The sequence below is a fragment of the Mycobacterium sp. NPDC004974 genome (genome assembly GCF_053600815.1).
Window position 1 is genome coordinate 53,329 of record NZ_JBSGAQ010000012.1, and the last position, 56,015, is coordinate 109,343.

The 56,015-nt window shown below is 66.8% G+C and carries 65 protein-coding genes; 18 read left to right on the forward strand and 47 right to left on the reverse strand.

Annotated elements, in window-relative coordinates; translation table 11 throughout:
* Window positions 1–17: 17 nt before the first annotated feature.
* The 3 genes from ACWEFV_RS23695 to ACWEFV_RS23705 all read right to left on the reverse strand — a co-directional run bounded on the left by ACWEFV_RS23695 (window position 18) and on the right by ACWEFV_RS23705 (window position 1,727).
* Entirely contained in the window at window positions 18–209 is a 192-nt protein-coding gene (locus ACWEFV_RS23695; protein WP_135458437.1) for a hypothetical protein, read from the reverse strand.
* Window positions 210–271: 62 nt separating this feature from the next.
* Window positions 272–886 carry a TetR/AcrR family transcriptional regulator gene (locus ACWEFV_RS23700; protein ID WP_450071976.1) on the reverse strand — a complete coding sequence of 205 codons (615 nt, stop codon included), beginning with the start codon at window positions 884–886 and terminating at the stop codon, window positions 272–274.
* Window positions 873–1,727, reverse strand: a complete 855-nt coding sequence (locus ACWEFV_RS23705; protein WP_450071977.1) for an oxygenase MpaB family protein — start codon at window positions 1,725–1,727, stop codon at window positions 873–875. The genes ACWEFV_RS23700 and ACWEFV_RS23705 overlap by 14 nt, the downstream gene beginning before the upstream one ends.
* A gap of 133 nt (window positions 1,728–1,860) precedes the next feature.
* On the opposite strand from ACWEFV_RS23705, the gene ACWEFV_RS23710 reads away from it, so the two are divergent.
* Window positions 1,861–2,709, forward strand: coding sequence for an alpha/beta hydrolase (locus tag ACWEFV_RS23710; protein ID WP_135458443.1), 849 nt, complete (start codon window positions 1,861–1,863; stop codon window positions 2,707–2,709).
* A 16-nt stretch (window positions 2,710–2,725) separates the two neighbouring features.
* On the opposite strand, the gene ACWEFV_RS23715 is transcribed toward ACWEFV_RS23710, so the two are convergent.
* From ACWEFV_RS23715 to ACWEFV_RS23760, 10 genes are all read right to left on the reverse strand, one after another.
* On the reverse strand, window positions 2,726–3,490 hold the full coding sequence (locus tag ACWEFV_RS23715; protein ID WP_450071978.1) for an APH(3'') family aminoglycoside O-phosphotransferase: 765 nt from the start codon (window positions 3,488–3,490) through the stop codon (window positions 2,726–2,728).
* Window positions 3,491–3,494: 4 nt separating this feature from the next.
* Window positions 3,495–3,722, reverse strand: a complete 228-nt coding sequence (locus ACWEFV_RS23720; protein WP_450071979.1) for a hypothetical protein — start codon at window positions 3,720–3,722, stop codon at window positions 3,495–3,497.
* Entirely contained in the window at window positions 3,719–4,204 is a 486-nt protein-coding gene (locus ACWEFV_RS23725) for a DUF3093 domain-containing protein (protein ID WP_135458447.1), read from the reverse strand. Before ACWEFV_RS23725 ends, ACWEFV_RS23720 begins: the two co-directional genes overlap by 4 nt.
* The gene (locus ACWEFV_RS23730; protein WP_135458450.1) at window positions 4,194–4,559 is read right to left on the reverse strand and encodes a hypothetical protein; all 366 of its coding nucleotides are present in this window, start codon (window positions 4,557–4,559) and stop codon (window positions 4,194–4,196) included. The genes ACWEFV_RS23725 and ACWEFV_RS23730 overlap by 11 nt, the downstream gene beginning before the upstream one ends.
* Before the next feature lie 19 nt (window positions 4,560–4,578).
* Window positions 4,579–5,013 carry a hypothetical protein gene (locus ACWEFV_RS23735; RefSeq protein ID WP_450071980.1) on the reverse strand — a complete coding sequence of 145 codons (435 nt, stop codon included), beginning with the start codon at window positions 5,011–5,013 and terminating at the stop codon, window positions 4,579–4,581.
* On the reverse strand, window positions 5,010–5,990 hold the full coding sequence (gene hemB, locus ACWEFV_RS23740) for a porphobilinogen synthase (protein ID WP_135458454.1): 981 nt from the start codon (window positions 5,988–5,990) through the stop codon (window positions 5,010–5,012). The genes ACWEFV_RS23735 and hemB overlap by 4 nt, the downstream gene beginning before the upstream one ends.
* Window positions 5,991–6,080: 90 nt before the next feature.
* Complete coding sequence (locus tag ACWEFV_RS23745; protein WP_135458456.1) at window positions 6,081–7,772, reverse strand: bifunctional uroporphyrinogen-III C-methyltransferase/uroporphyrinogen-III synthase; 1,692 nt, start codon at window positions 7,770–7,772, stop codon at window positions 6,081–6,083.
* Entirely contained in the window at window positions 7,769–8,725 is a 957-nt protein-coding gene (gene hemC / locus ACWEFV_RS23750) for a hydroxymethylbilane synthase (RefSeq protein ID WP_135458458.1), read from the reverse strand. The genes ACWEFV_RS23745 and hemC overlap by 4 nt, the downstream gene beginning before the upstream one ends.
* A gap of 3 nt (window positions 8,726–8,728) precedes the next feature.
* Window positions 8,729–10,087 carry a glutamyl-tRNA reductase gene (locus ACWEFV_RS23755; protein WP_135458461.1) on the reverse strand — a complete coding sequence of 453 codons (1,359 nt, stop codon included), beginning with the start codon at window positions 10,085–10,087 and terminating at the stop codon, window positions 8,729–8,731.
* Between the two features lie 65 nt (window positions 10,088–10,152).
* On the reverse strand, window positions 10,153–10,437 hold the full coding sequence (locus ACWEFV_RS23760) for a glutaredoxin family protein (protein ID WP_286175159.1): 285 nt from the start codon (window positions 10,435–10,437) through the stop codon (window positions 10,153–10,155).
* Between the two features lie 38 nt (window positions 10,438–10,475).
* Here ACWEFV_RS23760 and ACWEFV_RS23765 point away from each other — a divergent pair, with 38 nt between their 5' ends.
* Window positions 10,476–11,369, forward strand: coding sequence for an HAD family hydrolase (locus ACWEFV_RS23765; protein WP_135458463.1), 894 nt, complete (start codon window positions 10,476–10,478; stop codon window positions 11,367–11,369).
* Window positions 11,370–11,477: 108 nt separating this feature from the next.
* The gene (locus tag ACWEFV_RS23770) at window positions 11,478–12,011 is read left to right on the forward strand and encodes an FAS1-like dehydratase domain-containing protein (RefSeq protein ID WP_135458465.1); all 534 of its coding nucleotides are present in this window, start codon (window positions 11,478–11,480) and stop codon (window positions 12,009–12,011) included.
* Window positions 12,012–12,105: 94 nt separating this feature from the next.
* On the opposite strand, the gene ACWEFV_RS23775 is transcribed toward ACWEFV_RS23770, so the two are convergent.
* From ACWEFV_RS23775 to ACWEFV_RS23815, 9 genes are all read right to left on the reverse strand, one after another.
* Window positions 12,106–13,179, reverse strand: coding sequence for a lysophospholipid acyltransferase family protein (locus ACWEFV_RS23775; protein ID WP_450072083.1), 1,074 nt, complete (start codon window positions 13,177–13,179; stop codon window positions 12,106–12,108).
* A 29-nt stretch (window positions 13,180–13,208) separates the two neighbouring features.
* Entirely contained in the window at window positions 13,209–14,345 is a 1,137-nt protein-coding gene (locus ACWEFV_RS23780; RefSeq protein ID WP_450071981.1) for an SDR family oxidoreductase, read from the reverse strand.
* A gap of 29 nt (window positions 14,346–14,374) precedes the next feature.
* On the reverse strand, window positions 14,375–14,476 hold the full coding sequence (locus tag ACWEFV_RS23785) for a 30S ribosomal protein bS22 (protein WP_003402602.1): 102 nt from the start codon (window positions 14,474–14,476) through the stop codon (window positions 14,375–14,377).
* A gap of 119 nt (window positions 14,477–14,595) precedes the next feature.
* Window positions 14,596–14,823 carry a cell division/environmental response transcriptional regulator gene (locus ACWEFV_RS23790; RefSeq protein WP_003882954.1) on the reverse strand — a complete coding sequence of 76 codons (228 nt, stop codon included), beginning with the start codon at window positions 14,821–14,823 and terminating at the stop codon, window positions 14,596–14,598.
* Window positions 14,824–14,961: 138 nt separating this feature from the next.
* Window positions 14,962–15,822 (reverse strand): pyrroline-5-carboxylate reductase, encoded by an 861-nt coding sequence (gene proC / locus ACWEFV_RS23795; RefSeq protein ID WP_135458471.1) that lies wholly within the window; start codon window positions 15,820–15,822, stop codon window positions 14,962–14,964.
* Window positions 15,823–15,859: 37 nt separating this feature from the next.
* Window positions 15,860–16,672 carry a thioesterase family protein gene (locus ACWEFV_RS23800; RefSeq protein WP_450071982.1) on the reverse strand — a complete coding sequence of 271 codons (813 nt, stop codon included), beginning with the start codon at window positions 16,670–16,672 and terminating at the stop codon, window positions 15,860–15,862.
* Window positions 16,673–16,706: 34 nt separating this feature from the next.
* Window positions 16,707–17,552 carry a sugar phosphate isomerase/epimerase family protein gene (locus tag ACWEFV_RS23805; RefSeq protein ID WP_450071983.1) on the reverse strand — a complete coding sequence of 282 codons (846 nt, stop codon included), beginning with the start codon at window positions 17,550–17,552 and terminating at the stop codon, window positions 16,707–16,709.
* 45 nt (window positions 17,553–17,597) lie between these two features.
* Window positions 17,598–18,737: an FUSC family protein gene (locus ACWEFV_RS23810; protein ID WP_450071984.1), complete on the reverse strand. Its 1,140-nt coding sequence runs from the start codon at window positions 18,735–18,737 to the stop codon at window positions 17,598–17,600.
* A 30-nt stretch (window positions 18,738–18,767) separates the two neighbouring features.
* Window positions 18,768–19,739, reverse strand: a complete 972-nt coding sequence (locus ACWEFV_RS23815) for a Ppx/GppA phosphatase family protein (RefSeq protein WP_167857989.1) — start codon at window positions 19,737–19,739, stop codon at window positions 18,768–18,770.
* Between the two features lie 149 nt (window positions 19,740–19,888).
* Between ACWEFV_RS23815 and ACWEFV_RS23820 the strand changes: the two genes are divergently transcribed.
* Complete coding sequence (locus tag ACWEFV_RS23820) at window positions 19,889–20,710, forward strand: hypothetical protein (RefSeq protein WP_450071985.1); 822 nt, start codon at window positions 19,889–19,891, stop codon at window positions 20,708–20,710.
* On the opposite strand, the gene regX is transcribed toward ACWEFV_RS23820, so the two are convergent.
* The 6 genes from regX to ACWEFV_RS23850 form a co-directional block, all read right to left on the reverse strand.
* On the reverse strand, window positions 20,692–21,378 hold the full coding sequence (regX, locus tag ACWEFV_RS23825) for a two-component sensory transduction protein RegX (protein WP_054603396.1): 687 nt from the start codon (window positions 21,376–21,378) through the stop codon (window positions 20,692–20,694). The two genes, ACWEFV_RS23820 and regX, sit on opposite strands and share 19 nt — an antisense overlap.
* Before the next feature lie 8 nt (window positions 21,379–21,386).
* Window positions 21,387–22,574 (reverse strand): sensor histidine kinase, encoded by a 1,188-nt coding sequence (locus tag ACWEFV_RS23830; RefSeq protein ID WP_167857990.1) that lies wholly within the window; start codon window positions 22,572–22,574, stop codon window positions 21,387–21,389.
* Window positions 22,575–22,717: 143 nt separating this feature from the next.
* Window positions 22,718–23,461, reverse strand: a complete 744-nt coding sequence (locus ACWEFV_RS23835) for a phosphoglyceromutase (protein ID WP_450071986.1) — start codon at window positions 23,459–23,461, stop codon at window positions 22,718–22,720.
* 115 nt (window positions 23,462–23,576) lie between these two features.
* The gene (locus tag ACWEFV_RS23840) at window positions 23,577–24,077 is read right to left on the reverse strand and encodes a type III secretion system chaperone family protein (protein WP_135458485.1); all 501 of its coding nucleotides are present in this window, start codon (window positions 24,075–24,077) and stop codon (window positions 23,577–23,579) included.
* A gap of 2 nt (window positions 24,078–24,079) precedes the next feature.
* Entirely contained in the window at window positions 24,080–25,381 is a 1,302-nt protein-coding gene (gene mshA, locus ACWEFV_RS23845) for a D-inositol-3-phosphate glycosyltransferase (RefSeq protein WP_450071987.1), read from the reverse strand.
* A 10-nt stretch (window positions 25,382–25,391) separates the two neighbouring features.
* The gene (locus ACWEFV_RS23850; RefSeq protein ID WP_450071988.1) at window positions 25,392–26,732 is read right to left on the reverse strand and encodes an ROK family protein; all 1,341 of its coding nucleotides are present in this window, start codon (window positions 26,730–26,732) and stop codon (window positions 25,392–25,394) included.
* Window positions 26,733–26,923: 191 nt separating this feature from the next.
* Between ACWEFV_RS23850 and ACWEFV_RS23855 the strand changes: the two genes are divergently transcribed.
* Complete coding sequence (locus ACWEFV_RS23855; protein ID WP_450071989.1) at window positions 26,924–27,670, forward strand: SDR family oxidoreductase; 747 nt, start codon at window positions 26,924–26,926, stop codon at window positions 27,668–27,670.
* 21 nt (window positions 27,671–27,691) lie between these two features.
* Here the strand turns inward: ACWEFV_RS23855 and ACWEFV_RS23860 are convergent, their stop codons facing one another.
* A complete protein-coding gene (locus ACWEFV_RS23860; protein ID WP_135458491.1) occupies window positions 27,692–29,020 on the reverse strand; it encodes a L,D-transpeptidase in 1,329 nt (442 codons plus the stop codon).
* Window positions 29,021–29,026: 6 nt separating this feature from the next.
* Complete coding sequence (locus ACWEFV_RS23865) at window positions 29,027–30,133, reverse strand: UDP-N-acetylmuramate dehydrogenase (protein ID WP_450071990.1); 1,107 nt, start codon at window positions 30,131–30,133, stop codon at window positions 29,027–29,029.
* 26 nt (window positions 30,134–30,159) lie between these two features.
* Between ACWEFV_RS23865 and ACWEFV_RS23870 the strand changes: the two genes are divergently transcribed.
* The 5 genes from ACWEFV_RS23870 to ACWEFV_RS23890 are packed head-to-tail and all read left to right on the forward strand — an operon-like array spanning window position 30,160 to window position 33,741.
* On the forward strand, window positions 30,160–30,666 hold the full coding sequence (locus tag ACWEFV_RS23870) for a DUF2505 domain-containing protein (RefSeq protein WP_450071991.1): 507 nt from the start codon (window positions 30,160–30,162) through the stop codon (window positions 30,664–30,666).
* 23 nt (window positions 30,667–30,689) lie between these two features.
* Window positions 30,690–31,202, forward strand: a complete 513-nt coding sequence (locus tag ACWEFV_RS23875; RefSeq protein WP_450071992.1) for a DUF2505 domain-containing protein — start codon at window positions 30,690–30,692, stop codon at window positions 31,200–31,202.
* Entirely contained in the window at window positions 31,177–31,986 is an 810-nt protein-coding gene (locus tag ACWEFV_RS23880) for a class I SAM-dependent methyltransferase (RefSeq protein ID WP_450072084.1), read from the forward strand. The genes ACWEFV_RS23875 and ACWEFV_RS23880 overlap by 26 nt, the downstream gene beginning before the upstream one ends.
* A 28-nt stretch (window positions 31,987–32,014) precedes the next feature.
* Window positions 32,015–32,830, forward strand: coding sequence for a carbon-nitrogen hydrolase family protein (locus ACWEFV_RS23885; protein ID WP_450071993.1), 816 nt, complete (start codon window positions 32,015–32,017; stop codon window positions 32,828–32,830).
* Complete coding sequence (locus tag ACWEFV_RS23890; protein WP_450071994.1) at window positions 32,827–33,741, forward strand: LmeA family phospholipid-binding protein; 915 nt, start codon at window positions 32,827–32,829, stop codon at window positions 33,739–33,741. The genes ACWEFV_RS23885 and ACWEFV_RS23890 overlap by 4 nt, the downstream gene beginning before the upstream one ends.
* A 15-nt stretch (window positions 33,742–33,756) precedes the next feature.
* On the opposite strand, the gene deoC is transcribed toward ACWEFV_RS23890, so the two are convergent.
* The 6 genes from deoC to ACWEFV_RS23920 form a co-directional block, all read right to left on the reverse strand.
* Window positions 33,757–34,437, reverse strand: coding sequence for a deoxyribose-phosphate aldolase (gene deoC / locus ACWEFV_RS23895; RefSeq protein WP_450071995.1), 681 nt, complete (start codon window positions 34,435–34,437; stop codon window positions 33,757–33,759).
* A complete protein-coding gene (locus ACWEFV_RS23900; RefSeq protein ID WP_450071996.1) occupies window positions 34,437–34,856 on the reverse strand; it encodes a DUF2599 domain-containing protein in 420 nt (139 codons plus the stop codon). Before ACWEFV_RS23900 ends, deoC begins: the two co-directional genes overlap by 1 nt.
* Window positions 34,857–34,860: 4 nt before the next feature.
* Window positions 34,861–35,145 carry a DUF2516 family protein gene (locus ACWEFV_RS23905; RefSeq protein ID WP_135458507.1) on the reverse strand — a complete coding sequence of 95 codons (285 nt, stop codon included), beginning with the start codon at window positions 35,143–35,145 and terminating at the stop codon, window positions 34,861–34,863.
* A 58-nt stretch (window positions 35,146–35,203) separates the two neighbouring features.
* Window positions 35,204–35,857, reverse strand: coding sequence for a heparin-binding hemagglutinin (locus ACWEFV_RS23910; RefSeq protein WP_135458509.1), 654 nt, complete (start codon window positions 35,855–35,857; stop codon window positions 35,204–35,206).
* Window positions 35,858–35,918: 61 nt separating this feature from the next.
* Window positions 35,919–36,314 carry a helix-turn-helix domain-containing protein gene (locus ACWEFV_RS23915; RefSeq protein WP_036442056.1) on the reverse strand — a complete coding sequence of 132 codons (396 nt, stop codon included), beginning with the start codon at window positions 36,312–36,314 and terminating at the stop codon, window positions 35,919–35,921.
* Between the two features lie 89 nt (window positions 36,315–36,403).
* The gene (locus tag ACWEFV_RS23920) at window positions 36,404–37,732 is read right to left on the reverse strand and encodes a DUF445 domain-containing protein (protein WP_450071997.1); all 1,329 of its coding nucleotides are present in this window, start codon (window positions 37,730–37,732) and stop codon (window positions 36,404–36,406) included.
* A 106-nt stretch (window positions 37,733–37,838) separates the two neighbouring features.
* Here ACWEFV_RS23920 and ACWEFV_RS23925 point away from each other — a divergent pair, with 106 nt between their 5' ends.
* Both ACWEFV_RS23925 and ACWEFV_RS23930 read left to right on the forward strand, forming a co-directional pair.
* Window positions 37,839–38,543, forward strand: coding sequence for a TetR/AcrR family transcriptional regulator (locus ACWEFV_RS23925; RefSeq protein WP_135458513.1), 705 nt, complete (start codon window positions 37,839–37,841; stop codon window positions 38,541–38,543).
* A gap of 4 nt (window positions 38,544–38,547) precedes the next feature.
* Window positions 38,548–39,414: a polyphosphate kinase 2 family protein gene (locus ACWEFV_RS23930; RefSeq protein WP_450071998.1), complete on the forward strand. Its 867-nt coding sequence runs from the start codon at window positions 38,548–38,550 to the stop codon at window positions 39,412–39,414.
* A gap of 128 nt (window positions 39,415–39,542) precedes the next feature.
* Here ACWEFV_RS23930 and ACWEFV_RS23935 read toward each other — a convergent pair whose 3' ends face one another.
* The 4 genes from ACWEFV_RS23935 to ACWEFV_RS23950 form a co-directional block, all read right to left on the reverse strand.
* Entirely contained in the window at window positions 39,543–40,418 is an 876-nt protein-coding gene (locus tag ACWEFV_RS23935; protein ID WP_135458517.1) for a cyclopropane mycolic acid synthase family methyltransferase, read from the reverse strand.
* A 151-nt stretch (window positions 40,419–40,569) separates the two neighbouring features.
* Entirely contained in the window at window positions 40,570–41,430 is an 861-nt protein-coding gene (locus ACWEFV_RS23940; RefSeq protein WP_450071999.1) for a 3-hydroxybutyryl-CoA dehydrogenase, read from the reverse strand.
* Window positions 41,431–41,582: 152 nt separating this feature from the next.
* Complete coding sequence (aceA, locus tag ACWEFV_RS23945; RefSeq protein ID WP_039314369.1) at window positions 41,583–42,869, reverse strand: isocitrate lyase; 1,287 nt, start codon at window positions 42,867–42,869, stop codon at window positions 41,583–41,585.
* A 278-nt stretch (window positions 42,870–43,147) separates the two neighbouring features.
* Window positions 43,148–43,969 (reverse strand): acyl-[acyl-carrier-protein] thioesterase, encoded by an 822-nt coding sequence (locus ACWEFV_RS23950; RefSeq protein ID WP_135460289.1) that lies wholly within the window; start codon window positions 43,967–43,969, stop codon window positions 43,148–43,150.
* Window positions 43,970–44,087: 118 nt separating this feature from the next.
* On the opposite strand from ACWEFV_RS23950, the gene ramB reads away from it, so the two are divergent.
* From ramB to ACWEFV_RS23970, 4 genes are read left to right on the forward strand one after another with little or no spacing between them, the layout of a single operon-like run.
* On the forward strand, window positions 44,088–45,503 hold the full coding sequence (gene ramB, locus ACWEFV_RS23955) for an acetate metabolism transcriptional regulator RamB (RefSeq protein ID WP_135458521.1): 1,416 nt from the start codon (window positions 44,088–44,090) through the stop codon (window positions 45,501–45,503).
* A gap of 46 nt (window positions 45,504–45,549) precedes the next feature.
* Window positions 45,550–45,768 (forward strand): hypothetical protein, encoded by a 219-nt coding sequence (locus tag ACWEFV_RS23960; protein WP_450072000.1) that lies wholly within the window; start codon window positions 45,550–45,552, stop codon window positions 45,766–45,768.
* Between the two features lie 13 nt (window positions 45,769–45,781).
* Window positions 45,782–46,348 carry a hypothetical protein gene (locus tag ACWEFV_RS23965; protein WP_450072001.1) on the forward strand — a complete coding sequence of 189 codons (567 nt, stop codon included), beginning with the start codon at window positions 45,782–45,784 and terminating at the stop codon, window positions 46,346–46,348.
* A gap of 29 nt (window positions 46,349–46,377) precedes the next feature.
* Window positions 46,378–46,929, forward strand: a complete 552-nt coding sequence (locus ACWEFV_RS23970) for a carboxymuconolactone decarboxylase family protein (RefSeq protein WP_450072002.1) — start codon at window positions 46,378–46,380, stop codon at window positions 46,927–46,929.
* Window positions 46,930–47,010: 81 nt separating this feature from the next.
* Here ACWEFV_RS23970 and ACWEFV_RS23975 read toward each other — a convergent pair whose 3' ends face one another.
* The 6 genes from ACWEFV_RS23975 to ACWEFV_RS24000 form a co-directional block, all read right to left on the reverse strand.
* Complete coding sequence (locus tag ACWEFV_RS23975) at window positions 47,011–48,360, reverse strand: MFS transporter (protein ID WP_450072003.1); 1,350 nt, start codon at window positions 48,358–48,360, stop codon at window positions 47,011–47,013.
* Between the two features lie 133 nt (window positions 48,361–48,493).
* The gene (locus tag ACWEFV_RS23980; protein ID WP_135458530.1) at window positions 48,494–48,763 is read right to left on the reverse strand and encodes a flagellar basal body-associated FliL family protein; all 270 of its coding nucleotides are present in this window, start codon (window positions 48,761–48,763) and stop codon (window positions 48,494–48,496) included.
* On the reverse strand, window positions 48,760–50,154 hold the full coding sequence (lpdA, locus tag ACWEFV_RS23985) for a dihydrolipoyl dehydrogenase (protein ID WP_450072004.1): 1,395 nt from the start codon (window positions 50,152–50,154) through the stop codon (window positions 48,760–48,762). Before lpdA ends, ACWEFV_RS23980 begins: the two co-directional genes overlap by 4 nt.
* Before the next feature lie 30 nt (window positions 50,155–50,184).
* On the reverse strand, window positions 50,185–50,679 hold the full coding sequence (locus ACWEFV_RS23990) for a hypothetical protein (protein ID WP_450072005.1): 495 nt from the start codon (window positions 50,677–50,679) through the stop codon (window positions 50,185–50,187).
* Complete coding sequence (locus tag ACWEFV_RS23995) at window positions 50,672–50,950, reverse strand: putative holin (RefSeq protein ID WP_450072006.1); 279 nt, start codon at window positions 50,948–50,950, stop codon at window positions 50,672–50,674. The genes ACWEFV_RS23990 and ACWEFV_RS23995 overlap by 8 nt, the downstream gene beginning before the upstream one ends.
* Before the next feature lie 34 nt (window positions 50,951–50,984).
* Window positions 50,985–51,479 carry a DUF779 domain-containing protein gene (locus ACWEFV_RS24000; RefSeq protein ID WP_135458534.1) on the reverse strand — a complete coding sequence of 165 codons (495 nt, stop codon included), beginning with the start codon at window positions 51,477–51,479 and terminating at the stop codon, window positions 50,985–50,987.
* A gap of 25 nt (window positions 51,480–51,504) precedes the next feature.
* On the opposite strand from ACWEFV_RS24000, the gene ACWEFV_RS24005 reads away from it, so the two are divergent.
* Complete coding sequence (locus ACWEFV_RS24005; protein WP_450072007.1) at window positions 51,505–53,547, forward strand: prolyl oligopeptidase family serine peptidase; 2,043 nt, start codon at window positions 51,505–51,507, stop codon at window positions 53,545–53,547.
* An 81-nt stretch (window positions 53,548–53,628) separates the two neighbouring features.
* Window positions 53,629–54,855: a neutral zinc metallopeptidase gene (locus tag ACWEFV_RS24010; protein ID WP_450072008.1), complete on the forward strand. Its 1,227-nt coding sequence runs from the start codon at window positions 53,629–53,631 to the stop codon at window positions 54,853–54,855.
* A 3-nt stretch (window positions 54,856–54,858) separates the two neighbouring features.
* Here the strand turns inward: ACWEFV_RS24010 and ACWEFV_RS24015 are convergent, their stop codons facing one another.
* Entirely contained in the window at window positions 54,859–55,914 is a 1,056-nt protein-coding gene (locus ACWEFV_RS24015; protein ID WP_450072009.1) for an NAD(P)H-dependent amine dehydrogenase family protein, read from the reverse strand.
* Window positions 55,915–56,015 lie beyond the last annotated feature (101 nt).

Below are 56,015 nucleotides of genomic sequence, written 5' to 3' on the forward strand. Positions count from 1 at the left end.
CCGGCGCAGGTTCGCGGTTACTGCTCGCGGTCCGCCTCACCGTAGATGGGGTTGCCGTCGTCGTCGAGCCAGTCGTTGACGGCGGTGCCGGATACCGTGCCATGACTGCCTGGCAGCGTGACGGTCGGGCGCTCGTCGTCATAGGAGTTCAGGACGCGTTCGGCTTCTCTGTGGTGCTTGGCCGTGACGGGCGGCTTCTCGGTGCTCATACCTATGGCTGCCCGAAAGCGTGAGCTGCCAAACACTTCGGCACGCCGGGCGCCGGATCGGGTCAGGCCGAGACTGTGCGAAGCGAGGCCGGCAGGCTGGGCAGGAAATGCCGGGTGGCGAAGGCCCGGAGATCCTCGGGGGTGTCGAGAGGTTCGACGCTGGGCAGCAGGAGCACCATCCCCGCGTAACGCAGGATGGTGTCGGCCAGGTCGTTGACCGTCTGCTCCCCTATCCGTTCGGCGAAGCCGGCCGGGAAGATCACCTTGAGCGCCGCGGCCATCCGCTCGATCGCCGCGCCGTAGTGGGTGTGCAGCATCTCCATCACCAAGGCCGGTTCATCGGCGATCATCTGGTTTAGCACATGGTGACGACGGAACTTCAGGATCGACAGCGTGAACGCCTCGACGTAGTAATTCGATTGCGGTCCAGCATTTTTCAACTCGTTGGCGATATCGGAGAACAACGCGACGTTCTCCCGTTCGATCACCGCCGCGACCAGCTCGTCGCGGTTGGCGAACCTGCGGTAGATCGTGGTGCGGCTGACCCCGGCCCGGCGCGCGACGTCGTCGAGCGCGACCCGGCGTAGACCGTGCCGCTCGAACTCGACGAGCGCCGCGTCCAGGATCCCAGTCACCGAATCAGCCACCGCCGCGGGCGACGAATCAGGCCTGGGCATAGCCCTTTTGCGCAAATTTGTTGTAGCGCACGCTCATCGGTAGATGGTCCCACACCCAGTTCACCGGGCGGGACCGCCAGAACGCCGCGAACCGCTGGTAGTTGCGTTCCTGACGGTCACTCCACGGCAGGTTCAGCAGGTCACGGGCACGTGGCGGCATACCGCCGGTCGTAATGAACGCGGCTACCGGATTGAACACCGGCGCGGCCAGCTTCCAGGCCAGCGGCGACACCGCCTTGGGCCGCGGGAATCCCTTGGTGACGTACCCGATGCCGTACTGCGCAGTCTTGTGGGCGACGACGATCTCGTTCATCATCCGGTCCCAGTACTGCCCGAACTCAGCGTAGGTGGCCGGCATCGCGCGGTCGCTGACGCCGTAGCGGCGGTACCAGGTCTTGGACTCCAGGTAGATCTGTTCCTTCTCGGCGTCGCTGAGCCGCTTGACGAAGGTATCGGCGAAATACAGCACCTGCTCGACGAAGGTGGCGTGCGCCCAGAAGTACGTCTCGGGGTCCAGGGCGTGATAGCGCGCGCCGTCAGGCATCTCACCCTTGATGTCGCGGTGGTAGTCGCGCACCTGCTGTCCACGGTTGTCATCATCGGTGCCGTAGACGGTCATGTAGATCGGAGGCAACGACCGCTTGACGCGGGCGGCGGTGTCGGAGAAGAACACCGAATGGTCCAGCACCCCCTGGCCGAGCTCGGCCAGCATGTTCTGCAGGACGGCGGGCCGCGGCCCGATCAGGTACATCCGGTTGTCGCCGAAGTACTTCCAGACCAGCGATTGCGGCCCCAGGGACAGGGCGTCGGTCTGCTGAGGCTGCTCGGCCAATTCGGTCATGGACACAGTGTTACAGATTTCGCACTTTGTACCAACAGGTCTGTGACCGGGGTCACCGACGAGGTGGGAGGCGTTATCGCGCTGTTGCCGGACCGTGGCCCGCGCTGAGACCCATAGTTGGAATGATGCGCAGGTGACCTCGCTGACCCGCCGCGACGCGCTGCGCCTAGGCGTCACCGGTGCCGGTGCCGCGGGACTGATGACACTGGGCAGCCTGCTCGGTCCGGCTACGCCCCGAGCGTCTCCGAGCCCCAACCAAACGGCCTCCGCGGGCGCCCCGTTGCCGACCCGCGATTCGGGGTCGTTCACCTCCGCGGCCCGCGGCGGTGTCGAAACCAACTGGATCATCGCCCGTCCGCCGGGCCAGCACGGCCCATTGCGTCCGGTGATCGCCCTGCACGGGATGGACAACGATGCCGCCGGCGTGATGAACCTGGGCATCCCGGAAGCGCTGGCCCAGCTGACCGCGGCAGGCCGACCGCCGTTCGCCGTGGTCAGTGTGGACGGCGGCAACTCGTTCTGGCGCCGTCGAGCCTCTGGTGGGGACTCCGGGGCGATGGTGCTCAACGAACTGATCCCGATGCTAGCCACCAAGGGCATCGACACCTCGCGAGTGGCCTTCATGGGCTGGTCGATGGGCGGCTACGGCGCCATGCTGTTGGGTGCCAGACTGGGCGCGGCGCGCACCGCGGCGGTCTGCGCAATCAGCCCGGCGCTGTACCTGACGTACTGGGGCGCGCCGCCCGACGCCTTCGACAGCCTCGAAGACTGGCAGCAGAACTCAGCGCTGAGGCTGCTGCCGGCGCTGGGGTCGATCCCGCTACGCATCGACTGCGGCACCGGGGACGGGTTTTACGCCGCGACCCGAATGTTCGTCAACCAACTGCCCAAGACCCCAGCCGTCGGCTTCTACCCCGGCGGCCACGATCAGGACTTCTGGCGCGCGCACTTGTCCGACGAGCTGGCCTGGCTCGATTCCTGAACCGCGCCTTGGGCTCTCACCCCCAGGTCAACGGATCCAGCGCGAGGTAGAACCGCAGCCGGTCCTCATCTATCGCCGCCGGATAGCCCGCGGCCAGACCTGCCGCGGCGTCCTCGGCGAATCCGGGAAAGGTGTCGGCGGTGTTCGCCGACAGCAACGCCAGATCAGCGTGGCGGTCGGCGAGACCCAGGCGACCGAGGTCGACGAATCCCTCGACGGTGAGCCGGTCCGGGTCGATCAGGATGTTGGGCAGACACAGGTCGCCGTGGCACACCACGAGATCGGCGGCCTCCTGGCGGCGACGCAGGTCGGCCTCGCGTTCGACGCGCATGAGCAACTCGGCGGCCGGAACGTCCCGGTCCTCGTCGCGCAGAAACTCGGGGTTGACCGCGCCCGCGGCGACGACGGAGCGGGCCCGCGACAGCATGTCGTCGAGGTCGCGCCGATACGGACAATCGTCGACGGCGATGCCGTGCAAGGAGCGGACTGCCTCCACCACGGCGGGCCACACCGACCGAAGCTCCGCTTCCGTGAGCCCATCGGCCCCGACGCCGGCGACGGCACTGGTGACCAGGCAGGCACCGCCGTCCTCGGTGGCGCCCCAGTCGATCACCGCCGGTGCCGGCACGCCGTGATCGTGCGCCCACGACACCCGGTCCCGCTCGGCTGCCAGATCGGTCACCGCCGCTGGGCCGACCATCTTCGCGAATCTGGAACCGTCCGCACTACGGAACACACCGGCACCGGATTCACCGCGCGAAACGGGATGCCAGCCGGTCACGGGATCAGCGGCGCAACCGGGCGACGCCCAGCACGGTCAGCACGCCCGCCAGACCCGCGAGCACCAGTGCCAGCACCAGCAGTGGTGCCGAATAGCTGACCGCGGTGGTGGCCGGCTCACCGTCGAGCACGGGCGCCACCTCGATCGTCGTTGCCGCAGCGATCCAGCTCAACACACAGCCCACCGCCGCAACGGCGGCCACGATGAACTCCAGCACGGCCCGGCGCTTCACGAAGTGCGCTCCTCGACCAGCGGCGTCAGCGCTTCCCGCAGCTTCCGGTGCTTGCGCGCCCAGGCCTGGGCGGTACGGGCGCCGGTGAGCTTGAGCCCGATGCCGGTGCGGCCCCGTGGCATCCCGGACAGTTCCCCGAGGGCACGGGCCGACTGCCATTTCGGGGCCTCCGAGCCCGAGGCTTCGGGGTAGATCAGCACGATCTCGTCGATCTTGAGGATCTCGGCGCCCTGTCGCAGGGCGTCGGCGGTCAACTCGACCGAGGTGTGGATGCGCGCGGCCTTGATCTGGATGGCCACGAACCCCGACACCAGCACCAGGAACAGGATCGGAATCCACAGGTCGTAGCCGTATCCGCCGGTCATCTGCAGAATCGCCATGCCGATACCGGCGAACGGCCCCAACAGGAGCCAGGCCCAGCTGGCGCCCTGCTCGTAGAACAGCACCTCGGAGGCAACTTTGCTCACCGGTTCACTCTCCATCGTCACCCCTCCGCAATGGCAGCACGCTCAGCCCGGTACCCACGATGAGCGGGAGCAGCGAGACCAGCACGAGAATGTTGAGGCCGGTCAACAGCACCAGGACCACGATAGCCAGCGACAATGCGATCGCCGCGCGGCGGTAGCGCGGATCATCGGAGCGGCTGCGGCCCGCCAGAAAAGCCATCCCGAGCCCGGCGAGCGCGACGAGCGCTCCGATCCCGCGGTACAACATCGCGTTACCGCCAGGTGGGCTTGCCGAGACTGCGAGCATCCCGCCGGCGATCAACAGCACCGCGCCGACGAGCCAGCAACTGAACACGATGGTCGCGCGGCGCGACGCTGGTAATGAGGACATTGTCGGGAAGCGTAGCCAATCAGTGGGTGAAGAAACTGTCGGCGTCCTTGCGGTGCAGCAGGTACAGCCCACCCGCGATCAGCACCGATCCGACGATCGCGGTCACGGCGTAGCCCACCGCGGCCGCATCTTGGCGTTCGCCGGTCAGCAGGCTGCTGATCGCGTGCAGGACCGAGACGATCCCGCCGCTGGTCAGCAGGGTGCGGGCCCAGCGATATCCCTGGCGCATCAACAGCAGGAATGTCACCACGATCGAGGACAGCACGACCAGGAACATCACCGAGAAGACGATGGTCATCGACCGCTGCACACCACTGCCGGATCCGGTGAGCGCGTCGATCAGATACCCCACCACCATGAGCACCAGGGCGGCGGTCCACAACCAGAACCCGGTGTCGACGTCCTCGGGACGGCCGGTCGGGCCCTGCTGCTGCTCGGTCACCTGTTCCGTCACGCAAGCCAGCCGGCCACATCGGCCGCCCAATAGGTCAGCACGATGTCGGCGCCGGCCCGCCGGATCCCGATCAGCGACTCCAGTGCCGCCGCCTCCAGATCGATCCAGCCATTGGCGGCGGCCGCACAGATCATCGAGTACTCGCCCGAAATCTGATATGCCGCAACGGGTACCGGCGAGATATCGGCAGCGGCGCGCACCACGTCCAGGTAGCTCATCGCGGGCTTGACCATCACCATGTCGGCGCCCTCGTCGATGTCGAGCTCGACCTCGTGCACGGCTTCCCGGATGTTGCCCGCATCCTGTTGGTAGGTACGACGATCCCCGACCAGACTGGACGACACCGCTTCGCGGAACGGGCCGTAGAACGCCGAGGCGAACTTGGCCGCGTAGGCCAGGATGGCGACGTCGGTGTGGCCGGCCGCATCCAGCCCGTCACGGATGGCGGCCACCTGGCCGTCCATCATGCCGCTGGGGCCGAGCACATGTGCACCCGATTCCGCTTGTGCCACGGCAAGTTCCACGTAGCGCAGGTTGGTTGCGTCGTTGTCTACCCGGCCCGCGGCATCCAGCACGCCGCAGTGCCCGTGGTCGGTGAACTCATCGAGGCAGGTGTCGGCCATCAGCACCGTGGCGTCGCCGAGGTCCTTGGCCAGATCACGCAGCGCCACGTTGAGGATGCCTTCGGGGTCGATGCCCACGGCTCCGGTCGGATCCTTGTCCTCGTCGCGGGGCACGCCGAACAGCATCAGCCCGCCCACACCCGCGGCCACCGCGTCAGCGGCCGCCTGGCGTAACGAATCCCTGGTGTGTTGCACCACGCCCGGCATCGAGGAGATCGGGCGCGGTGCGTCAATACCGTCGGCGACGAACATCGGCAGCACCAGATGGCGCGGCTCCAAAGAGGTTTGGGCCACGAGCCGACGCATCGCCGGCGTGGACCGCAGCCGACGTGGACGATGCCTCGGGTAAACCATGGCAAGCTCCTTCTGCGCTTCTCCGCGAAACTGTATTCCAGAAGGAAGAGTTCGAGAGCGGCCCTGCTGGAATACCGTTTCGGCGGGTGTTTACCTGCGGCGGCTCTTCTTGCGCGGCGGGGGCAGCGCCCCCTCTGCCCGCAGACGGGCAGCATGCTCGGCGAGCGCATCGACCAGCGGTCCCACCGCGGCCGACTCGGGCTGCACATCCACCCGCAGGCCGAATTCTGCTGCGGTTTCAGCGGTCTTGGGTCCGATGCAGGCCACGATGGTCCGGGCATGCGGCTTGCCGGCGATACCGACCAGGTTGCGCACCGTCGAGCTCGAGGTGAAGCAGACCGCGTCGAAACCGCCGGTCTTGATCATCTCGCGGGTCTGCGCCGGCGGCGGAGCCGCACGCACGGTGCGGTAGGCGGTGACGTCCTCGATCTCCCAGCCGCGTTCGCGCAGGCCCTCGGCCAGCGTCTCGGTGGCGATGTCGGCACGCGGCAGCAGCACGCGGTTCACCGGATCGAAAACCTCGTCGAACGGCGGGAACTCATCGAGCAGGCCGAGCGAGGACTGCTCCCCCGACGGCACCAGCTCGGGGTTGATGCCGAACGCCCGCACCTTGTCGGCGGTGGCCTGTCCGACGCACGCGATCTTCACACCCGAGAACGCCCGTGCGTCCAGGCCGAATTCGTTGAACTTCTCCCAGACCGCGCGCACGGCGTTGGTCGAGGTGAACACCACCCACTGGAACCGACCGTCGACCAGACCCTTGACCGCGCGCTCCATCTGCGCGGGGCTGCGCGGGGGCTCGACGGCGATGGTCGGGACCTCGATCGGCAGGGCGCCGTGGCCCACGAGCCGGTCGCTCATCTCGCCGGCCTGATCCTTGGTGCGCGGCACCAGCACGGTCCAGCCGTACAGGGCGCGGCTCTCCCACCAGTTCAGCTTGGCCCGGTTGGCCACGGTCTTGCCGATGGTGACGACCAGCGGCCCCACCAGAGGTCCGACCAGCTCGCTTCCGGCCGGCTTCTCCAGCGTGGCCTTGTCGAGCAGCCCACCGAGCGTGGTCTCCACCGACCGCTGCTGACAGGTGGTGCCGCTCGCGGTCACCACCGCCGGGGTGCTGTCGACCAGCCCCTGCTCGATCAGGGTGCGTGCGGCATCCGGCAGGTGCGACGCGGTCGCGTGCAGGATCAGCGGCCCGGGAGCGGCGGCCAACGCCGCCCAGTCCACGTCGCCGCGGACATCGGCCACGGTGTGCGACGAACCGAGCGGCAGGCCCGCGTAGGTGGGCACCGCACTGGTGGCGGGCAACCCGGGGACGATCTCGAAGTTCACATGGGACTTGGCCAGTGCACCGATCTCGGTGATGACGGCGTCGACTGACAGCGGGTCACCCGCGACCAGGCGCACCACGTCGTAGCCGTGGCGAGCCTCGGCGACCAGCGTCTTGGCCACCTCGGCGGGGTCGCCGAGCGCCGGACGGACCTCGGGTCCACCCGCGATGACCGCGGCCTGTGCAGCGTCGGATGTTCCGGCGGCATCGGCGTCGGCCGTGTCACCGGCGGCAGCGTCGGCCTTGGCCGGCGCAGCCGGGGCCGGGCCGGACGCCGGCGGCAGCTCGGTGCCGATCAGCGCCAACACGGCTTCGGGTACGTCAGGATCGGTGAACACCAACTCGGCGTGCGCCAGCACGGTTTGTGCCCGTGCCGTCAGCAGCCCCGGATCTCCCGGGCCTGAGCCCACAAATGTGATGCGGCCGGGCTTCGCCTTGCGACCTCGCATGGTCATTCTTCACTCCCGCGCTCTACCAACAGCTCGCGTGCACCCAGCTCGAAAAGCTCCGCGGCCACCGAGACACCCAAGTCGGCGGCCCGATCGGGAGTTCCGATACCGGACGCACGAATCACGTCGGATCCGTCCAGCGTCGCTACGCAGCCGCGCAACGACAGCTCCTCGAAGACATTGCCGTCCTCATCGATCGACTCGACCACTTCTGCGATCGCGCCAACCGGTGCGGAACAGCCCGCCTCCAGTTCGGCGAGCAGGATCCGTTCGGCGGTGACCGCGGCGCGCGTATCGGCGTCGTCCAACTCCGACAGCACCGAAATCAGCTCGGTGTCGCCGGAGCGGCACTCCACCGCGAGCGCACCTTGAGCCGGCGCTGGCAACATCTGCACCGGCTCGAGCGACTCGGTGACTACATCGAGTCGTCCGATACGGGCAAGACCCGCGCGGGCGACCACGATGGCGTCGAGATCACCGCTCGTAACCCTGTTCAACCTGGTATCTAGGTTGCCTCGTAGGGGGCGGATTTCCAAACCGAGACCCAGTGCTCTAAGCTGCGCGGCCCGTCGCGCACTCGATGTGCCGATCACGGACCCCGCCGGCAACTCGCCGAGCACCAATCCGTCACGCGCCACCAGCGCGTCACGGGGGTCCTCACGGCGCGGCACGGCGGCGATCACGAACCGATCGTCACGTGCGGTGGGCAAATCTTTGTAGGAGTGCACGGCCATGTCCACCCGGCCGTCGTGGATCGCCTCCCGGAGCGCCGCGGTGAAGACCCCGACACCGATGTCGGCGATGGGGCCCTGGTTGCGGTCGCCCTCGGTGGAGATGATCACCAGCTCGCAGGCATGCCCGGCCGCCCGCATAGCGTCCCTGATGGTGCCGGCCTGCGTGGTCGCCAGCAGGCTACCCCGGGTGCCGATCCGGATTACCGTATCGCGCGTTTTTACCAAAACCTACTCAGACTTATCGAGATCTGTTGTCATGAAGGGCAATTCGCTGGCCGCCACAGCTTCGACGGCCTGCGGATCGAGTTCGAACAGCTCACGCAGGGCTTCTGCGTAGCTGTCCCCGCCAGGCGCGCTGGCGAGTTGTTTCACCCGCACCGTGGGTGCGTGCAAAAGCTTGTCGACGACGCGGCGGACCGTCTTGGCCACCTCGTCGCGGTGCGTCGCGTCCAGCCCGGGCAGCCGGTTGTCCAGGCGCAACAACTCGGCCTCGACCACGTCCGCGGCGCGCTGCCGCAGCGCGGTGACGGTCGGGGTGACCTCGGCCATCCGCTGGCCGGCCAGGTAGTTGGCAACCTCGGTGGCGACGATCGTGCGGGCCGCGTCGGCATCGGTGGCCGCCGCACGCGCCGACGGTTCCCGCTGGATCCGGTCCATGTCGACCACCCAGACACCGGGCAGCCCGGCTACCGCCGGGTCCACGTCACGCGGCATGCCGAGATCGCAGATCACCAACTGCCGGTCGCCGCCGGCGGCAGCATTTCGCTGCGCCAGGGCGTGGTGCACGTCGGCCAGCGACACCACCGGACGTACCGCCCCGGTGCTGCTGACCACGACATCGGCGTCGGCCAGAGCCTCCGACAGATCGTCCAGAGAAAAGGCCTGCGCCTGCACACCCTGCTCGGTGAGGTTGGCGGCGAGGCGCTCAGCGCGCGGCAGCGAGCGGTTCACCACGTGGACCCGCTCGATTCCGGCCCGCACCAGGTGCGCGCCGGCCAGCGCGCCCATCGAGCCCGCGCCGATCACGGCTGCGGTGCGCCCGGCGAGCCCGCCGGTGAGTTTGGTCTCGGCCATGCCGAGGGCGACCGACACCACGGATGCGCCCGCGGCGTCGATCCCGGTCTCGGAGTGCACCCGCTTGCCGACATTGAGGGCGCGTTGGGCCAGTTCATGGAGGGTGCGCCCGACGGTCTGGTGCTCTTCGGCCGACGAATAGGCGCGACGCACCTGCCCCAGCACCTGGGCTTCACCGATGACGGCCGAATCCAGGCCGCTGGTCACCGCGAACAGATGCTCGACGGCGGCCTCGGCGTAGCGCACATAGGCGTATTTGGTGAGATCGTTGAGCGACATGCCGGAGTGGTCGGACAGCACCTGCCCGATGATCGACAGGCCACCGTGGAAGGCCTCGACCACGGCATAGATCTCGACGCGGTTGCAGGTGGACAGGACCATGGCCTCGGTGACCAACGAGGATCGAAGGACCTCGTCGATGATCTTGGCCTGATCCGACTCGTCAGTGCTCAACTGCTCGAGAACAGACACCGGCGCGCTGCGGTGCGAAACCCCGAATAGCAGCACACTCACGGCTTCATCACCACGTCACCAAGGTAATCGTTTCCCGCCCGCCCACCAAATTTCATCTGGCGGCGTCATCTGCTGGGGACGTCGGCCCGAAGGGCCTGCTCGTCGACATCCCAGTAACTGTGTTCGGTCCCGTTCAGCAAAATCACCGGTAACAGATCGCCGTACCGGGCCCGCAGTGTCGTGTCCCCGGCAGCGGCCGCCACGTCGACGTCGGTGTTCACCAGGTCGAAGTCCAGTTCCTCGCGCAACGCGGCCAGCTGCCGGGCCGCCTTTTCGCACATACCGCACCCGGCCCGGGTCAGCAACGTCACAGTGGCTCGACCGCCGCTACCCGCCTGCTCGCGCTCCACACCGCCAGTATCCCGGCCCGGTGACCTAGGGTGAATTCGTGTCCGAATCCGGTAGTGCCGATGCGCTCGAACAGGAGCTTGCCGCCGAGGCCGGCGCCGAACTCGCTGTCACCGAGCTCGAGTCCGACACCGAGCCCGCCGGGGCACCGGCGCCGCCGCCCGATCTGACGGCCGCGGCGTTCTTCGACGTCGACAACACCCTGGTCCACGGATCGTCGCTGGTGCACTTTGCCCGCGGCCTGGCCGCCCGCAAGTACTTCACCTACCGCGACATCCTCGGCATCGCCTACGCGCAGGCCAAGTTCCAGTTCACCGGCAAGGAGAACAGCGACGACGTCGCCGAGGGCAAGCAGAAGGCCCTGGCGTTCATCGAGGGTCGCTCCACCGCCGAGCTCGTCGAACTCGGCGAGGAGATCTACGACGAGATCATCGCCGACAAGATCTGGCCGGGAACCCGGGCGCTGGCCCAGATGCACCTGGACGCCGGTCAGCAGGTGTGGCTGGTCACCGCGACCCCCTATGAGCTGGCCGCCACGATCGCGCGGCGCCTGGGGCTGACCGGCGCGCTGGGCACGGTGGCCGAGTCGGTCGACGGGGTGTTCACCGGCCGGCTGGTCGGCGACATCCTGCACGGCACCGGCAAGGCCCATGCGGTGCGATCGCTGGCCATCCGGGAAGGGCTGAACCTGCGCCGGTGTACGGCCTATTCGGACAGCTTCAACGACGTGCCGATGCTGTCGCTGGTCGGTACCGCGGTGGCGATCAACCCCGACGCCGCCCTGCGCGATGTGGCCAGGGAACGGGGCTGGGAGATCCGCGATTTCCGCACCGCACGCAAGGCGGCGCGCATCGGCGTGCCGTCGGCACTGGCGCTCGGGGCGCTGGGCGGCGCACTGGCGGCTGCCGCGTCCCGCCGCCACGACATTCGCTGAGCGGGTGTCCCGCGCTGATAAGCTGCCGCGGCGGGCCGCGCCAGCGGGCCCCCGCAGCCATGCACGTTTGTGCGCACCGCGCACCGCATACCGAACAGCGCAGGGAACATGAGCATCGCCGCAAACATCATCGGGACTCACTACCGGTACCCCGACTACTTCGAGGTCGGCCGGGAGAAGGTCCGCGAGTTCGCCCGCGCGGTCAAGGACGAGCATCCGGCGCTCTATGACGCCGAGGCTGCCAAGGAATACGGCTACGACTCGGTCGTGGCCTCGGTGACGTTCCTGGCGGTGGCCGGCCGGCGTGTCCAGCTGGAGCTGTTCGACAAGTTCGACATCCCGATCAACCTGGAGCGCGTGCTGCACCGCGACCAGAAGCTGATCTTCCACCGCCCGATCCTGGTCGGCGACAAGCTGTGGTTCGACTCGTACCTGGACTCGGTCATCGAGTCGCACGGCACCGTGATCGCCGAGGTCCGGGCCGAGGTCTCCGACGACGACGGCAACCCGGTTGCCACCAGCATCGTCACCATGCTCGGCGAGGCGGCCATCGACGAGGCCGACGAGATCAGTTCACAGATCGCCGCGGCCCGCGATGCCGCGATCGCCAAGATGGTTGCTGGGCAAAAGTCCGGCGCCTGATTTTCCCTTCCGCGAGCAGACACAAAACTGCCCCTTTTCACACGAAAAGGGGCAGTTTTGTGTCTGCTGGCCGGGAGAAGGTAAGGCGAAAACCTCAGCCGAAGAACATGTTTCGGCGCCCCGCCAGCAGCTGATAGAGCGTGTGCTGGATGGTCTCGCGGACCTGATCGGTGAGCTCGAAGGTGATCATCGGGTCGTCGGCGGCGCCCTCTTCGTAATCGGCCGTCTCGATCGGCTCGCCGAACTGGATGTGCCACTTCGACGGCAACGGCACCAGCCCGAGCGGGCCGGCCAACGGGAACAGCGGGGTCACCGGGAAGTACGGCAGACCGAGCAACCGGGCCAGCAGCTTGACGTCGGCCATCATCGGGTAGATCTCCTCCGACCCGACGATCGAGCACGGCACGATCGGCGCCTGTGCCCGCAGAGCTGCGGAAACGAACCCGCCACGGCCGAACCGCTGCAGCTTGTACCGGTCCTTGAAGTTCTTGCCCAGCCCCTTGAAGCCTTCGGGGAACACGGCGGTGAGCTCGCCGTTGGCGAGCAGTCGGTGCGCGTCGGTGGTGCAGGCCATGGTGTGCCCGGCTTTGCGGGCAGCCGCACCGACCATCGGCAGATCGAAGACCAGGTCCGCGGCCAGCAGACGCAGATCCCGGTGTCCGGGATGGTGATCGTGCACGGCCACCTGAGTCATCAGCCCGTCGAAGGGCAGCACCCCGGCGTGGTTGGCCACCACGAGCGCCGCGCCACTCTCGGGCAGGTTCTCGATGCCGGACACCTCGACCCGGAACCAGGACCTGAAAAACGTTCTCAGCAAAGGCAAGAAGATTGCGTTGGTGATGTGCGGATCGAACCCGAACTCGTCCACCGGGTACTCACCGGTCATCCGGGTGCGGACGAATTCAGAGACCGCCGCGATGCCCTTGACAAGTTCGCTGGGGCCGTCGTCGGCCGGCGAGTGACCCGAGGCGCTGCTGCGCCGCTGATCGATCTCCCGGACTACCGCGGCGATCTGCTCGGCCGAGGCCCGGCTACCCGGATCGGCCAGGACAGACGGGTGCCTGCGGGCACTGTCGGACCGGGCCGCCGCCCGGCGCGCAGCGGAGGCACGGCTCGAGTTCCCATGCAGCGGAATAACTTTCGCCTTGGATTCAGCCGCCACGTCGATACCTTCTCCCACCCCGGATAGAGCCAGTCCTAATATCCCAAACGCTGCGCCACCCCCATGGCGCGACTCTCCATTGAGCGTACCCATCGCGGATCAAGTATCGGTGTCAATCCGCGACCACGGACGTAGTCGTCGAATGCCTCGGCGGTCGTCCACTTGGGACTGTAACCCAGATCCCTGTGCATTCGCGTAGTGTCCATGACCCGGCCGTAGCTCAGATAGTTCATCTGATCGCGGTCGAGTTCGGTGTAACGCGTTGCGCGACTGAGTGAATTGATCGCCGACAACGCCCCGCGCGGGACGGGAAGCCGGACACGCCCCGACCGCCGGATCGCCTGGCTCATCATGATGATGCCCGAGGCGCCGACGTTGAATGTGCCCGCCTTGCCGGCCATGGTCGCACGCTCCAGGGCGCCGAGGGCGTCCTGTTCGTGCAACAACTGCAGCCGTGCGTCGTGGCCGACCAACGACGGGACCACCGGCCCCGCCAGATACCGCGACAAGGCGGTATCCATGGCCGGCCCGATCATATTGGCCAGCCGAAGGATGGTCACGCCGATGTCCGGACGACGCCGGGCCAGGCCGCGGGCATAGCCCTCGATGTCCATGCTGTCGCGGGCGAACCCGTCACCCGGCGGACGCCGGGCGCTGCTCTCCTCGCTGAACATCACCGGATCACGGGAGCTCGAGCCGTACACCTCTGAGGTGGACTTGAGCACGACCCGACGGACCGACGGCGCCTTCTGGCAGGCCGCGAACAGTTGGATCGCGCCCATCACGTTGAGTTCCTTCAACGTGGCGCGCCCTCCGGACCGCGGCGCGTAGGACGCCGCCGCGGCATGCACGACGGTGTCCACATTCCCGTTTCGGATCACCTTGGCGATAAACGGGTTGCGGATGTCGGCCCGGACGAACTCGGCCCGCCCCATCCGACGCATGAGGTCCTTGCTCGGCACCACCGCATCCACGGCGATGACATGCTCGATCGACGGGTTCTGTGCCAGCCTGGCGGTCAGATAACCACCGAGGAACCGGCACGCACCCGTGACCAGAACCACTTTCGGAGCGGGCGCCGCACCTGCGGACTGCGTTCCACCGGAAGAGTCCGCGCCAGACGACCCGGGGACTCCCGTCGGGCGTCCCCCCGAACGACCATCAGAATCCATCGGCTCAGCCTAGCGGCTGCAGCGGAAGGCTACTTGCCAAGCTTTCTACGCTGCACCCGAGTACGGCGAAGCAGCTTGCGGTGCTTCTTCTTCGACATACGCTTACGCCGCTTCTTGATGACTGAGCCCATAAAGTCTGGTGTCTCCGCTACTCACGCTGGATGGTTGACCCGGTCACTTTACCCGGGCCGACCACCGAAACGGAAAACGCCAGCCTGCTCAGGCCCACCCAGACCGCTGCGGCGTGTGCCTAACCGGCGTCGAAGTACGAAGACTCCAGCAGATCGTGGACCGCCTTGGCGTGGACCCGGAACGATCGACCCACTCGCACCGCTGGCAGTTCACCGTTGTGCACCAACCGGTACACCGTCATCTTCGAGACCCTCATCAAGCTCGCCACTTCGGCGACCGTCAGAAATTGAGCTCGAGGCTGACCGTCGCCAGCATCCCGCGCCGATGGCCCGTTCATAGACGTCATCGCAACCCAATCAATCAGGCACAGGCAGTCCCAGCGGCTTCCCCACCGCTGGCACCGACCCGCGCATACAAAGGGAGAATAGCGTGGCGGGTGGGGTTACTGCGACGGGTGTGGGCTAATCAGTTGGAATTAATCTAATTACTCAGATGTAATTCCGAGCTGCTCAGAGCGCGTTTTCGCGGCCTGAACGGCATTGGAGACCGCGGTCCGCAGTCCCCCACGCTCCAGTTCCCGCAGCCCAGCGGCCGTAGTCCCGGCCGGCGACGTCACCATCGCCCGCAATTGGGCCGGCGTGGTGTCCAGCGCGGCGCCTCCGGCCGCGTTCACCTCATCGAGGCGCTCCAGCAGCATCGCCGCCGAACCGGCCATCGTCTGCACCGCCAGATCGGTGGCCACGGCACGCGACAGGCCCGATTCCACGGCCGCATCCACCAAGGCCTCGACCATTAGGAAGAAGTACGCCGGGCCCGAGCCGGAAACCGCGGTCACCGCGTCCAGCTGCGACTCGGCGACGGTGATCACGCCACCGACCGCATCGAAGATCGACGAGACCGCCTTGAGCTGATCAGCGGTCGCGAACCGGCCCGGCGCCAAGGCGCTCACCCCGCCGCCGACCACGATCGGAGAGTTGGGCATGACGCGGATCACCGGCGATCCGGCCGGCAGCTTGTTCTCGTAGTACGACGTGGCCACACCCGCGGCGATGGAGACGAACACCTGCTCGGCGGTGTCGCTGTCGGCGCGAACCGCCGCCTCGGCGATCTCGTCGATCACTTTCTCGACATCGCCAGGTTTGACCGCGATGACCACGTAGGTGGCGTTCTCGGCGGCAGCGACGACCGAGGTCACCTGCACCGAATACTTCTCTGACAGGTACTTGACCCGGTCCGGGAATTTCTCCGCGACCACCATGTCCTTGACCTGTCTGCCAGCCCGTAACAGCCCCGACAGCAGCGCCTCGCCCATGCTTCCGCCGCCGATTATCGCGATTCTCGACATGGGCGACAGCATTCCATGCCCGCGCGTCAGGGCCGTGTCAGCCCGGCGTGGGCACCATCGCCAACTGCCGCGTCTGCACGATGATCCGGCCCTCGCAGTCGACCACGATGTGGTCCTCGTCGAACCAGTCCTGGCCGATCTGAACCGAGGTGCACATCACCCGCAGCCAGCCATCGGCCGGCAATGCCCGCAGATAGGCCGTCAGCTGGACCGTGGGCGCCCAACCGGTGCGTTCCACGGCAAATGTCACCGGAGCCGACACATCGCCGCAGAGAAGGGCGAACAGCACGTCGGGAGCGACTCCCTTCGGCCGCACCCAGTACTCGAACACGGGTGGACCGCCATCCGTCCGCGGGCCCATGGTGTGCAACGCCGGCCGGATGTCACAGCCGTGTGCCAGGTGCACGATGTGCTCCATCGGATGGCCGGGACCGATCGGCTCCAGACCCGGCGGCGGTTCCGGCGTCATCAACGGCACCACCGGGTTGAACGACAGCAGCGGGGGCACGTGATGTTCGGGCTCGCCGAGGGTCACCGACACCGTGACCGCCGTGCGCTCCCCCTGACGGAGCTCCACGTCCACCAGACCGATCCGGCGGCCCCGCTTGCGCACCGTGGTGACCACCTGCATCGGACCGGGATCCGGTGCCCAGAGGAAGTTCCCCGACACCGCTAGAGGTTGCGCCGACGTGCCCAACTCGGTGCGCGCGGCCTTGGCGCACAGCGCGAGCATCGCGCCGCCGTGCACCTTCGGCCCGATCGTCCAATGCTCGTTGAGCTCACCGTGATAGACGCCGTCACCGGCCGGCGTCAGCGCCATGGCGTCGGTGAACAGGGTGGAGCCAGTCATGTACGAGTCCTTTTTGCAGGGGCCGGGTCAGGTTTCAGCGCAACAGGTGGGTACGGGCGAATTGCAGCGATTCGGTCAGCAGCGCCTCGCGTTCGGCGGCCGTCTTGGCCGCCGAGGTGGTGACCTCCAGGACGACGTGGCCGGAGAAATTTCCCGCGGCCAGCATCCGGCACACCTCTGCGGTCGGCTGGGTGCCGCGGCCCGGGACCAGATGCTCGTCGGTGGACGCGCCCTTACCGTCGCACAGGTGCAGGTGCACCAGGCCGTCGCCCATGCGCCGGGCCATGTCCATGGCGTCGGTGCCTGCGGTCGCGGTGTGGCTCAGATCGAGCGTGTAGTGCGCGTGATCGCCGTCCAGCGGGTCGTAGGACGGCGCGAACGCAGAAATACCCGGGCCGGGTCGACCGCCGCGCTTGCGCATCCGCTCGATGGACGTGCCGCCCGCCCCGAAGAACCGGTCGGCCCGAAACGGGAACATGTTCTCCACCGCCACCAGGACCTCGCTGTCGGCCTCCAGTCGGGCGACCTGCTCGCTGAAGCCCTCGGCGTAGCGGCGCTGCCAGCGGAACGGCGGATGCACGACGACGGTCTGCGCGCCCAGTTGTTCGGCGGCCCGCACGCTGCGTTCCAATTTCGGGATCGGGTTGGCGCCCCACACCCGCTGCGAGATCAGCAGGCAGGGTGCATGCACCGACAGCACCGGCACCCCGTAGTGCGCGGACATCTTGGCGACGGTGTCGATGTCCTGGCTGACCGATTCCGCCCACACCATCAGCTCGACACCGTCGTAGCCGAGTCGGGCGGCGTGCTCGAAGGCGGCCTCCGTCCTCAGCGGATAGACCGAAGCGGTGGACAGGCCGATCTTGATGGCTGGGCGCACAACCAATTGTGTACCGCCGTACTAACTCGGCCGCAGCGCCGCGGCCTAATTCGCCTGCAGCAGAGCCAATGGTCCGAAGGTGACCAGCGCTCCGACCGCCACCGCGGTCAGCGTGCTGCCGATGTCCTCGGTCTTGCGAACCACCCGCACGCCACCGGCCAGGCCGAGAATCACCAGCACGCCGAGCACCAGCGCGACGATGGTGTTCCACTTCCACAGCTGGTCGAAGGCGATGAACAGGCCGGCACCGAAGCCCACCGCGATCACGCACTGCCCGACGATCCACATTGCGCGAACCAGCGGGGAGCTGGGCGGCTGATCCTCGTCGAATTCGTCGTGCTCGTCGAAGACGTCGGCTTCATCGGCGCCCTCGGACAGCCCTTCGTCCTCGAGGTCGATGTCGTCGACGCCGCCGCGGGGACGACGGGCGCGGTCGTCGGCGCCGGACTCGGCGCCGAACAGTGGCCCGAGCGAGGAGTAGGAACGGTCCCCGTACTCATCGTCGTAGTCGTCGTATGCCGCGTCGTCGGTGTCCACGTCGCGGACATCGCGAGCGTCGGCTTCGACCAACGTGTCGACCGGCTCGGCCGCATCGTCCTCGTGGAGGTCGTAGAGGGGATCAGGACTCATCCGCTCGGCGCCGGTGCCCGACGGCTGGTAGTCGGGCGCCGAGCGCTTGTACGGCGCGCGGCGCGGGCGTGGCCGGAATTCGACGGGTTCCGGATCGGCGTCGCGCGCAGCCAGGTGCGCCTCGTAGTCGTCCTCGGCGTCGGTGCGCACCTCAACGGGTTCGGCCGGCCTGGCGGCCGGTTTGGCCCGAGGCGGCCTGGAGACACCGCCGCGACTCCCGCTGCGGACCCGCGGCTCATCACGCGGCTGCGGTTGCTCACGCGGCTGCGGCTGCTCACGCGGCTCGCGGGGTTCATCCAGGATCGGTGCCACGACGGCGGTGTCGACCAGTGGATCAGGGGCGGGAACCGATTCACCGCGGGGTTCGAACTCGATGTCGTCGGTGATGATCGGGATTTCGCCGGTGAGTTCGGCGACGGTCACCGCGTCGCTGTTACCGCGACGGCGCCGACGGCGACCGCCGACCGGGGGCGCCCCGATCGTCCCGTTCTTCGCCAGCAACTCCGCTACCGAGATCGGTCGGGTGCCGGATGGGCTGTTCTCTGGTCCTGTCATACCTATGTTGCCTTTGGGGCTAGCTTTTCCTTAACGTGCGGCGTCGCGCGCCGACGTCTCTACCAAGGCTGTGCCGTCGGCCTCGCTGTCGAGTTTCCGCAGAATCAAACCCTCCCGCAAAGCCCAGGGGCAAATGTCGACGGAATCGATCTCCAGTGCTCGCATACTAGCTTCAGCTACCAAAGCACCGGCCACGATCTGTGGTGCGCGCTCGGCACTCACCCCTTCCAGTTCGGCACGGTCAGCCGCTGTCATCCTAGAGATGAAAGCTATGAGCTGTCTTAATCCAGCCGCGGTGAGGGTCCGCTTGACCCGCGGGCCTGCCCCTGAAGGGGCCGCGCCCGTGAGCCGCGCCAACGACCGGAAGGTCTTCGAGCTCGCCACCGTGAGATCCGGATTCCCGGCCCGGCGCATGGTGGCACCGGCGTCGGCGAGTTCGGTGGCCAACCAGTCCCGCAGCATCGCGACCCGGCGCCGCCCAGGTGGGTCTTCGGTCAGCCATTCCCTGGTCAGCCGCCCGGCACCGAGCGGGAGCGACAGCGCCACCTCGGGCTCTTCGTCGACCCCGCTGGACAGCTCCAGCGAGCCGCCGCCGATGTCGATGTTGATGATTCGACCGGCGCTCCAGCCGTACCAGCGGCGCACCGCCAAGAATGTCAGCCGGGATTCGTCGACGCCGCTGAGCACCCCGAGGGACACCCCGGTCTCGGCCCGCACCCTTGCCAGCACTTCCTCAGAGTTCGTGGCGTCGCGCACCGCAGAGGTGGCAAACGCCATCAGTTCGGCACAGCCCGAGCTGGTGGCAATTTTGGCGAACTCGTCGACGGTGGCCACCAGGCTGTCGGCACCCTTGCGGGTCAGCTTGCCCGAGTTGTCGATCGCCTCGGCCAGCCGCAGGGCCGCCTTCGTGGAGCTCATCGGGGTCGGGTGCCCGCCACGGCGCGCATCCACCACGAGGAGATGCACCGTGTTACTCCCGACATCGAGCACGCCTAACCGCACTGCACCAACCTAACCGCAGTCGAGAGGCGCTTCGTGGCCGGACCACCCGCAACCTTCGGGATGGGCAGGCCAGGCTTGTGGTGTGTCCCACTCCGCGTCGTACCACGGTTGGGAAATGCGTTACGGCGTATGCGAGTACCGTTTGCGCCGTGACAGATGTGCATCCCGGCGAAGTCGAACTCGACTTTGCCCGCGAATGGGTGGAGTTCTACGACCCGGAGGACGCGACACATCTGATCGCGGCCGATATGACGTGGTTGTTGTCCCGCTGGACGTGTGTGTTCGGCACACCGGCCTGCAAGGGCACGGTCGAGGGCCGCCCGGACGATGGCTGCTGCTCCCATGGAGCGTTCCTTTCTGACGACGACGATCGGGCCCGGCTTGACGACGCGGTCAGTCAACTGACCGATGAAGACTGGCAGTTCCGCGACAAGGGCCTGGGCCGCAAGGGCTACCTGGAAGACGACGAGTACGACGGCAAGCCCAACCTGCGCACCCGGAAGTACAAGGGCGCATGCATCTTCCTGAACCGTCCGGGGTTCGCCGGCGGAATCGGGTGTGCGCTGCACAGCAAGGCCCTCAAGCTCGGTGTCGAGCCACTGACCATGAAGCCCGACGTGTGCTGGCAGTTGCCGATCCGCCGCAGCCAGGAGTGGATCACCCGGCCCGACGAAACCCAGATCCTGCGGACCGTCATCACCGAATACGACCGGCGCGGCTGGGGCGAGGGCGGTGCCGACCTGCACTGGTACTGCACCGGTGATCCCGCCGCGCATGTCGGCGCCCGCCCGGTTTTCGAGTCCTACGCCCCCGAGCTCATCGCGGTGCTCGGCGAGAAGGCCTACGCCGAGTTGGCCGCGATGTGCCGGCGGCGCAGCGCGCTGGGGCTGGTCGCCGTACATCCGGCGACCAGCGCGGCCGAGCATCGAGCGACCCCGGCCTCCAACGGGGTTCAGCCCTCCAGCTTGTAGCCGAGACCGCGCACGGTCACGAGGTGCACCGGGTTGGCCGGGTCTGCCTCGATCTTGGAGCGCAGCCGTTTGACATGCACGTCAAGGGTTTTGGTGTCGCCCACGTAGTCGGCGCCCCACACCCGGTCGATGAGCTGGCCTCTGGTGAGCACCCGCCCGCTGTTGCGCATCAGGTACTCCAGGAGGTCGAACTCCTTGAGCGGCAACGTGATCTGCTCCCCGTTGACGCTCACGACATGCCGTTCGACGTCCATCCGCACCGGGCCGGCCTCGAGCACGCCGTCGCCGATGGCGCTGTCGTCGGTGTCGGAGCCGCGGCGCAATACCGCCCGGATCCGCGCGATCAGCTCGCGGGCCGAATACGGCTTGGTGACATAGTCATCGGCACCCAACTCGAGGCCGACAACCTTGTCGATCTCACTGTCACGCGCGGTGACCATGATCACCGGCACGCTGGATCGGGCCCGCAGTTGCTTACAGACATCGGTACCGCTCATCCCGGGCAGCATCAGGTCCAGCAGGACGATATCGGCGCCGGAGCGCTCGAACTCGGCCAGTGCGGAGGGACCATCGGCCACCACGGTGGCCTCGAAGCCTTCCTTGCGGAGCAGGAATGCCAGGGGATCGGCCAGCGACTCCTCGTCCTCAACGATCAACACGCTGGTCATCGGTCTCGCTAATCCTCTCGGTCGTCTGAGTCACTTGTGGACTCATCGGTATCGGGATAGGCCGGAATCGACAACGTGAATGTCGACCCGGTGCCCGGCTGACTCCACAGCCGGATGGTTCCGTTGTGGTTGGCGGCCACGTGTTTGACGATCGCCAGGCCCAGCCCGGTACCGCCAGTGGCGCGCGACCGGGCCTTGTCGACCCGGAAGAACCGCTCGAAGACCCGCTCCTGATCGGCCTTGGCGATTCCGATACCGCGGTCGGTGACCGCGATCTCGACACTCCCACCCCGCCGGCGCCGGCTGATGGATATGCCGGATCCGTTGGGCGAGTAAGCAATTGCATTCGACACCAGGTTGGCGATCGCGGTCACCAGCAGGGTCTGGTCGCCCAGCACCCGGTAGCCGGTCGGGGCGTCGGTGGTGATCGAGATGTCGGCCTTGTCGGCGGCCACCTTGTGCCGCGACAGCGCTTCGGACACCACGGTGTCGACGTCGACGGCGCCCAGATCGGGCAGCCGCTCGGCGCCCTGCAGCCGGGACAGCTCGATCAGCTCGCCGACCATGTCGGCCAGCCGCAGCGATTCGGCCACCATCTTGTCGGAGAAGCGGCGCACCATGTCCGGGTCGTCGGCGGAGGCCTGCAACGCTTCGGCCAGCACGCGCATGGCGCCCACCGGGGTCTTGAGCTCATGGCTGACGTTGGCGACGAAATCCCGCCGGGTCGCTTCCATCCTGGCGTGTTCGGACTGGTCGTCGGCGTAGACGACGGCGAAACGGCGGTCTTCACCCGACAGCAGCCGCACCCAGCCGCGCACCGAGATACCCGAACGTCCGGGGTGCGGAAGCTTGCGGGGCGACAGGTCGACGTCGATCGGCTGGCCGGTGGCGAATACCTGCTCGGCCGCCCGCCAGGCCCGGTCGTCGAGAAGCCGGTCGCGCACGACGCCCAGCTCGGAGGCCCGGTCGTTGGCGTAGACGACGTCGTTGAACGTGTCGACCACGACGATGCCGTTGGGCGCTGCAGACACGATGTGCTGCAGCATCTGCGACACAGTCAGGCCGGCCTGATCAGCTTCGCGACGCTGCCGGTTGGCCACGAGGCGAGGGGCGACTGCGGCGGCCACCCCCGCACCGACGATCAGCGCGAGCAACGATACGACCGCAGTCAGCAGTAACGCCGACACCAAGCTCACGCGAAAATCGTACGCACCCGGTGAACGTCATCCCAGCAGCGTGCGACCAAAACGGGACATGTCACACCGTCAAATACAGGAGTTCGGCTGTCGTTAACCCCCGGTAACCTGCTGTTTGCCCGCAGGCCCGAGTGTCCAGCGAATTATTTCTTGGCACCCTGCGCGGCGACCGCGGCGGCCCCGGCAGCGGCGGCCTCGGGGTCGAGGTACTCCCCGCCCGTGACCAGGGGCTTGAGGTTTTCGTCGAGTTCGTAGAGCAGCGGGATGCCGGTCGGGATGTTCAGGCCGACGACTTCCTCGTCGGACATGCCGTCGAGGTATTTCACCAGCGCACGCAGCGAGTTTCCGTGGGCCGCGATCAGCACGGTCTTGCCGGCCTTGAGGTCGGGCACGATCGTGTCCTCGTAGTACGGCACGAACCGGGTCACCACGTCCTTGAGGCATTCGGTCAGCGGGCCGCCGCCGATGTCCGCGTAGCGCGGGTCGGCGTCCTGGCTGAACTCGCTGCCCTTCTCGATGGCCGGCGGCGGGGTGTCGTAGCTGCGGCGCCACGCCATGAACTGCTCTTCGCCGTACTTCTCCTTGGTGGCGGCCTTGTCCAGGCCCTGCAGGGCGCCGTAGTGCCGCTCGTTGAGCCGCCAGTCGCGGTGTACCGGGATCCAGTGCCGGTCGGCGGCGTCCAGGGCGAGGTTCGCGGTGGTGATCGCGCGGCGCAGCAGCGACGTGTAGACCACGTCGGGCAGCACGTCATTCTCGACCAGCAGCTTGCCGCCGCGGACGGCCTCGGTCCGGCCCTTGTCGGTGAGGTCGACGTCGACCCATCCGGTGAACAGGTTCTTCTGGTTCCAGTCGCTCTCACCGTGGCGGAGCAGGATCAGCGTCGGCATGCAGAGGATCTTCTCACGGTCGCGGTCGCGCCGGCCGAGCGTGGGTGCTGTGCACGTATTCGGGCGAATCCGTGTGCACAGGGCCCACGCTCGCGCGTGAGCCTGAGCCTGAGACTCAGTCCTCGATCAGGTGCTCGAATGCCTTGAGGTTCTTCAGTGACTCACCGCGCGAGACCCGCCACTCCCACTCCTTCTGGATGGAAGAGCGGAAACCCAGCTCCAGCAAGGTGTTGAAGTCGGAGTCGACGGCCTCGAGCACCTGGCCGAGCACGCGGTCGATCTCCTCGGCGGTGACCGAGTGCAGGGCCATCCGGCCGACGAGATAGATGTCGCCGACATTGTCGAGGGTGTAGGCGACGCCGTAGAGCCTGCGGTTGCGCTTGAGCAGGAACCGGTAGACGCCTTCGAAGTTCTCGTCGGGCTTGCGGCACACGAACGCCTCGATGCGTACCGAGTGCTCGCCGATGCTCAGGATGGTGTTCGTCTTGAGCTTCCGTTCGCCGGGCAGCTCGACGATGATGCCGGGCAGCCCGCCGTGGGCGCCCTCGTGCCGGTGGTAGACGAGCTCGTGCTCGTCGAGGGTGTCGGTGATGATCTGTTCGACGCCGGTGCCCATGGTTATGCCCGCACCCCGCGACGCAGTGCGAACCGCCGCCCGGGACGACGGCCGGGCCTGCGGTGCCGGGACCGGTAGTCGCTCATCGCGTGCGCGTAGCTGTCCAGCAGGGCGTCGACGGTGTGCCCCCAGGAGAACTGCGCGGCGTGGGCCGCTGCGGCCACGCTCAGTGGATCCGGATCGCGCTGCAGCACGCCGTCGATCGCGGCGGCCCAGTCGTCGACGTCGTGGCCTTCGACCAGGGCTCCGCTGACCCCGTCGGCCACCGCGACCGGCAGACCGCCGACCGCGGCCGCCACCACCGGGGTACCGCAGGCCTGGGCCTCGATGGCGACCAGGCCGAAGGATTCGGAGTAGCTGGGCACGGCGACCACATCGGCGGCGCGGTACACGTTGACCAGCTCGTCACGGGACTGCGGGGGCAGGAAGGTCACGCGGTCGGTGATGCCCAGTTCGTCGGCCAGGCGGATCAGGGTGTCGGGCTCGGCCAGGCCGCTGCCGGACGGTCCGCCGGCGACCAGCACCCGGACCCCGGGCAGTTTGGCCGCGGCGCGCAGCAGCACGTCGGGCGCCTTGAGCGGCTGGATCCGGCCCACGAACGCGACCACCTGCTCGTCGGGCGCAATGCCCAGGATTGCCCGTGCCGCGGCGCGATCCCCCGGGGTGAACGCATCCAGATCGACGCCCGGATGTACCACATCGATCCGTCCCGGATCAGCTTGATGCAGTGAAACCAGTTGCTGTGCTTCATGTTCGGTGTTGACGATGAGCCGGTCGGCCTCGTCGACCACCTGCTGCTCCCCCACCGCACGCAACGGCGGCTCGGGTGAATCCCCGGCGGCCAGCGCGGCGTTCTTCACCGCGGCCAGGGTGTGCGCGGTGTGCACCAGCGGCACCGCCCAGCGGTCGCGGGCCAGCCAGCCGACCTGACCGGACAGCCAGTAGTGCGAGTGCACGACGTCGTAGTAGCCGGGCTCATGGGTCGCCTCGGCGCGCAACACCCCTGCGGTGAACGCGCACAGCTGGGTGGGCAGGTCGTACTTGTCCAGGCCCTCGAACGGCCCGGCCACCACGTTGCGCACCAGCACGCCCGGAGCCACCTGCACCACCGGGGCGTCCGACGACGAGGTGGCCCTGGTGAAAACCTCCACCTCGACACCGCGCCGGGCCAGCTGCAATGCGGTCTGCAACACGTAGACATTCATCCCGCCGGCATCACCGGTACCCGGCTGCGCCAGCGGCGAAGTATGTACGGATAGCACCGCAACGCGGCGCGGAATCTCGAGGTCCGGGGCTAGACGCACACAGACATGTCTACACCGCTGCGGATCGGCGGGTTTGAGCGCGCCGCATGGCACCGATCGGATCGGCGTACAGACCGCCCAGCGAAACGATGCCGGCACTGGCCTCCTGCACCCGGTTTCCGAAGGCCGTCAGCCGGATATCGCGGGGCCCCAGCACCGAACGCCGCGCGACGGCGTCCTCCACGACGGACATGCCCTCCGGGTATTCGGTGAAGGCCTGGCCGCCGAGCACCAGATCGTCGGGGTTGAGCAGATCACGCAGGAGCGCGACGGCCTCGCCGAGCACCCGGGCCCGATCGGCCAACAGCTCGACCGCCTTCTCGTTGCCCTGCCGGGCCGCGCGCAGCACCGTCCCCAGGGTCGAGGACGGGCCTTCAGCCGGGATGATCCGCAACTTGCGGGCCGCGTTGAGTACCGCCTCGTCACTCACGGTGGACTCCAGTTGTCCTGTGCCACCGAGCAATTCAGACTGCGCAGGCAGACCGGCGATAGTGCCTGGTCCGCTGGCCGGCGAGTGCACCCGGCCGTCGATCGACAGCGCGTAGCCGACGGTCTCGCGGGCATACACGTAGAGACTGGTCCGGGACGGGGCGCCGACGGACTCCGGCGAGGAACGCCGTCCACCCAGCAGCAGTTCGGCACCGGCCATCGCGTCGACGTGTGAGGCGACCGACACCGGCAACCCGAGGGCTTCGGCGAGCACGGGCCCCACCGGGGCATCGACCCACCCCAGTCGGGGGTGATCGAGATACCCGGTGGCGCTGTCGACGACGCCACCGGCGGCGATACCGACCCACAACGGACGACGGCGGTGCCAGCGGCTCAGGTAACGGCGGGCGCTGGAGGCCAGCGTGGCCAACGCCGCGGACTGCGATCCCGACGGGGTCGGCGTCTCGACCACGTCGAGGGTGCGACCGAACAGGTCGGTGGCCACGATGCTGGTGGTGCGGGCACCGATGTGGATGCCGAGCGTGAGGTAAGGCTCGTGGTTGACCTCGACGGGAACGCGAGGCCGTCCGATGGCCCCCGAAACCGCGAGATCGGCACGCTCACGCAGGATTCCGGCTTCGAGCAGCGCGGTGACCTGACGGTTGACGGTCGCGATGCTCAGCTGGGTGAGCTGCGCGATGGCGTCCCGGGCGATGGGGCCGCGGGTGCGGACCGCGCTGAACACCGATGCCGCGGCGGCATCGGGCACCTTCAGCGACGGCGCGACGATGTGCAGGAGCCGCGACTGCGGATAACGCGAGGCGGCGGCCAGGGACCGGGAGGTGCGCGCCGACGTGCCGGACGAGGAGACGGCGGCATTACGGGCGGGATTCCGGCGGGGAGCGGCGATGACGGTGGTCACGTGAATTGTCCTTACTGATTTGTCGGCTGGTGGGGAGAGACCACACCTGGCGACTCAGCAGGACGGGAAAACGGTGTCCGGGTTCAGTCAGGCGCGGCGGGGTGCGCGACAACAACACGCACGCCGCACGAAGCGGGACTGGAGACTTCCGGACACACGAAGAACTTAGCACGCCATCTAATGTTGGTCAGGTGACGACATCTCAGTCAGACAAAAGAGTGGCAGTGGTGACCGGCGCCAGCGCGGGAATCGGTGCTGCAACCGCCAAATCACTTGCCGGCCTGGGATTTCATGTTGTCTGCGTAGCCCGCCGGGCCGACCGGATCCAGGCGCTGGCCCAGGAGATCGGCGGGACCGCGATTGTGGCGGACGTCACCGACCAGGCCGCCGTCGACGCCATGGCGGCCCAGTTGGACCGGGTGGACGTGCTGGTGAACAACGCCGGCGGGGCCAGGGGGCTGGAGCCCGTACTGGACGCCGACCTGGAACATTGGCGGTGGATGTGGGAAACCAACGTGCTGGGCACCCTGCGGGTCTCCCGGGCGCTGTTGTCCAAGCTCATCGCCTCCGGCGACGGCCTGATCGTCACGGTCACCTCGATCGCGGCGTTCGAGACGTACGACGGTGGCTCGGGATACACCGCGGCCAAGCACGGCCAGGGTGCGCTGCACCGCACGCTGCGCGGTGAGCTCCTCGGAAAACCGGTGCGGCTCACCGAGATTGCGCCGGGCGCAGTGGAGACCGACTTCTCACTGATGCGCTTCGACGGCGACCGGGAACGTGCGGACAACGTGTACCGGGGCATCACCCCGCTCGTCGCCGAAGACGTCGCCGAGGTGATCGGCTTCGTCGCCTCGCGGCCGTCACACGTCAACCTCGACCAGATCGTGATCCGGCCGCGCGACCAGGCGCCACACGGGCGGTTCAACCGGAAATAGCCGCCAGATCAACGCAGGGCCCTAGCCCCCGGGCGCGGGCTTCGGCGGCGTGGTGGTCGTGGGAGTACCCGACAGCGTGGGCGCGTCCGTCGGTGTCGCCGGCGCGCTGGCAGGCAGGTTCGCCGGTGAGTCCTCCGAGGACAACGCCGACATGGACTTCCACTCGTTCCAGTCCACCGCCCAGTCCCAGAGGTCGCCGTCGGCGTAGGACAGGTCGATGCGGGTGCCGGTGACCTCGACGGGGTCGCCGTAGATCGCGCTGTTGAAGTACTGCTGCGAGTTCTCCAGGTTGAGGTTGATGCAGCCGTTGGTGACGTTCGTGTTGCCCTGCGCCCCGATGCTGTTGGGGTTGCAGTGGATGAACTCGCCGTTGTTGGAGATCCGCACCGCGAAGCGCTCGTGCACGTTGGAGTAGCCCGCGGCCGGGTTGGTCATCCAGAAGTCCTCGTACTTCTCGGTGACCACGTGAATACCGCTGCGGGTGACGTTGCGGTCCAGATCGCCTTCGCCGTAGCTGCACGGGAAGTCCATGATCGACGCGCCGGACCCGTCGAACACCTGGATGCGGTGGGTGGACGCATCGGCCTTGACCAGCTGGTGGCGGCCGATCTCGATGTCGAGCGTGGAGTCGGCCGCACCGTAGGCGCCGTCACCGAAGCTGATCCCGTACAGCGGCGCCTTGACGCTGACCTTGGTTCCGGCCGGGTAGTACTCCCTGGTGCGCCAGTGCACACGCGAGCCCCCGGCCTCGTCGGGCAGCCAGGCCCAGCTGCCCTCGACCGCAGGCGTGGTGGTGACCTGGAGGGCCTTTTCGACGGTCGCGCGGTACTTGTCGTCGATCGCGGCGTCGAACTGCAGGATGATCGGCGCGGCCACGCCGACGACCTGGCCGTCGGCGAGCTGGAACTGACCGTTGACCTGTTTCTGTGGGGCGACGGTGGTGAACTTGCCCTGCACGGGTTCGGCCTTGCCGTCCTTCCCCACCACGGCGCCGGCCCACGTGTAGGTGGACTCGTAGCCGAGGGGTTCGGTGACAGTGAACGCGGTGCGGTCGCTGTTGAATTTGCCGGCGACCGCCTTGCCGTTGGCATTCGTCAGGCTGACGCGCTGGAACGAGCCGTTGTCGACCTTCACTCCGACCGGCGCGGTCGGCAGCACATCCTCGGAGTCGGCGGCAGGCTCGTAGGTCACCGTCGGCGCCGTCGGCTCCTCGGCCTGAGGCTTCGAGATGGGTGATTCTCCCGAGCAGGCAGCCAGCAATCCGGCTCCCATTCCGACGGTCAACACCGTCAGGGCACGCCGCCGATTGAACAACGGCGCATCGGCCTCTATATCACCGGCAGGGCTCACGTGGATCTAGGGTACTGATAGTTCGCACCCAATCAGAATCGGCTCGGGCTCCAGAGTGATCCCGAAGCGGTCCCGGACACCCGCTTGCACCGCTCTGGCCAGGGCAATCACGTCGGCACTGTTCGCCTCGCCACGATTGGTCAAAGCCAGCGCATGTTTGGTGGAAAGTCGCGCGGGAGCGCCGTCGCCGGGGTAGCCCTTCCCGAAGCCGGAGTGCTCGACGAGCCAGCCGGCGGCCAGCTTCACCCCATCGGGCGCGGGGTAGTGCGGCACCGGTCCGGCCTCTTCCGCCCCGGCGCCGGCCCGGAAAGTGGCCTGCACCCGCTCGAACTCGGCCTGCGTCACCACCGGGTTGGTGAAGAACGATCCGACGCTCCACGTGTCGTGGTCGTTCGCGTCGAGCACCATGCCTTTGCCCGCGCGCAACTGCAGCACGGCCTGGCGAACTCGCAGCGGGTCGGCGCGCTCCCCCGGTTCGACGCCCAGCGCATTGGCCAGCTCGCGGTAACGCAGCGGGGCGCTTCGCCTGTCCTTGGCCCCATCCGCAGTCAAGGCGAACTCGACTTCGAGCACGATGACGGCATCGGAGTGTTTGAGGATGCTGGTGCGGTACCCGAACTTGAGTTCTTCCGGTGCGGCCCAACGGACTTCACCCGTGCGCCGGTCGAGTAGCCGCACCCGGCTGATGGTGTCGGCGACCTCGGCCCCGTAGGCGCCGACGTTCTGCACGGGGGTGGCCCCGGCCGATCCCGGTATCCCGGACAGACATTCGAGCCCGCCGAGCCCGTGCCGCAGTGAGGTGACGACGACATCGTCGAACACCGCGCCGGCCTCGGCGCGCAGCAGGTTGCCCTCGACCGTGACGGCGGTGTTGGCCACGCGCACCACGGTGAGGTCGGGCATCGTGTCGGCCAGGTCGTCGGCCAGCACCACGTTCGAACCACCTGCCAGCACCAGGATCGGCTCGGCCACGGCGCGCAGCACATCGACGAGCTGGTCGGTGCTGGTGCAGGTGAGCACCCGGGGTACCACCGGGCCGACCCGCAGTGTGGTCAGCGGCGCCAGCGCAACCGCCTCGGCGACTGCGACACCGGCAACATACGAACTGACCACGGGCCGTAACGGTAGCCTGACCAGCTATGCCGCGATCATTCGACATGGCCACCGACTACAAAGGCAGCGTCGAACAGGTCCACCGGGCATTCGCGGACGAACGGTACTGGCTGGCGCGGCTCGCCGATTCGGGGGCCGACAAAACCACGCTGGACGCCCTGACGGTGACCGACGACGGCGGTATCGAGGCGGTCACCACACAGATCCTGCGCGCAGACCGCCTGCCCGGGCTGGTGTCGCAGTTTCACCGCGGCGATCTGAGAATCCGGCGTGAGGAGCACTGGCAGCCGATCCGTGACGGCGCGGCCCAGGGCACCGTCCAAGGCTCCGTCGCCGGCGCCCCGGTATCCCTGTCCGGAACCGCGACTCTCGCCACCACCGACGGCGGGTCCCGGTTGTCGGTGCGCATCACGGTCGAGGTGAGGGTGCCGCTGGTCGGCGGGAAGATCGAGAGCTTCATCGGCAGGCAGCTGGTCGAGCTGCTGACCGCCGAGCAACGCTTCACCTCGGTGTGGATCACCGATCACTCCTGAGGGCACCGGTACCGTCGTTATCCGTGAGCAGGCGCCTGGAGTACACGCTGGCGTTCGACGCCCCCGCCGAGACGGTCTATGCCGCGTACGCGAGCGACGAGTACTGGCAGTCCCTGATGGACCGATATGACGACCTCACGCCGGGGAAGTCCGACATCACGGAATTCCGGTCCGACGAGCACGGGATCGAGGTCGAGTTCCGCCAGGTGCTGCCGCGCGCGGAGCTGCCCGCGATCCTGCGGACGGTGATACCGCTCGACATGGCCATCACCCGCAGGCAGTTTTTCGGCCCCTTCGACCAGCATGGTGTGAACGGCCACTACGCGGCGTCGGTCTCCCACGCGCCGGGCCGGCTCGACGGCCGCTATGCGCTCACCGGGGCCTCCACGGGTAGCCGGCTGCAGGTCGACAGCACGTGCAAGGTGTCGATGCCCCTGATCGGGGGCAAGCTCGAAGACCTGGTGCTGCAATCCGTCAACGAAGTGTTCGGCATCGAGGGGGCGTTCACCGCTGACTGGATCTCCGAGCACGTCTAAGCCTGTTGGCGCGGTCACCCGGGGCACCACCGGGTACAACCGGCTGCGCCGTAGCGACCGCTGGTTGGTGCACTCGCCGCGGGTGCGCACCGTGTTGCGGGCCGCTGCCGATCCGCTGGTGGTCGACCTCGGGTATGGCGCTCTACCGGTGACCACTCTCGAATTGGCGGCGCGCCTGCAGGCAGTCCGAACGGACGTCCGGGTCGTCGGCCTGGAGATCCACCCTGAGCGGGTGGCCACCGCGCGGGCGGTGGCCGGCGGCACCGATGTGCGGTTCGCGCTCGGCGGGTTCGAGTTGGCCGGGCTGCGCCCGGTGCTGGTGCGGGCCTTCAACGTGTTGCGCCAGTACCCGGTCGAGGCGGTGCCGGAGGCCTGGGCCACGATGTCGCGCCGGCTCGCGCCCGGTGGGCTGATCGTCGACGGAACCTGCGACGAGCTGGGCCGCCGATGCTGCTGGGTGCTGCTGGACCAGGGCGGGCCGGTGAGCCTGACCCTGGCCTGCGATCCCTTCGGCATCGAGCGCCCCTCGGATCTGGCCGAGCGGCTGCCCAAAGTGCTGATCCATCACAACGTCGAAGGCCAGCCGATCCACACGCTGCTCGGCGCTGCCGACCGGGCCTGGGCCAGCGCGGCCGGGCACGGCGTGTTCGGGCCGCGGGTGCGATGGCGGGCCATGGTGGAGCTGTTGCGTGCGGAGGGTTACCAGGTCGCGCCGCCGCGGCGCCGGCTGCGTGACGGCGTGCTGACGGTCCCCTGGTCTTCCGTGGCGCCGGCCACGCATTGAACACCGTGGCGCCACTAGGCTGAGGCGCATGCGAATTGCCCTGGCGCAGATCGCCACCGGCACCGACCCGTCGTCGAATCTGACGTTGGTCGATGAGTTCACCCGGCGCGCTGCAGATGCCGGCGCTCGGTTGGTGTTGTTCCCCGAGGCCACGATGTGCCGGTTCGGCGTGCCGCTGTCCCCGGTCGCCGAGGGCCTGGACGGGCCGTGGGCGACGGGGGTGCGCGAGATCGCCGCACGGGCCGGAGTGGTCGTGGTGGCCGGGATGTTCGTCCCCGGCGACGACGGACGGGTCACCAACACCCTGATCGCGACGGGCCCCGGCGTCGACGCGCACTACCACAAGATCCATCTCTACGACGCCTTCGGATTCACCGAATCACGCACTGTCGCACCGGGTTTCGATCCGGTGACGATCACTGTCGACGGAGTCACGGTCGGCCTGACCACCTGTTACGACGTCCGGTTCCCGGAGCTCTACGTGGAGCTGGCCCGTCGCGGCGCCCGGCTGATCACCGTGCATGCCTCGTGGGGATCCGGGCCCGGCAAGCTCGAGCAGTGGACCCTGCTGGCCCGGGCCCGCGCACTGGACACCACCGGCTTCATCGCCGCGGTGGACCAGGCCTACCCGGGCGATGAGATCGCCGAGGTCGGACCGACAGGCGTCGGCGGCAGCGTGGTGACCTCCCCCACCGGCGAGGTGCTCGCTTCGGCCGGCGCGGACCCGCAGTTGCTGGTCTTCGACGTCGACCTCGAAGCCGCCAACCAGGTCCGGGACACCATCGCGGTGCTGCAGAACCGCTCACAGTTCGCTCAGTTGGGTAAGGCACAATCGCTGGGGTGACCGATCCCTGGGCTCGCCCAACCGACCAGTCCCCGTCAGCGCCTTCGGCGGAGCTGCCTCCGTCGCCCCCGGCGCCGGATCAGCCGGGTCAGCCGGCACAGCCGGGTCAGGTCGAACAACCGGCACCCGCCGCGCCCCAGCCGCAGGACCCCTCGGCACTGGCGAAGGTCAGGAAGCTGTTCTCGGATCCGCTGTCGGTGGTGCTGGTCTTCGTGATCGTGCTGGCCCTGGTCGCCGCCGGTGTGCTCGGCGGTGAGCTTTTCGCCCGCAGCCGCGCCGACAAGATCGTCGCCTCGATCGTGGAATGCATCGTGCAGGACGGCGCCAAGGCGTCGTTCGACCCGCTGCCGCCGTTCCTGCTGCAGCATGTGAGCGGCCACTACACCAACATCAACATCGAGACGGCCGGTAACCAGATCCGCGATGCCAAGGGCATGCAGGTGAAGCTGGGCATCGAAGACGTGCGGATCAAGGAAACGGCTGACGCCAGCGGCACCGTGGGCTCGCTGGTCGCCGACATCAACTGGAGCACCGACGGCATCCGTCAGACGGTGGCCGACTTGGTGCAGCTGCCGTTCATCGGCTCGGCCATCTCGGATGTGAAGACCAACCCGTCCAACGGGACGATCGAACTGAAGGGCCTGCTCGGCACCATCACCGCCAAGCCGACGGTGGTCAACAAGGGCATCTCATTGCAGATCGTCGATCTGAGCGCGATCGGCCTGTCCTGGCCGCGCGAGACCCTGCAGCCGATCCTGGACAAGTTCACCGCCCAGCTCACCGAGAACTACCCGATGGGGATCCACGCCGACAGCGTGCAGGTCACCGACGGCGGCGTGGTGGCCAAGTTCTCGACCACGAACGCCTCGATGCCCAAGGCCGCCGACGACCCCTGCTTCGACAAGCTGTAGCGAGTCCGCGCCGGGCTAACCGGTGAGGCCGTCGAGCACCGCCCGGGTGCCCGACAGGCCGAGCCGGGTGGCCCCGGCGTCGAGCATGGTCGTGGCCGCCTCGGCGGTGCGGATGCCGCCGCTGGCCTTGACCCCCACGCCGTCTCCCACCGCGCGCGCCATCAGTTCGACGGCGCGGGCGGAAGCGCCGCCGCTGGGGTGAAATCCGGTGGAGGTCTTGACGAAGTCGGCCCCGGCACCGACGGCGGCCCGGCACACGTCCTGTAGCAACGACTCGCCGGCGAATTCCAGCAGCGCCGCGGACTCGACGATGACCTTGAGCGTGGCGCCGGGGACGGCGGCGCGCACGGCAGCCACCTCGGCCGCGGTCGCGTCCAGGTCTCCGCTGAGCGCGATCCCGACGTCGATCACCATGTCGATCTCGGCGGCGCCTGCGGCCACGGCCAGCTGAGACTCACGGGCCTTGATCTCGGCCAGGTGTTTGCCCGACGGGAAGCCGGACACCGCAGCCACCACCAGACCCGACGGGGCGACCGCGGCCGCGGCGGACACCAGCGACGGTGACACGCACACCGAGAACACCTCGAGGTCGACGGCCTCGGCCACCAGTTTTTCGACGTCGGCCACGGTGGCCTCGGGCTTGAGCAGGGTGTGGTCGACCAGTGCCGCCACCTGGGCACGGGTGTAACTGCCCATCAGAACGGTTCCTCGCTGCCGCCGGGATTGCATCCGCTGGCCAGCATCACCTCGGGACTGACCTCGGGTCGCCACGGCTCCAGGTTCCAGCTGGTCTTGCCCGGCTCGGCAAGTTCGGCGAACGTCCAGTGGCACACGAACTGCTCACGCATTCCGGGCAGGTCGGCGTCCGGGGACAGGGCCAGTACCTCGGCCCAGGCCTGATCCGCCTGGGCCACGCTGCCGGGCTGGTGGGTCAGTGCGCGGGCAGCGTCGGTGGGATAGACGCGCAGGCTCGACATATCGCCCCACTTGGCCCATTCGACGTGGTCGACGTACACGTGGTCGACGCCTGGGTCGGCGGTCGCAGCGGGAGCCGAGGTCAGTGGTGCGCCCAGCGCGATGGCTGCCGCGCCGAGCGCGGCAAGAGGTGAGCGCATCGGGTCAGCGCGACTTTCCTTGGATCTCAAGCAGTTTTGGTCGCACGTCGACGAGGTAGACGCCGGTGGCGCAGGCGGAGATGACGGCGATGAAAACACCGCCGAGTAGCAGCGTCAGCACCACGCCGGCTCCCAGAATGGCGAGCCAAACCGGCTTGGTGAGCTTGCCGGTGGCCGTGTAGGCGTCCGGACGCTGCATTGCCGCATGTACGAAGGCGTAGACGCCCGCGACAACGACCAGATAACTGAGCGCTGTAAGGATGACGCCCGCAAGGTTGGCGAGTTGCACCTCACCAGCCTATGCGGGCGTCATCACTAGCGTCGACCGACAGGGGTCAACACCGGTTTTACTTCTGGGTGACTTTCTTGGCCGGAGCGGCCGTGGTCTTCTTGGCGGCCGGGGCGGCCTTCTTGGCCGGAGCGGCGGGGGCGGCCTTCTTGGCGGCCGGAGCAGCCTTCTTGGCGGGGGCGGCAGCCTTCGCGGCGGCGGTCTCGGTGGCCTTCTCGACCTTCTTCGGCAGCTCCACGCCGACCAGCTTGGCGGCGCGCTCGCCGACCGCGCGGGTCTGCGAGGCCACGGTGCCCAGCGCATCCTGGGTCAGCTCGGTGACCTGGTCGGTGTAGCCCTCGACGCGGCTGGCGGCTTCCTCGATGGCCGGCTGGTTGCGCAGGCGCTCCAGCGCCGCCTCGCCACGCTCGACCAGCTTGTTGTAGGTCGCGGTGGCCTGATCGGCGTAGCCCTCGGCGGCCTTGCGCAGCTCCTCGGAAGTGAACTTGTCGCGCAGCTCGTCGAACTGGGTCGGCAGGTCTTCCTGCAGCTTGGTCAGGCGGGCGCGGCCTTCCTCGACGCGGGCCTCGGCGTCGGTGCGCGCACCCTCGGCACGCTCGCGCAGGCTGGCGACGATCTCGTTGACCGTGGCCAGGGCCAGGTCAGCGGCGCCGACGGCGGCCAGCAGCGGGGCCTTGAGGTCTTCGATGGTGGGCTGAGTCTTCTCGGTCATGCGAATTCCTTTCTCAGGATGGCTTTTCGTGCGAGTGGTTATTCGGGCAGCTGGTGAGTTGTCAGTCAGTTGTCGGCTCCTCACCTGCATCGGCTTCGTTCTGCTGACGGAACGACGTGTAGATGTCGAGCAGCACCTGCTTCTGCCGTTCGGTGATCCCCACGTCGTTGACGATGGCGTCGCGGACCTCGCTGGGCTCGCTGGGCTCCAAGATCCCGGCACGCACATAGAGAACTTCCGCAGACACCCGCAGTGCCTTCGCGATCTGGTTGAGCACGTCGGCGGAGGGTTTCCGCAATCCCCGTTCGATCTGGCTCAGGTAGGGATTGCTGACGCCGGCCTTCTCGGCCAACTGCCGTACCGATACCTGTGCCGCCTCACGCTGGGCGCGGATGAAGCTCCCGATGTCCTGCGCAGCGTTGGAGACGACAGCCGCGAGATTTTCTTCTTGCGCCATGTCATTCCCCTCGTAGCCCGGGTATCCGTTAACGACGAAATTCACGCTACGACGGGGTGCTAACTTTTGCAAGCACTAGTTAGCGCAGGTCAGAAGAGTAGTTGAGCTACCGAATAGATGATCAGGCCCGCCAACGAACCCACCACGGTGCCGTTGATCCGGATGAACTGCAGGTCACGACCCACATGGAGCTCGATCCGGCGGCTCGCCTCGTCGGCATCCCAGCGCTCGATGGTCTCGGTGATGATTGCTGTGATCTCGGTCCCATACTCAGCGACCAGGTGTTTTGCGCCCCGGATGATCCAGCCGTCGACTTTGTCGCGTAGCTCGGCATCGTCGCGCAACGACTCGCCGATCCGCATCACCGAGTCGGCGATCCGGGTCCGCAACGCCGAAGACGGGTCATCCACCGACTCCAAGATGATCCGCTTGGCAGCCGCCCACGCGGTCTCGGCCGCCCGGGCCACCTCGTCGCGGCCCATGAGCTGTTCCTTGACGTTCTCGGCGCGCTGAATCGTCGCCTCGTCGTGCTGCAGGTCGTCGGCGAACTCGAACAGGAACCGGGTGGCCGAGCGCCGCAGCTCATGGTCGGGGTTACGGCGCACCTTGTCCGTGAAGTCCATCAGCTCCCGATGGATCCGGTCCCCGACCAGGTGGTCCACCCAACGGGGTGACCAGGTCGGCGAATCCCGCTCGATGACGCGCTCGATGACCTCACCGGAGTTCAGTGACCACTGGAACGCCCGGTCGCACAGCAACTGGATCAGCGCTTCCTGACGACCCTCCTGCAGCAGGGTCGACAGCACCCGGCCGATCGGCGGTCCCCATTTCGGTTCGGCGATGCGCTTGACGATCATCCGGTCCAGCACATGCTGAACGTCCTCGTCGCGCAGCATCTCCACCCCGACGCGCAGCACGGTCGACGCCTCGGCGGCCACCCGCTCGGCGTGGGATCGGTCGCTCAGCCACTTGCCGAACCGACCCGCCACCTGCGCGTCGTGCAACTTGTTCGCGATCACCTCGGGGGACATGAAGTTCTCCCGGACGAACGCGCCCAGACCCTCCCCCAGCTGGTCTTTCTTACGCTTGATGATGGCGGTGTGCGGGATCGGCAGCCCGAGGGGATGCTTGAACAGCGCCGTCACAGCGAACCAGTCGGCAAGCGCGCCGACCATGCCGGCCTCGGCCGCAGCCCGCACATACCCGACCCAACCGGCCGCCCCCCGCGACTGGGCCCAGGTGCACAACAGGAAGATCACTGTGGCGCCGACCAGGAAGCTCAGCGCAACGAGCTTCATCCTCCGCAAACCCCGTAGACGTTCGGCGTCGGCGGCGCTGTCCGCACCGACCAGCGTCTCGGCAAAACTTGGCCGCGTGCCCGCAAGCGCGCGGACTCCCGCGTCGGATCGATGTGCCACCTTTCCATCTTGCGCTATCGCCGCGACTGACGGTCTGACCCACAGGCCGGTATCCGCAGTTTCGCCGTAGTATCAAGTGGAACTAGGGAATGGGACTACTGCGACAGTGGCACAGCAGACTCCGCCGGTGACGGTGAAGACCGATGGACGCAAGCGGCGCTGGCACCAGCACAAGGTGGAGCGGCGCAATGAGTTGGTAGACGGCACCCTCGAAGCGATCCGACGCCGGGGCAGCAACGTCAGCATGGATGAGATCGCTGCCGAGATCGGCGTGTCCAAGACTGTGCTCTACCGCTACTTCGTCGACAAGAACGATCTCACCACCGCAGTGATGATGCGGTTCGCCCAGACCACCCTGATCCCGAACATGGCGGCAGCCCTGTCCTCGAACCTCGACGGTTTCGACCTGACCCGCGAGATCATCAAGGTGTACGTGGAAACCGTTGCCGCCGAACCAGAACCGTATCGCTTCGTGATGGCGAACAACTCGGCCAGCAAGAGCAAGGCGGTCGCCGATTCCGAGCAGATCATCGCGCGCATGCTCGGCGTCATGCTGCGCCGCCGGATGGCCCAGGCCGGTATGGATACCCGCGGCGCAGAGGCGTGGGCGTTCCACACCGTCGGCGGCGTGCAGCTGGCCACCCACTCGTGGATGTCGAACCCGCGGATGACCGCCGACGAGCTGATCGACTACCTGACCATGCTGGAGTGGAACGCGCTGTGCGGCATCGTGGAAGTCGGCGGCTCGCTGGAAAAGTTCAACTCACTGCCGCACCCGTCACCGGTTTTGCCGCCACAACTGCTTGACTGATCGGGTGAGCGACAGAGATCTGCCTGCCCTGTGGACCCACGAACCACATGACCAGCTGGCTTTCCGCCCGGGCGACGAGGTCGCGCGAATCGACACCGACAGCACGCCGGGATTCCGCGGGAACAAGAGCGACGCACCCACCCTGCAGACCGAGCGCAATCTGCGACTCGCCTCGCTACAGGAAATGCTCTACGCCCGCAGCAAGAGTGGCGACGACAACCGCTCGGTGCTGCTGATCCTGCAGGGCATGGACACCGCAGGCAAGGGCGGCATCGTCAAACATGTTGTGGGAGCAGCGAACCCACAGGGCATCCGGTACACCAGCTTCGGCAAGCCGACCGAGGAGGAGCGCGCCCACCACTACCTGTGGCGGATCCGCAATGCGCTACCACCGGCCGGACATATCGGGGTGTTCGACCGCTCGCACTACGAGGACGTGTTGATCGTCCGTGTGCACAACCTGGTGCCGCCGGACGTCTGGGGCGCCCGCTACGACGAGATCAACGCCTTCGAACGCGAGCTGGTCGATGCCGGCACCACGCTGGTGAAGGTGGCCATGTTCGTCTCGCTCGCCGAGCAGAAGGCGCGGTTGTCCGAACGGCTGGACCGCCCCGAGAAGTACTGGAAGTACAACCCGGCTGACATCGACGAGCGGCTGCTGTGGCCCAAGTACCAGGAGGCCTACCAGGCAATGCTGGAGAAGACGTCGACCGATTACGCGCCCTGGCACATCGTGCCGTGCGACAAGAAGTGGTACAGCCGGCTCGCGATCACCGAGCTGCTGATCGAGGCCCTCAAAGGCCTCAACATGTCCTGGCCACCGCCGGACTTCGACGTCGAGGCCGAGAAGAAGCGGCTGGCTTCCGCCTGAGTTTCTCGCGCCGAGACTGCACTCACGGACAAGATCCGCGCGGATTCTGTCCCTGAGTACAGTTTCGGCACACAGGGCACAAACAAAAGCAGCCCCCGACGGTGTCGGAGGCTGCTTTTGGAAAGTAACTACTTGACCAGCGTGAACTGGCCGATGTTGGTGATGCCGCGACGGAAGAAGTCGGCGCAACCGGTCAGGTACTTCATGAACCGGTCGTACACTTCCTGACCCTGCAGGGCGATGGCCTCGTCCTTCTTGGCCTCCAGGTTGGCCGCCCACATGTCCAGCGTGCGCGCGTAATGCGGACGCAGCAGGTGGATGCGCTCCAGCTTGAAACCCGAGCCGTCGGCGAGCTTCTCGATGTCCTCGACCGCAGGCAGCTGCCCACCGGGGAAGATCTCCTCACCGATGAACTTCATGAACTTCAGGTCGCTGATCGTCAGCTTGATGTTGTTCTCACGGAAGAACTGCTGGGTGTGCGCCAGGATGGTGTGCAGCAGCATGCGGCCGCCGTTCTCCGGCAGGATGCTGTAGGCCCGCTCGAAGAAGATCGGGTAGCGCTCCTGCTTGAACGCCTCGAATGCACCGATCGAGACGATGCGGTCGACGGGCTCGTTGAACTCTTCCCAGCCCTGCAACCGGATCTCGACGTTCCGGTTGGTGTCGATCTTGGCCAGCCGCTTGCGGGCATAGTCCGACTGTTCCTTGCTCAGCGTGATCCCGATGACGTTGACGTCGTGGTTGATCAGCGCACGCTCCAGGCAGCCACCCCAGCCGCAGCCGATGTCCAGCAGCGTCATACCCGGCTTGAGGTCGAGCTTGCCCAGCGCCAGATCGAACTTGGCGTTCTGCGACTCCTCGAGGTTCATGTCCTCGCGCTCGTAGTAACCGCAGGTGTAGCCCATGGTCGGTCCGAGGAACAGCGCATAGAACTCATTCGAGATGTCGTAGATCGACTGCGACTCCTCGTAGTACGGAGCAAGATCGGACTCGACGTTAGACATACGAAAAATTACCTCTTTGCGTTTCTGCTGCTGACGACCGTTGGTTTGGGGCCGACACGTGTTCTTACATGCAGACTCTATAGAGCGAGCCGGCAGGCCCTCCTGTGGGTAGACTAGCTAAGCCTTGGCCATAGTGCCAGCTCGGCCCTACTCAGTACTTGTAGAAGCCCTGGCCCGATTTTTTGCCCAGCTGACCCGCCTCGACCATACGCAGCAGAAGCGGCGGCGCGGCGTACAAAGGCTCTTTGAACTCGTCAAACATCTTGTCAGCGATGAGCTTTAGGGTGTCCAGACCGACCAGATCGGACAGCCGCAGCGGCCCCATCGGATGGGACAACCCCGCCACCACTGCCTTGTCGACATCGTCAATTGTGGCAAAGCCGCCCTCGACCATTCTGACGGCTGCCAAGAGGTACGGAACCAGCAACGCGTTGACCACGAAACCCGACCGGTCAGAACAACGCACAACCTGTTTTCCGAGCACCGTGCTGGCGAATTCCTCGACGCGCGCCGCGGCGGCATCTGCGGTCACCAGAGTGCTGACCAGTTCGACCAACGGCAACACCGGAACGGGGTTGAAAAAGTGCAGGCCCAGCACCCTGGAAGGATTCTGTGTAGCTGCTGCGATTTTCATGATCGGAATGCTGGAGGTGTTGGAGGCCAGTACCGCGTCAGGGTCGGTGATCACGCGATCCAGGTCTGCGAAGATCTTCGCCTTGACGTTCTCGTCCTCGATCACAGCCTCGATGACCAGCTGACGATCGGCCAGATCGTCGATCGTGGTGGTGAACGCCAGCTTGCCCAGCGCGGCGTCCTTCTCCCGCTCCGTGACCTTGCCCGCGCTGACCGCACGCTCGAGTGATTTGGTGATCCGGTTGCGGCCCGCGGTGACCAGTGCGTCGGTGGTCTCGAACACCAGCACGTCGACGCCGGCACGCGCGGACACCTCGGCGATACCTGCGCCCATCTGGCCGGCACCGATCACACCTACACGTTCAATTTGATTGCTCACGACTTCTCTTTCTATACGCAGAACAGGCCCCGCCCAAAAATTCTGAGCGGGGCCTGCTGCTGTCGAGAACTACTGCGCGCGAGAGTGGGTGCTGTGCACGAAACTGTGTCGGAATACGCACACAGCACCCACGCTCGGCAGCTCAGCAGCTGCTAGTGGAACTGACCCTCTTCGGTGGAACCGGCCAGCGCGGTGGTCGAGCTGTTCGGGTCCACGGTGGTGGCGATCCGGTCGAAGTAGCCGGCGCCGACCTCGCGCTGGTGCTTGGTGGCGGTGTAACCGCGCTCCTCGGCGGCGAACTCGCGCTCCTGCAGCTCGACGTAGGCCTTCATCTGCTCGCGGGCGTACCCGTGGGCCAGGTCGAACATCGAGTAGTTGAGGGCGTGGAAGCCGGCCAGCGTGATGAACTGGAACTTGAAGCCCATCGCGCCCAGCTCGCGCTGGAACTTGGCGATGGTGTCGTCGTCCAGGTGCTGCTTCCAGTTGAACGACGGCGAGCAGTTGTAGGACAGCATCTGGTCCGGGAACTCGCTCTTGACGCCCTCGGCGAACTTCTTGGCCAGCTCCAGGTCCGGGGTGCCGGTCTCCATCCAGATCAGGTCGGCGTACGGCGCGTAGGCCTTGGCGCGGGCGATGCACGGCTCCAGGCCGTTCTGCACCCGGTAGAAGCCCTCGTTGGTGCGCTCACCGGTGATGAACGGGCGGTCGCGCTCGTCCACATCGGAGGTGATCAGGGTGGCGGCCTCGGCGTCGGTGCGGGCGATGACCAGGGTCGGGACGTCGGCGACGTCGGCGGCCAGGCGGGCCGAGGTCAGGGTGCGGATGTGCTGCTGGGTGGGGATCAGCACCTTGCCACCGAGGTGGCCGCACTTCTTCTCCGAGGCCAGCTGGTCTTCCCAGTGCGAACCGGCGACACCGGCGGCGATCATGGCCTTCTGGAGCTCGTAGACGTTGAGCGCACCACCGAAGCCGGCCTCACCGTCGGCGACGATCGGGGCGAGCCAGTTCTCGACCGAGGTGTCGCCCTCGACCTTGGCGATCTGGTCGGCGCGCATCAGCGCGTTGTTGATGCGGCGGACGACCTGCGGCACCGAGTTGGCCGGGTAGAGGCTCTGGTCGGGGTAGGTGTGGCCGGACAGGTTGGCGTCACCGGCGACCTGCCACCCGGACAGGTAGATGGCCTTGAGGCCGGCGCGGACCTGCTGCACGGCCTGATTACCGGTCAGCGCGCCCAGCGCGTTGACGAAGTCCATGTCGTGGAGCTGCTCCCAGAGCACCTCGGCGCCGCGGCGGGCCAGGGTGTTCTCCTCGACGACGGAACCCTGCAGGGCAACCACGTCGGCCGGGGTGTAGGTACGGGTGATGCCCTTCCAGCGGGGGTTGTGATCCCAATCGTGCTGGATCTGCTCCGGTGACTTGGGGGTGCCCACGGTCGACATAGGACTGCTCCTTCGGGTTGTTTCAGTCGCCTTGTTCCACCGCCGCGTCGTTCGCCTTGTTAATTGCTAACGCCGTGACAGCTTCACTGTTGTGCTAACCCGACGATGGCACAGCCCATATCCGCAGGTCCACCCGTTTCAGTTGCCAAGTTTCGCCAAAGCGCTTAGTTAACTTGCAAAGGTTGCGAAGAAATATGATGGCTGTACCGGTTCAGAAGCTACCGACGAGTAGCGCAAAGGCGCAGGTCAGTACGCTCGTACTGTTAAACCGAGTGGGGTCAGAGCGAGAACAGTGATGCGATCGCTTTTGTCTCGTCGCCGACGGCATATGTGAGCGTTCTAACAGTGCGATCCGAGAGCTCTTCACCGAATTTGTCGGTCGATCCGGCCGGGTGAACGTGCGACAGGATCTCGAGCTTCTCGCCGAGGGCCACCGCGGCGTCGTGCTCGATGGTCACCCGCAGCGGCTTCTCCAGCAGCTCGGGGTGCGAGTACAGGTAGTCCTCGACCACCGTCCAGTAGACCGAGTTGTTCATGTGGTCGAACAGGTCGATGTCGGACACCCGCACCGGGTACTCGCGGATCTCGGCCGCGTCCTCACGACTTCCGGCCTTCAGGTAGGACTTCCAGCGCAGACGGGACTCGTCGGTGGTGCGGCGCAGGCCGGACAGGAAGTCGTCGGAGATCCGGGAGGGCCCCTGGGTGTCGCGGTTGATGTGGATCCAGAACGCCTCGGACTCCATGAGGCCGCCGCGCCTTCCATCTATGCGCACCCGCATCTCGCACCACCGGTTGGACGTGCCCGAACACCACCGCCGCATCCGCAGGATGTCACTGCCCTCGATGGGCCGGATCAGATCGATCATCGTGCGCCGCACGATCCACGCGGGGTGGACGTCTTCGTATCCCATCTCCCGCAGCTGGTCCTGGCCGACGTCCTGAATGTGCCGGCACGCGCCGTCGAACCGCAGTCGGCCGGTGCGATCGACATCGGCCATCCGCAGCGGCCATTCCAGGTCGAAGACATCGGGATGGGGATCGGGCACCGGCATCATCACCTTGTTCAGCCCGGTGGTCGAATTCTGCGCGGTTCCCGTCATGGTCATCTCCAGTCGCTGTCGTCTGAGCCGATCATGCCAGGCAGCCCGATACTGCCAGTAGTGACCAAACTGCCAAGAATGCAAAGACCGCCTTCACACCCTTGTTAGGCTATTTGACGTGGCAAAAACGTTCGTCGGGTCGCGGGTGCGTCAACTGCGGAGCGAGCGTGGGTTCAGCCAGGCGGCGCTGGCCCAGATGCTGGAGATCTCCCCCAGTTATCTCAACCAGATCGAGCACGACGTGCGGCCGCTGACCGTGGCCGTGCTGCTGCGCATCACCGAGGTATTCGGGGTGGACGCGACGTTCTTCGCCTCCCACGACGACACCCGCCTGGTCGCCGAGATGCGCGAGGTGACGATGGACCGCGACCTCGGCGCCGAGATGGACGTCGCCGAAGTCGCCGACATGGTCGCGGCATATCCGAATTTCGCCCGCGCGATGGTCAACCTGCACCGTCGATACCGGCTCACCACCACGCAATTGGCGGCCGCCACCGAGGACCGGTATTCCGACGGCAGCGGCAGCGGTTCGATCACCATGCCGCACGAGGAAGTGCGCGACTACTTCTACCAACGGCAGAACTATCTACACGAACTCGATACCGCCGCGGAGGATCTGACCTCGAAGATCCGCATGCACCGTGGTGACCTTGCCGGTGAGCTGGCCAACCGGATGACCACGGTGCACGGCGTCCGGATCGTTCGGCGCATCGACCTGGGCGACACCGTGCTGCACCGCTACGACCCGGCTACCAAGACCCTGGAGATGGGCAACCACCTCTCTAGCGGCCAGCAGGTGTTCAAGATGGCGGCCGAACTTGCCTTCCTCGAGTTCGGCGAGCTCATCGACAAGATGGTCGACGAGGGCATGTTCACCAGCGACGAATCCCGCACCCTGGCCCGGCTCGGGCTGGCCAACTACTTCGCCGCGGCCACGGTGCTCCCCTACCGCCAATTCCATGATGTGACCGAGAATTTCCGCTATGACGTGGAGCGGTTGTCGGCGTTCTACTCGGTGAGCTACGAGACCATCGCGCACCGGCTGTCCACCCTGCAGCGTCCGTCGATGCGCGGGGTGCCGTTCTCCTTCGTCCGGGTCGACCGCGCAGGCAACATGTCAAAGCGCCAGTCCGCCACCGGCTTTCACTTCTCATCCTCAGGCGGCACCTGCCCGCTGTGGAATGTCTACGAGACGTTCGGCAATCCGGGCAAGATCGGGGTGCAGATCGCCCAGATGCCCGACGGTCGCAACTACATGTGGGTGGCCCGCACCGTGGAGCGCCGCGCGTCGCGCTACGGGCAGCCCGGCAAGACCTTCGCCATCGGGCTGGGATGCGAACTGCGCCACGCGCATCGGCTGGTGTACTCCGAAGGACTGGACCTCTCCGGAGAGGTTGCCACACCTATCGGCTCGGGCTGCCGCGTGTGCGAACGCGACAACTGCCCGCAACGCGCGTTCCCCGCACTCGGCAAAGCGTTGGACCTCAACGAGCACCGCTCGACCGTGTCCCCGTATCTGGTGCGGCAGCCGTAGTTAATTGGCGCGCCGGGCGGCCCGGAGATGGCCATAAGCTTGGGAAATGACTGGGCCGCAGCTCGAGGTCGATACCGCTGAACTGACGGTGCTCGCCGGCCAGTTCAATGACCTCGGCACACAGATGCAGGATGCGGTCACCCCGATGGATCCGGGACCTGACTTCCAGCCGAGTTCCGCTGCGGTGACCGAGCTGGCGGCCAGCGCAGACTACGTGACGCGGGTCGCCGACCTGCACACTCACAGTCGGCGCAAACGCGAATGAAACGTTTCCCAACGTGTGGCCGGCTTCGGTGATCCGCACAATCGCGATGTTTTTCGCCGTGGCGGTATTGGTCGCCGCCTCAATCGCCGGCTGTACACGCCAAATATCGGGTACTGCACAAGCAGAACCGCAGCCACACGTCTTCCCAAACCTCGACGAATTCGTCTCCGCAAACCCGGAAAATTTCTACGTACCACTCCGCGGAGGGCCAAGCTATCAATTCACCACCTCGACTGGGGTTAGCTGTGAGATCAACTTCGGCGGACCTTGGTGCTCAGGAAACTTTTCGCCCGACCCCTATGAATCGACCGACAACGTCTGCTCGCATGCCGGGCGATCCAACCGTGAACACCCAGACCGCGAACACACGTACTCGATCAATCGGCTCGATGACAAATGTCAGTCTGAAGCGGGCCCGAAGGGCCGACTTCTCGAGGTTGGCCAGAAACTGGTCGCTGACTGGGGGCCCCAAGTGGGTGTATTCACCTGCGCCGTAGGCGAGAACGGCCTCGTCGCGTGCATCGACACCCGCCACAACCACGGCTTCGTCATCGAACCCACCGGCGCCTGGACCTTCTGAGCCGCACCACCTGTGCCAGACTCGGCGAGGTGAGTGCACTCGAGCCGGCCCGTATCGCACCCGGCGGATTCCGTGAGCTGGGCCCGGTCAACTGGGCCATCGCCAAGCTGGGCGCCAGGGCCATCCGGGCACCGAGGTTCACCCTGATGAACGTCCTGGGCCAGCACAAGCTGCTGTTCCTGGCCTGGCTGCCCTATTCCGGGGTGCTGTTGGGCCCGCTGGGCAAGTTGTCGCGTCAGGACGCCGAGTTGGTCATCCTCCGGGTGGGCCATCTGCGGGATTGCGAATACGAACTGCAGCAGCACCGCCGGTTGGCCCGCAGCCGCGGGGTGGACGCCGACACCCAGGCCCGCATCTTCGAGGGGCCCGACGCCGAGGGGCTGACCGACCGGCAGCGGGTGCTGGTCACCGCGACCGACGAGTTCGTCGTGACCCGGTCGATCTCGGCCGAAACCTGGGCCACACTCTCGGCGATCCTCACCAAGCAGCAGCTCATCGAATTCTGCATGCTGGCAGCCCAATACGATGGTCTGGCCGCCATGATGACGACGCTGCGGATCCCACTGGACTTCCCGGACTAGGCGGCGGCGGCATCCCAACGTCGATTTCTACACCTGGGTTGTGACGGCGGCCCATCGACAGCCCGGGTGTAGAAAACCGAGTCAGGCGGAACGTACCGCCTCCCGGTCTGACCCTGCCTTGACGTCCGCCGCGTCGCTCAACGAGCGGCCGGCCGTTTCCACACCCCACGCGACCGTGACGGCCAGCCCGACGAATGAGACGGCGGAGCCGGCCAGCAGCACCCAGTTGACTCCCTTGTCGAGGGCGAAGGGCATGAGGTAGACGGCCACCGCCGCACCGATCCGGCTGGCCGCAGTGCCGATGCCGACAGCCGTCGCGCGCACTTCCGTCGGGAACAACTCGTTGGGATAGACGATTTCGAGGAAGCTGGACGCCCCGGACAGCAACGCGAACGCGCACACGGCGGTGAAGACGATCATCACCGGCAGACCCGGGATCAGACCGGCGATGCCCCAGATGATTCCGATACCGGCGAAGGTGTAGATCAGCAGGGCCTTGCGGCCGATCCGGTCGACCAGGAACAGTCCCGGGATGCCGCCGACCGCGAACAGTGCGGCGAGGAACACCTCTCCACCGTTACCCGTGATGCCGACCTCGCCCAGGATGTCGAAGGAGAACGAGTAGATGGACAGCAGCGGAATCACCTGACACATCCAGAACAGGCTGACGAACAGCGTCCTCTTCAGGTACGGCGGCTTGAACACCGACGTGAAGGTCGCGCGTTCGGCGGTCGCCGGCTCGCCGAGATCCTCGACCCCGTAGTCGGGCCCGAAGACCTGCTTGATGGATCGGTCCGCTTCCTCGACGCGTCCCTTGCTGATCAGCCACCGCGGCGATTCCGGTGTCCCCAACCGCAGGAACAGGGTGACGAGCGCGAAGACGGCCGGGCTGGCCAGCATCCAGCGCCAGGCATTGTCGCCGGCGAAGTGGGTGCACACCATCGCCACGACGGGCGCAACGGTAGCGCCGACAGCCCACACGACGAACGTGGCGCCGAGCATGCGGCCGCGGTATTTGGCGGGCAGGTACTCCGCGAGCAGCGAGGTGGCGATCGGGTAGTCGGCGCCGATGGCCATGCCGATGAGGAACCTCAGCAAGATCAGCTGCCAGACCTCGGTGGCGAACATGCAGCCCACCGAAAAGACCGCCAGGGCAAGCAGATCCAGGATGTACATCATGTGGCGGCCGACCTTGTCGGTCACCCAGCCGAACAGGCCGCCGCCGACGAAGATGCCGACCAGGACCGCGGCGGCGATCAGTCCCTTGTCTGCCGTCGTGACGTTGAACGACGTGCTCATGGTCGCCCAGGTGAACCCGATGATCGCAATGGCATAGCCGTCGATGAACGGTCCACCCGACGAGTACAGCGTCAGTTTCTTGTGGAATGCCGTCAGGGGCGCGTCATCGATCAGTCCACTGCTAGATGCCATTGGGTTCCCTGTGCTGCCGATGTGGACGGGCCGCGGCCCGATCTGTTCACATCGACATTCGTCCAGGGTGTACCTGTCCTGTAGCGGAAAATCGCACGAAACGCACGCCCTGTTGTTGTGCGATCACACAAACCTACAGGTAGGTGACCCCGAGCAACACGAGCGAGAACAGCACCGGAGACACGGGCAACGTCCACAGGAACGCCGCCCATGTGTGGGACTTCTGCTGGTACTTACGCCAGCCGAAATATCCGCCCGCGGCGCCGCCGATGAGCGACAGGGCCGCGACCAGAAGCACCCAGATGTTCACCCGGGAGCCTTCGGTCGCCAACGTGATGGCAGCCAGCCACAGAATGTGGCCGACCACCAATCCGGCTATGCCGGCAACGATTTCGTTTCTCAAAAGTTGATCATGTGGCCGGTCAGCCCGTGGAAGCACTCCTGCAGCGCCTCCGACAGGGTCGGGTGGGTGTGCACGTTGCGGGCCAGCTCGTTGGCCGTCAGGTCCCACTTCTGCGCCAGTGTCAGCTCCGGCAACAGCTCGGACACGTCCGGCCCGATCAGGTGTCCACCGATCAGCTCGAGGTGCTTCTTGTCGGCGATCAGCTTCACGAAGCCGGTCGGATCGGCCAGGCCGTGCGCCTTACCGTTGGCGGTGAACGGGAACTTGGCGACGACGACGTCGTATCCCTCGGCCTTGGCCTGCTCCTCGGTGAGACCGAAGCTGGCCACCTGCGGCTGGCAGAATGTGGCGCGCGGCATCATCCGGTAGTCACCGAGCGCCAGAGTCTCTGCGCCGCCGATGGTTTCGGCTGCGACGACGCCCTGGGCCTCGGCCACGTGGGCCAGCTGCAACTTGCCGGTGACATCGCCGATCGAGTAGATGCCGGGAACGTTGGTGCGCATGTAATCGTCGATCGCGATGGCCCCGCGGTCGGTCAGCGCCACCCCGGCCGCCTCCAGGCCGAAGCCCTCGATATTGGGCGCGAACCCGATGGCCTGCAGCACCTTGTCGGCCTTGAGCTCTTCGGTGGTGCCGTCCTTGCTGACCGTCACCTTGACCGTCGACCCATCATCGGCGATGCCCTCGACCTTGGTGCCGGTCAGGATCTTGACGCCGAGCTTCTTGTACTGCTTCTCGATCTCCTTGGAGACCTCGGCGTCCTCGTTGGGTAGCGCGCGCGGCAGGAACTCGACGATGGTGACGTCGACGCCGTAGTTCTTCAGCACGTAGGCGAACTCCATGCCGATCGCGCCGGCGCCGGCGATGATGATCGAGCCCGGCAGGTCGCGCGACAGGATCTGGGTTTCGTAGGTGACCACGTTGTCGGACAGCGCGGTGCCCGGCACCAGGCGGGTCGATGATCCGGTGGCGATGATCGCGTTGTCGAAGGTGAGGTCCTCGGTACCGCCCTCGTTGAGCTTGACCGACATCGACTTGGGCCCGGTGAAGGTGCCGTAGCCGTGAACCTCGGTGATCTTGTTCTTCTTCATCAGGAAGTGCACGCCGGCGACGCGACCGTCGGCGACCTTGCGGCTGCGATCGAAGGCGGCACCGTAATCGAAGGTGGCCTCACCGCTGATGCCGAAGGTCTTGGCTTCCTTGTTGAAGATGTGCGCGAGTTCCGCGTTGCGCAGCAGCGCCTTGGACGGGATACACCCGACATTGAGGCACACGCCGCCCCAGTATTTGGGTTCGACAATTGCGGTGTTCAGCCCCAGTTGGGCGGCACGAATGGCCGCGACGTATCCACCGGGACCAGCTCCGAGAACGACGACGTCAAAGTGGGTCACGACCCCACCCTAGTGGGCCGTGCAATGGCCCTACCGGGCGATCCAGCCGAATACGTAGGCGCCGTAGAAAACCGCCGCCGCTGCCATCGCCGCCAGAGGCGCCGACATCAGGGCGATGGCCAGGGCCGATACCAGGGGTTTGCGCTGGGCCGTCGACGCCACCAGGGCCCCGACCGTGGTGACGACGATGTAGGCGAGCACGGCGAACACCGGCCAGGTCTTGTCGGCTGACTGGTACCAGTAGTAGTACAGACCGGCCCCCGCCGCTGCGGAGACGAACCACACCCCGGCCAGCCCGCCCACGAACGTCCACCATTTGACGGACAGGTAGATCCCTTCCACCACGATGGGCGGAGCCGGGGCGGGCAGCGGTGCCGAGGGCGCGTCGTCGAAGGCCGTCTCGTCCGGGGTCATGTCTTCCGCGGACGTCGTTTCGGGCGACAACTCCTCGTCGAGGACCTCGTTCTCCCCCGTGTCGAACAGCGGGGCGAAGTCCGCGGTGGAGGTGTCGACGTTTTCAGGCATGGGTTGCCACCTGGATGATCGCCAGGGCACCGAACCAGCCGGGCGCGATGGCCAGCACACATGCGCCGAGCGTCGTGACCCACCGCCGCCCCGAAACCAGGACCATCAGTATCCCCAGGACCCCGGGCACCCCGAGGGCGAGGGCGATCACCACATCAGGCCGGACGGCGACCGTGACCAGCAGTGTCGTGGCGATGCCTGCCAACAGCCCGACCGCTACGCCGACCAACATTGCGCTGGTCAGCAGCCACGCCCGTGGCAGCGGAATCACTCTTCGACGATAACGCCGCGACCACGCCGACCCGCTACATCTGCGCGGCGCGTCCCCCGGGGATCGGGCAGGCGTCGGCGGCTTCGTCGACGATGTGGCTGCCGGTGCCGGGCGGCCTGATTCCGTCTCCGTACTGCGCACCGGTCACCGGGGGTTGCTCGGCCAACAGGTCGTTCTCAGCGTCGGTGAAGGCCCGGCCGCGAGACAGGAACCGCATGCCTTCGGGCGCTTCCAGGCTGAAACCACCGCCGCGGCCGGGGACGACGTCGATCACCAGCTGGGTGTGCTTCCACGCCTCGAACTGTGGACCGGAGATCCACACCGGAACGCCGTCACCGACGTCGAGAACCGCCAGAAGGACGTCGCGATCACCGACGATGAACTCGCCGTCGGGGTAACACATCGGCGACGACCCGTCGCAGCAGCCGCCGGACTGGTGGAACATCAGCGACCCGTGGCGCTCCCGTAGCCGTGCCAGCAGTTCAGCGGCGGCCGCGGTGATCAGGGCCCGCGCCGGTGCCTGGCCCATCACGTCCTCGCTTCTGTCGTCAGTGGTGTTGTCCAGCTCACAGTACGCGCGCGGTCACAATGGACGGGTGGCGAACGACCCTTACCTGTGGCTTGAGGACATCACCGGCGACGACGCGTTGGCGTGGGTGCGGGCGCACAACGAGCCGACGATCGCCGAGTTGAGCGGCGACCGTTTCGAGGCGATGCGCTCCGAGGTGTTGGAGATCCTCGACACCGATGCGCGGATCCCCTATCCGGGCCGGCGCGGTGAGTATCTGTACAACTTCTGGCGCGACGAGGCCAACCCGCGCGGCCTGTGGCGGCGCACCACACTGGAGAGCTACCGGACCGACGATCCGGACTGGGATGTGATCCTGGATCTGGACGAGCTGGCGCGCGCCGAGGACGAGAACTGGGTGTGGGCCGGGCCCGAGGTGATCGAGCCGGAGCACACGCTGGCCATGATCAGCCTGTCCCGGGGCGGCGCCGACGCCACTGTGGTGCGCGAGTTCGACATGCGGACAAGGGAATTCGTTTCCGGAGGATTCGAGCTGGCCGAAGCCAAGTCCTCGGTGTCGTGGGAGGACGAGGACACCCTGCTGGTGTGCACCGACTTCGGCGAGGGTTCGATGACCGAATCCGGGTATCCGCGGATCGCCAAGCGCTGGCGCCGTGGTCAGCCGTTGGCCGACGCCGAGACGGTGTACGAGGCCGAGCCGACTGATGTCCGGGTGATCGCCTCGATCGACCGGACCCCGGGCTTCGAGCACACCCGGTTGGGCCGTTACACCGACTTCTACCACCGCATCCGCTACGAGGTGCGCGACGGCGAGCTCATCGAACTCAAGGTCCCGACCGACTCGTCACTGTCACTGCACCGAGAGTGGCTGCTGATCTCCCTGCGGACCGACTGGCAGGTGGGTGAGGTCACCTATCCCGCGGGCGCGCTCCTGGCCACCAAGTTCGACGATTTCCTGTCCGGCACAGCTGATCTCGCGATGATCTACGAGCCCGACGAGCACAGCTGCCTGTCGAGCGTGCAGTGGACCAAGGACAAGCTGATCCTGATCACGCTGCGCGATGTCGCCAGCCACGTCGAGGTCGTCACGCCCGGGACGTGGGAACGCAGGGACGCACCGGACATCCCGCCGGCCGCCGATACGATCGTCGTCGACATCGACCACCTCGGTGACGAGGTCTTCTACAACTCAAGCGGATTCACCACTCCGTCGCGGCTGCTGTACGGCACCGCAGGCGGGTCGCTGGTTCAGATCAAATCCGCACCGGCGTTCTACAACGCCGACGGCATCGGCGTCGAGCAGTTCTTCGCCACCTCCAAGGACGGCACGAAGGTCCCGTATTTCGTCGTCGGGCGCCGCGACGAACCGAGCCCGACCTATCTCTACGGCTACGGCGGGTTCCAGAATTCGCTGACCCCGGGCTACATCGGCGGGGTCGGCCGCGGCTGGCTGGAGCGCGGCGGCACGTACGTGCAGGCCAACATCCGCGGCGGTGGCGAGTACGGCCCGGGCTGGCACAAGCAGGCGATGCGGGAGAACCGCCATCTGGTGTACGAAGATTTCGCCGCGGTCGCCGCCGATCTGGTGCGCCGCGGCATCACCACGGTCGAGCAGCTCGGCGCGGCCGGCGGCAGCAACGGCGGGCTGCTCATGGGCGTGATGCTGACCCGCTACCCGGAGCTGTTCGGGGCACTGGTGTGCAGTGTGCCGTTGCTGGACATGAAGCGTTTCCACCTGCTGCTCGCGGGCGCGTCATGGGTGGCCGAGTACGGCAACCCCGACGATCCGGCTGACTGGGAGTTCATGGCGGAATACTCGCCGTACCAGAATATTTCGGCCTCGGCGAAGTATCCGCCGATCCTGATCACCACCTCGACCCGGGATGACCGGGTGCATCCCGGGCATGCCAGGAAGATGACCGCGGCGCTGGAGGCGGCCGGGCATCGGGTGCTGTATTACGAGAACATCGAAGGTGGCCACGGCGGCGCGGCCGACAACAAGCAGTCCGCGTTCAAGGCGGCGCTGACCTACGAGTTCCTCTGGCAGACGCTCGGGGACCGCACCTAGCGGAAGTTTGCCCGGCGCTGAGCCCACTCGTGCGAAAACTCGCGCACGCGCGGGCTCGGTCCGGGCAGTAACGTACTCGAAATGCAGTCGTGGGGTCCGTTCGGTCCGCCGCCCAAGTCCTGGGGCGATGATCCCTTCGCTGCGGGCGCCGACCCGTTCGCACGGGCCAAATCGGACAACGCCAAGCCCGCGGATCCCCGGGTGTCGACCCCGGATCCATGGGCCACCGCGCCAACGGGGCCGCCCATGCCACCGCAGCATCAGCCGGGCCATGCCGACCCCTGGGGTGGGCCATCCCCCGCGTATCCGGCCCCGTTGCCAACACCGAAAAGCGCTCGACGACCGGCCGTCCTGATCGGTTCGGCCGTCGCCGTCGTCGTCGTGCTCGCGCTGATCGCCGCAGGAGTCGTGGTGTTCAAACAACAGGGCAGCACCAGCGCCAGCGAGCCGGCCAGCCCCGCAGGCGCAGTCCCCACCAGCGAACTCACCTCCACACCGTCCTACACCGCCACCACCACACCTCCCCCGACCACCACCAGTGCAATGCCCCTGCCCACCGGCGAGGCCGCATTGGGACAAAACCGGATCTACGCCAACTTCGACGCCGGCCTGACCAAACAGCCATGCAACCCGGTCGGCTGGCCGAGCGACGCGGTGGCGGCTGAGATCTTCTACCAGGCGGCCCTCCAGTGCTTGGAGGCCGCGTGGAAACCCGTCGTGACGGCCGCAGGTTTCGAGTTTCGGAACGTGACGCTGTCGGTGCCGACGGGCGACGTCATGACAACGCCATGTGGCACCTACTCGACGAGCCCGGGCCAGAACCCCGCCCGCTACTGCTCTGGGCAGCTTCCGCAGGGAACCCTCAGCGAAACCATCTATATGCCACTTGCCGGAATGCCGGCAGATCGATACGGCGACAAGGCGATCATCTACCTGTCGATGCTCGCCCATGAATACGGCCACCACATCCAATCGCTCCTCGGAACAGGGAGTGAGGAGAGCAGACAGAGGGACGCGGTGGGTGAACAGTCCGAGCAAGGGCTGGAGTTGACGCGCCGCTACGAATTGCAGGCACAGTGCTTCTCCGGCATGTTCATCGGTTCCATCGTCGACACCGGAGGACGATTCACCGTGGCCGATTACCAGATTGCGCTTGACGACAACGCGACCCGTGGCGACTGGAATCCGAGCGCGCCTCGTGACCACGGATCAAAGGCACACTTCAGCGGTTGGTGGGATCAGGGCTACCGCGAGAACAAGATCGGACAGTGCAACACCTGGCTCTCGCCCTCCAGCGACGTGTCGTAGCGGCTAGCGCCCGTCGAGCACTCCACGTCCGGTGATCATCGGTAGGTCCAGGAAGGTCCGGATCCCGGGGGCGGCCGCGCACACCGGTGCGATCGCGTGCACCGCGTGCATCGCTGTGCCCAGGCAGCCCTGCTCGGTCTCGTCCTCACCGTGGTTGGCGATACGGGATCTGAGCTCCATCGACGGGTTGCCTTCGACGGTGACGTGCCAGCCGCGCCCGGCCGGCCAGTCGGGTGCCTGATCGTCGCCGAGGCGGGTGATGTGTTCGACGGTCAGGGCGGGTCGGCCGCCGACGACGGCAGTGTAGGAAAATCGTTGAGCGGAAACAGTTCCAGACTCGATACGGCCGGACTTGATGTCGAACGCCTCGGCCGCGACGGCGACCTGGCGATCGAAGATGAAGTCGTCGATGGTGGCGCCGAGCCCCTCGGCGAGCAGCATCAGCGGTGCCTTGAAGGTCAGCCCGGCCAGCGCCGGATCGGCCATCGGCACCGGTTCGTCGGGCCGCTTGCCGAATCCCATGATGTCGAACATCATCTCGGGGCTGTCGTAGGTGCTGTAATCCATCAGCTCCTGCACCAGCAGGGTGTCGATGCGTTGAAACAGCCCCGACATCGTGAGCGGTAGAACCTCTGCGGCCCAACCCGGTTCGATTCCGGTGGCGTGAAAGGAGGTCTGTCCCTGAGCGCAGGCCGCCTCCAGCTTGTCCACCACGCGCTGCCCCATGCTCAGGGGGTAGATGAGTCCGGTGACCGCGGTGGACACCACGTTCTTTCCCGAGGCCAGCAGTCGGCAGATGTCGTCGACCGCGCCCATCGGGTTCATCTCGCCCTGGGGCATGTAGAGGACGCAGTCCGCGTCGGCCGCCACGATCTCGTCCCGATCGGCGGTGGCGGTGACGCCGATGCGGCCGATCCCGCAGATCTCACCGACGTCGCGGCCCGCCTTGGTATCGCTGTAAACCAGCGCCCCGACCAACTCAAGCTCGCGGTGGGCCTGCACCGCGGCGATCGCGTGTTTGCCGACGGATCCGGTGGCCCACTGAATGACACGCAGCATGCTGTGGAGGTTACTGTAATGACGACAGTCAGTTAGCGGATCGCCCGGTATTTAACGGGTGGGTCACAAAACGCTGACGATGGATACCGGTCCCTATCTCC

Coding starts and splice junctions, on each gene's coding strand:
- ACWEFV_RS23900 (WP_450071996.1), bottom strand. CDS start 34,856: ATGCGCTCACCTCTTGCCGCGCTCGGCGCGGCAGCCATCGCGCTGGGC.
- ACWEFV_RS23990 (WP_450072005.1), bottom strand. CDS start 50,679: ATGCCTGAAAACGTCGACACCTCCACCGCGGACTTCGCCCCGCTGTTC.
- ACWEFV_RS23725 (WP_135458447.1), bottom strand. CDS start 4,204: ATGGAGAGTGAACCGGTGAGCAAAGTTGCCTCCGAGGTGCTGTTCTAC.
- ACWEFV_RS24010 (WP_450072008.1), top strand. CDS start 53,629: ATGCAGTCGTGGGGTCCGTTCGGTCCGCCGCCCAAGTCCTGGGGCGAT.
- ACWEFV_RS23705 (WP_450071977.1), bottom strand. CDS start 1,727: ATGACCGAATTGGCCGAGCAGCCTCAGCAGACCGACGCCCTGTCCCTG.
- ACWEFV_RS23835 (WP_450071986.1), bottom strand. CDS start 23,461: ATGCCGACGCTGATCCTGCTCCGCCACGGTGAGAGCGACTGGAACCAG.
- ACWEFV_RS23780 (WP_450071981.1), bottom strand. CDS start 14,345: ATGGATTCTGATGGTCGTTCGGGGGGACGCCCGACGGGAGTCCCCGGG.
- ACWEFV_RS23870 (WP_450071991.1), top strand. CDS start 30,160: ATGCCGCGATCATTCGACATGGCCACCGACTACAAAGGCAGCGTCGAA.
- ACWEFV_RS23800 (WP_450071982.1), bottom strand. CDS start 16,672: ATGACTGGCTCCACCCTGTTCACCGACGCCATGGCGCTGACGCCGGCC.
- ACWEFV_RS23935 (WP_135458517.1), bottom strand. CDS start 40,418: ATGTCTAACGTCGAGTCCGATCTTGCTCCGTACTACGAGGAGTCGCAG.
- ACWEFV_RS23910 (WP_135458509.1), bottom strand. CDS start 35,857: ATGACCGAGAAGACTCAGCCCACCATCGAAGACCTCAAGGCCCCGCTG.
- ACWEFV_RS23770 (WP_135458465.1), top strand. CDS start 11,478: ATGAGCATCGCCGCAAACATCATCGGGACTCACTACCGGTACCCCGAC.
- ACWEFV_RS23785 (WP_003402602.1), bottom strand. CDS start 14,476: ATGGGCTCAGTCATCAAGAAGCGGCGTAAGCGTATGTCGAAGAAGAAG.
- ACWEFV_RS23885 (WP_450071993.1), top strand. CDS start 32,015: ATGCGAATTGCCCTGGCGCAGATCGCCACCGGCACCGACCCGTCGTCG.
- deoC (WP_450071995.1), bottom strand. CDS start 34,437: ATGGGCAGTTACACCCGTGCCCAGGTGGCGGCACTGGTCGACCACACC.
- ACWEFV_RS23745 (WP_135458456.1), bottom strand. CDS start 7,772: ATGACCATGCGAGGTCGCAAGGCGAAGCCCGGCCGCATCACATTTGTG.
- ACWEFV_RS23950 (WP_135460289.1), bottom strand. CDS start 43,969: ATGACGGGAACCGCGCAGAATTCGACCACCGGGCTGAACAAGGTGATG.
- ACWEFV_RS23975 (WP_450072003.1), bottom strand. CDS start 48,360: ATGGCATCTAGCAGTGGACTGATCGATGACGCGCCCCTGACGGCATTC.
- ACWEFV_RS23695 (WP_135458437.1), bottom strand. CDS start 209: ATGAGCACCGAGAAGCCGCCCGTCACGGCCAAGCACCACAGAGAAGCC.
- ACWEFV_RS23730 (WP_135458450.1), bottom strand. CDS start 4,559: ATGTCCTCATTACCAGCGTCGCGCCGCGCGACCATCGTGTTCAGTTGC.
- ACWEFV_RS23810 (WP_450071984.1), bottom strand. CDS start 18,737: ATGACAGGACCAGAGAACAGCCCATCCGGCACCCGACCGATCTCGGTA.
- ACWEFV_RS23915 (WP_036442056.1), bottom strand. CDS start 36,314: ATGGCGCAAGAAGAAAATCTCGCGGCTGTCGTCTCCAACGCTGCGCAG.
- proC (WP_135458471.1), bottom strand. CDS start 15,822: ATGTCGAGAATCGCGATAATCGGCGGCGGAAGCATGGGCGAGGCGCTG.
- ACWEFV_RS23960 (WP_450072000.1), top strand. CDS start 45,550: ATGACTGGGCCGCAGCTCGAGGTCGATACCGCTGAACTGACGGTGCTC.
- ACWEFV_RS23790 (WP_003882954.1), bottom strand. CDS start 14,823: ATGACGTCTATGAACGGGCCATCGGCGCGGGATGCTGGCGACGGTCAG.
- hemB (WP_135458454.1), bottom strand. CDS start 5,990: ATGGTTTACCCGAGGCATCGTCCACGTCGGCTGCGGTCCACGCCGGCG.
- ACWEFV_RS23700 (WP_450071976.1), bottom strand. CDS start 886: ATGCCCAGGCCTGATTCGTCGCCCGCGGCGGTGGCTGATTCGGTGACT.
- ACWEFV_RS24015 (WP_450072009.1), bottom strand. CDS start 55,914: ATGCTGCGTGTCATTCAGTGGGCCACCGGATCCGTCGGCAAACACGCG.
- regX (WP_054603396.1), bottom strand. CDS start 21,378: ATGACCAGCGTGTTGATCGTTGAGGACGAGGAGTCGCTGGCCGATCCC.
- ACWEFV_RS23840 (WP_135458485.1), bottom strand. CDS start 24,077: ATGGGCACCGGCGTCGAACAGATCATCACCGACACCCTCGACGAGCAC.
- aceA (WP_039314369.1), bottom strand. CDS start 42,869: ATGTCGACCGTGGGCACCCCCAAGTCACCGGAGCAGATCCAGCACGAT.
- ACWEFV_RS24000 (WP_135458534.1), bottom strand. CDS start 51,479: ATGGGCCAGGCACCGGCGCGGGCCCTGATCACCGCGGCCGCCGCTGAA.